This window comes from Halalkalibacter alkalisediminis (assembly GCF_028610705.1).
Classification (GTDB): domain Bacteria; phylum Bacillota; class Bacilli; order Bacillales; family Bacillaceae_D; genus Halalkalibacter; species Halalkalibacter alkalisediminis.
The window spans coordinates 109,609-167,279 of sequence record NZ_JAQQWT010000004.1 but is presented as its reverse complement, the minus strand read 5'-3'; the positions used below and the strand labels follow the sequence as shown (position 1 = coordinate 167,279).

The following is a 57,671-nucleotide window of genomic DNA, read 5'->3' as shown; positions in this document are numbered from 1 at the left end:
AACCTTTTTTCGTGTCATCATCCCTATTTCAAGAGCTGCGATCGTTGGAAGTGTAACGTTGGTCGTATTAGAGGTTTTAAATGATTATGGGGTTGTCAGTTATTTTGGAATTCAAACATTTAGTACAGCTATTTTTCGAACTTGGTACGGAATGAAAGATCTCGATTCTGCGTTAAAGCTTGCCGGGACTTTAATGTTTATTGTCATTTTTATTTTAGTCATAGAAAAGTTAATCCGAGGCCGAAAGCGCTATAGCTATGCAACCTCAAAGGTTCGACCTATTGAGCCTAAGCCATTAACGGGTATGAAGAAATGGCTAGTTTTTGCTTACTGTTTTGGAATTTTTACAATCGCTTTTATTGTTCCTTTCTTACAGTTAATTCAATGGGCTATGATGACCTATGAAAAGGTGATCAGCAAGGAATTTCTTACATTAATTTATAATTCAGTTTTTGTTGCGACGATTGCTGCACTTATAATTGTCTTTATTTCTTTAATTATTGGAAATTACACTAGGTTACATCAAGGGCGATTCACAAAGGCCTTTTCAAAAGTTACGACGCTCGGCTATTCGATCCCTGGTGCTGCGATTGCGATAGCCGTAATCAGTATATTTCTTATCCTCGATAACTTTGTCTTAAAGGTTTCATCAGCGTTTAGCTTTGACTCGGTTTATGTGTTAAGGACCAGTCTTGTTATGTTGGTGTCGGCTTACATCATTCGCTTTTTGGCGATTGGGTTTAATTCGATCGAGTCAGGCTTTGAAAAGGTGGGGAATAGCTTTACAGAAGCATCACGAACACTTGGAAAATCAACTGTTAAAACGTTCTTCAAGGTAGACATTCCGATGTTAAAAGGCGCTATTTTTAGTGGGTTCATCCTCGTCTTTGTTGATATATTAAAAGAATTGCCATTGACGATGTTCTTGCAGCCCTTTAATTTCTCAACATTAGCGACACAAGCGTTTAAATATGCGAATGATGAACGAGTACATGAAGCTGCCTTAGCATCCATCATTATTATTGTTATCAGTGGAATTTGTATTTTCTTCTTTCATAAAGTCTTAGATAAGGAGAGTAACTAATGTTTGTACAAATTGAAAATTTACAATACCGGTATAAAAATGCAATTGAACCAACGATTAAAGATTTCTCATTAAATATGGATCAGGGTGAAATTGTTTGTATTCTTGGTGAAAGCGGTAGCGGGAAAAGTACGATTCTGCGTTTGCTTGCTGGCCTTGAAACAGCTAACCGAGGTTCGATTTCCATCAATGGTAAAACGATTATGAGTGATCATCATTTTATGCCTCCAGAAAAAAGAGGAGTAGGGATGGTGTTCCAAGATTATGCCCTGTTTCCTCATATGACAGTCGCGAACAATATTAAGTACGGGCTTAGAAAAATGAGTCGCAGACAAAAGCAACAACGATTAGATGAGATGCTCTCCTTAATCAATTTAACAGAATATAAAGACCGGTATCCATTTGAATTAAGCGGTGGACAGCAGCAGCGTGTTGCCCTGGCGAGAGCGTTGGCTCCAGCACCCTCCTTGCTTATTTTTGATGAACCGTTTAGTAATCTCGATGCGAATCTCCAAGTAAGAATTCGCGATGAACTCAGATCGATCTTGAAAAAGACTGGAATTACCTCGATCTTTGTCACCCATGATCAAGAAGATGCCAAAGCTCTGGCTGATCGCATTGTCTTTATAGAGAATGGTGTCATTAGCCGTGTTGGACCTCCAGAAGAAATTTTAGGTTGTGCTAGTTTGCTCATGTGGGCGAACTCGTAATAGATGAACCGCAGGGCTTAATAGCTCTGCGGGTTTTTGTTCTATTGTATGTTTAACATTCATGTTGGTGCATAAATGGATTAAGTCTATATAATTTTGTGAATAGAAAAGATCATTTTATTCCTTCTTGGCTACCATGTTTTCAACGACGATGGGGGTCATCTTGTAAGGGTGGAACGGTTTGGGTTGGATGGGTTTATTGAGTTTCTTATTCGAAAATCGGCCCATTTTGGCTTTTTCTTTTAGCTCAGGTTTCTTAGCTACCGAGCTATATCGCAAGTGGCCTTAAAAAGGCGACAAGTTAAATGAGTTCGGCTGTATTCGTCTTACTTATGCCATCTCAGATGAAGTTCATCAAGCGTTTACACCGAAGCGATCACCATTGGTCGAGGAGGATGTCATTTTAGATTTTGCTGGAGGAATCACCGGCATTTTTGGTCCAAAGCTTGGGATGACTGCCTGAGAAAGTTGGCTATGGAGCCGGACAAAAAGATTTTCCTAAACATCCTAATGTGCTTAGCGCCGTCATCGGTCAGTCCCTTTAAGAATAATTAGGAATTTCCTTCCAAACAAATTGAAAGACATGCTTTAAAGGAATATTTGCTTTTTCTGCAAGGCGTTTACAATCGTCGTACTCTGGGGCAGCCTGGACAATGGCTCCATTATGTAAGCCTTCTTTGAGCGTAACCGGCCCCCAAGGTGTTTCTATTTTACGAAACCGCCGCTCTAGACGATGAACATGAATGGGCGAATAACGAATACCCAGTGTGGTCGTCTCAGAAAAGATAATCGATTTTATTTCGTTAAGCTTCTCTGAAGAGCATAGTAATTGGAGCAACACTCCGGGACGATTTTTTTTCATATAGATCGGAATATAGAAAACATCGTTGGCCCCTTTAGCTAACAATTTATCAAGCAAGAAACCGAGCCATTCAGGTGACATATCATCAAGATTTACTTCCATTTTTATCATATTGTCATCGATGTGTTCATCACGATGTGAAAAGTGTGCATTCAAATCTGAAACCCCCTGTACATTTAGAAGCAATATAGATAAATTATAGCAGATAAAAATGGAATTGTTTTTTTGGATATAATGATAACAGTTTAGATAATCTTCTCAAGTTGGTTAAATCATAAAAGAGGCTGCCCATAAAGAACAGGCAGCCTCAAACGATTTATTGTTGGTACGGAAATTGGCTACTGTAACCAGAGAACTGTTGATACGATTGATCCAATTTTTGCTGATCAGCAGCTTCGAGTCCATAAAACCCTTTACGGAACATCGTGTTATATAAATCGCGTTGACAAGTTTGTGTTTCGTTAAAAATTTGAGAGATGTCTTGGTATAATTGGTCATGGCTCATCTCATTTAATGCAACACTGTACGAGTTAGTCATGTTTTTAGCGCACATTAGGATGTCGTTAATATAGTCCCGATCGTTCATCTGTGGTGTCTTAGGAACTTGCATCTCAGGGTTTTGGATCTTTTTTGATGATTGGCTCATTATGCAAAGGCCCCCTTGTAATTATTTAAAGCAATGGCGCCAGATAGCAGCGCGCCTGTAAGCTTTAGAATAGCTGATGCTACTCTTGCTATGAAGTTTCTTCAAATGAAACACCAACGGTTATTGCATTGGAATCGATTGTTGTTGTTCGTTGGTTTTCAAATGACTTAAGATTTTTTCGTAATGTCGTTGGTGCATTTGCCCGGTTTTTTCAAGAACCGCTTTCATTTCTTGGTCCTGACATTGCTCGGCAAAGAAGTGTGCTTTTTTCATGGCTAATAGGTTCCATGAAAGCATATCTGTTAAATAAAGCTGATCTTTTGTTGTAATGACTGGTGGAGGCGTTTGGAAGGTAGCTTGCTGAGTTTGTTGACCTCCCATTTGCTGTTGGTTCTGCATCCCCATTGGTTGCTGCTGTTGATTTTGCATGCCTTGGAATTGTTGTTGGTCCATTGTATACCCTCCTTTGGATGTTGCTTAGAAAGCAACGTATCCGTCATTCGGATACCTCATTAGTGTGGAAAAAATCGCTTGAATTTATCCTCTACATAAGAAGGTCTTACTTCCAAAACTTGCATATGAAAATGTTTAAAAAACAATCTTAATAATTTTCAGAATTATCTCTTGCACAAATGGAAAATCTCCGTTATGATTAGGATAGAAAATGACATTTGAGATTGTCGTTCTTTTTTTTGAGAAATAATGAATGAGTATTCATTCGTTTTATGAAACATAGCGACATGAACAAATTAATCTGACTTTGAACTGGAAAAGGGGGAGAATTATGACTCGTCATATTCGTAAAGTTGCAGTAATCGGATCAGGCGTTATGGGCTCAGGGATTGCAGCTCATTTAGCGAATGTCGGAATCCCATCTTTATTACTCGATATTGTACCAAAAGAGCTTACAGCTGCCGAACAAGCTAAAGGGCTCACTCTTAATGATAAGGCTGTTCGTAATCGGATGAGCACGATTGCTATTCAAAAATTAGCTAAACAAAAACCAGCACCGCTTTCCTCTAAAGCAAAAGCTTCTTACATTACACCAGGAAACCTTGAGGACGATTTAAAGAAACTAGAAGAAGTTGATTGGATCATTGAAGTTGTTGTTGAGAACTTAGCGATTAAAAAGCAATTGTTTGAAAAAATCGATGCGGTTCGTAAGCCAGGAACGATTGTTAGTTCCAATACATCAGGCATCTCAGTAGAAGCCATGGCAGAGGGACGTTCCGATGATTTTAAAGCGCACTTTCTTGGAACCCATTTCTTTAATCCACCTAGATACTTAAAGCTTTTAGAAGTCATCCCAACCGCTGATACGAATGAAGAGGTTTTATCATTTGTGAAAGCGTTTGCTGAGGAGACACTCGGTAAAGGTGTTGTCGAAGGAAAAGACACGCCAAACTTTATCGGAAACCGAATTGGAACATATGGACTACTCGTAACAGTAAGAGAGATGTTAAAAGGTGGTTACACAATTGGAGAAGTTGATTCCGTTACAGGACCGCTAATCGGACGTCCGAAAAGTGCTACATTCCGTACATTAGATGTTGTTGGCTTAGATACATTCTTACACGTAGCGAGAAATGTCTATGATGTCGTTGATGGCCCTGAAAAAGAAGTGTTTGATCCAGCACCATTTATGAACACAATGGCTGAAAAAGGTTGGCTTGGTGCGAAGAGTGGGCAAGGATTTTTCCTTAAGCAAGGAAAAGAAATTCTTGAATTAAATCCAAAAACGCTTGAATACGAAGAGCGCAAGAAATTAAAGGCAGCTTCTGTTGAACAAGCGAAGCAAGCAAAGAAACTTCCTGATAAATTGAAAACGCTAGCATATGCAAATGACCGTGCGGGGCAATTAATATGGAGCTTATTAAAACCAACATTAATTTATTCGGCAGAAAAAGCATTTGAAATTGCGAACGATATTCACGCAGTTGACCAAGCAATGAAATGGGGCTTTGGCTGGGAGATGGGTCCATTTGAAACATGGGACGCAATCGGCGTAGCTAAGTCTGTTGAACGCATGGAAGCAGAAGGCGAAACGGTTCCAACATGGGTGAAAGACATGCTCGCTTCAGGGCAAGAAAGCTTCTATAAAGGCGATACTTTCTACCACGCGGGTGGGTATGCACCGAAGCTTGTTAATGAGAAAATCGTTCATCTTAAATCATTAAAGCCGGACCATGTTGTCTTCAAAAATTCAGGTGCGAGCTTAATGGATGTCGGCGATGATGTGGCCTTGCTAGAATTCCATTCACCCAATAATTCAATTGGTGCAGATGTATTGCAAATGATTAATAAATCCATTGCAGAAGTCGAGAAAAATTACAAAGGTCTGATCATTCATAATCAAGGCAAGAACTTCTGTGTCGGTGCCAATTTAATGCTCATTTTAATGGAAGCACAAGATGATAACTTCTTTGAGCTTGATTTGGTCGTTCGTCAATTCCAACAAACGATGGCCAATATCAGATATTCAGAAAAGCCAGTCGTGGCAGCGCCATTTGGAATGACACTTGGTGGAGGGACGGAAATTTGTCTACCGTCTGCAAGCATCCAAGCATCACTTGAAAGCTACATGGGCTTAGTTGAAGTTGGGGTTGGATTAATTCCTGGTGGTGGAGGAAACAAAGAATTGTACCTTCGTAACCTTGCAAAATCAGGCGGTAACGACTTACAAACGGTTGCCAACAAAACGTTTGAAACAATTGCGATGGCAAAAGTATCAACATCCGCACAAGAGGCAAAAGAAATTGGATTCCTAGGTGAACGTGATGGCATTGTCGCAAATGGAGATCTCCTCATTGATCGAGCGAAAAAACAAGTTCACCATTTATCGGCTTCAGGTTACCGCGCTCCAGAGAGAGCGAAAATTCCAGTTGTCGGTGAAACGGGATATGGAACGATGCTTTTAGGTGCGAAAACGATGAAATTTGGTGGCATGATATCTGATCATGATTTAAAAATTGCTGAAAAACTAGCTTTCGTTATAGCTGGTGGCCGCGTACCAAAAGGAACGCTTGTGGATGAGCAATATTTACTTGATTTAGAGCGAGAAGCATTCTTAAGCTTACTTGCTGAACCGAAATCACAACAACGGATGCAATATATGTTAACAAAAGGAAAACCACTTCGTAACTAATCGACGGAATAGGAGGGAAACGAATATGAGAGAAGCGGTTATTGTCGCTGGTGCTAGAACACCAGTTGGAAAAGCAAAACGTGGGACGTTAGCGAATGTACGTCCAGATGATCTTGGTGCTTTAACAGTTCGTGAGACATTAAGGCGTGCTGGTGATTTTGATGCTAGATCTATTGAAGATGTCATTATGGGTTGTTCGATGCCTGAGGCGGAACAAGGAATGAACATGGCTCGTAACATCTCTGCTTTAGCAGGATTGCCAAATACAGTCCCTGCTATAACAATTAATCGATATTGTTCTTCTGGCTTACAAAGTATTGCTTACGGAGCTGAGCGCATTATGCTTGGTCACTCCAAAGCCATCATTGCCGGTGGAGCTGAGTCGATGAGCATGATCCCAATGGGAGGTCATGTCATTGCTCCAAACGCTAAGCTTGTCGAAGAGCAACCAGAATATTATATGGGAATGGGTTACACAGCTGAGGAAGTAGCGAATCGCTTTGAAGTGAGTCGTGAGGATCAGGATGCTTTCGCTGCAGAAAGTCATAAGCGCGCTGCTCAAGCCATTGAAGCTGGCCGCTTTAAAGATGAAATCGTCCCAGTAAATGTGACTCTACGTTCTGTCGGTGCTGATCACAAATTAAAAGAAAAACAAGTTCTTTTTGACACTGATGAAGGCGTCAGACATGGTACATCGGTTGAAGGGCTTGCAAAATTACGTCCAGCCTTCCATCCAAAAGGTAGTGTCACAGCAGGAAACTCATCCCAAATGAGTGACGGTGCAGCGTCCGTTTTATTAATGGACCGCGAAGAAGCGTTAGCGAATGGTCTAACACCACAATTGAAATTCCGCGGCTTTGCCGTTGCTGGGGTTGCTCCAGAAATCATGGGGATTGGTCCAGTTGAGGCAATTCCAAAAGCTTTACAAATTGCCGGACTTGAACTATCTGATATTGGTTTGTTCGAACTAAATGAGGCGTTTGCTTCACAGTCGCTTCAAGTGATTCGCCATTTAGGTCTTGATCAAGACCGTGTCAATGTAAACGGTGGGGCCATTGCCTTAGGACACCCACTAGGCTGCTCAGGCACGAAATTAACCCTTACCCTTTTACACGAAATGAAGCGCCGCAACGAACAATTCGGTGTTGTCACCATGTGTATCGGTGGCGGTATGGGTGCTGCAGGTGTATTTGAATTGATAAACTAGAGAGTTTTTCCCACAAAGGACGGTTTTACCTTTGTGGGAAAAACTCGAAGCATGAGCGAAGCCGCTGCAAGGTTTTAAGTCTTTATGAGTGGTTTTCCTCATAAAGACGCGCAGCGAGTGGAGCCATGCAAACAAAGGACGGTTTTACCTTTGTGGGAAAAACTCGAAGCATGAGCGAAGCCGCTGCAAGGTTTTAAGTCTTTATGAGTGGTTTTCCTCATAAAGACGCGCAGCGAGTGGAGCCATGCAAACAAAGGACGGTTTTACCTTTGTGGGAAAAACTCGAAAAAAATAAGTGGAACATAAATAAGGGAGGAACGGAAAATGAGTCAAACAGAAAACAAGGTATTAAAAGGCGGTAGCTTCCTAGTTGAGGACATCACAGCTGATCAAGTGTTTACACCAGAGGATTACACTGATGAGCAAATCATGATTGGTCGTACGACGGAAGAGTTTGTGATCAATGAGGTTGAGCCTGTTCTTGAAGAGATTGAACAGCACAAGTTTGAGCACACGGTGAAATTGTTAAAAGAAGCTGGAGACTTAGGTCTTCTTGGAGCAGATGTTCCAGAAGAGTACGGCGGTCTTGGCCTTGATAAAATCAGTTCTTCACTTATTTCAGAGAAGTTTGTTCGTGGTGGTGCGTTTGGGCTAAGTCACGGGGCACACGTAGGAATCGGTTCTTTGCCAATCGTCTTCTTTGGTAACCATGAGCAAAAATCAAAATATCTTCCTGATCTTGCAAGCGGTGCCAAGCTGGCTGCATATGCGTTAACAGAGCCTAGCTCAGGGTCTGATGCATTAGGAGCAAAAACAACGGCGGTTCTAAATGAAGCGGGTACTCACTATGTATTAAATGGAGAGAAGCAATGGATCACAAATTCGGCTTTTGCTGACGTATTTGTTGTTTATGCCAAAATTGATGGCGAGCAATTCACGGCGTTCATCGTAGAAAAAGATTTCGAAGGGGTGTCAACAGGACCAGAAGAAAAGAAAATGGGGATCAAAGGTTCTTCGACGAGAACATTGATTTTACAAGATGCTCTTGTACCAGTTGATAATGTTCTTGGTGAGATTGGTAAAGGTCACGTGATTGCATTTAACATTTTAAATGTAGGGCGTTACAAGCTTGGAGTAGGTTGTGTCGGTAGTGCGAAGCGTGCACTCGAGCTTGCCGCAACATATGCAACAGAGCGTAAGCAATTCAAGACACCAATCGGTAAATTTACATTGATTCAAGAGAAGCTTGCTAACATGGCGACACAAACATTTGCAGCTGAAAGTTCCATCTATCGTACAGGAGGTCTTTTCGAAGAACGCCTTGGTGGATTAACGGATGAAGAGCAAAAAGACGGGCGTGCTGTTGCCAATGCGATTGCTGAATATGCAATTGAGTGCTCATTAAACAAAGTATTTGGTTCTGAGACGCTTGACTATGTCGTGGATGAAGCGGTTCAAATCCACGGTGGGTATGGTTTCATGGCTGAGTATGAAGTGGAGCGTATGTATCGTGATTCACGGATTAACCGGATTTTCGAAGGGACAAATGAGATCAACCGTCTACTAGTTCCTGGTACGATCATGCGTAAAGCGATGAAAGGTGAGCTTCCTCTTTTACAAAAAGCAATGGCCTTGCAAGAGGAGCTAATGATGATGATGCCTCAGGAAATCGGCGATGAGCCACTTGAGCAAGAAAAATACCTACTAGGTATGGCGAAGAAAATCTTCTTGATGGTTGCAGGAAACGGAGCGCAAAAATACGGTGAAAAGCTTCAGCATGAGCAAGAGCAGCTTTCTAACGTAGCAGACATTGTAAGTGAGATCTATTCAATGGAATCTGTCATACTTCGTACTGAAAAAGCCATCAACAAATCAGGTGTGGATAAAGCAGCGCAAAAACTTCTGATGACAGAAGTATTCTGCCAAGAAGCTTTCAACCGCATTGAAGCACACGCAAAAGAATCACTTGTAGCAATGGAAGAAGGCGACAAGCTTCGTACCATGCTAGGTATACTTCGTAAGCTAACTCGTCACACGCCAATCAATGTCGTGACGAAAAAACGCCAAATTGCTGGTGCTGTACTAGAAGCGAAACGCTTCGTCGTTTAATCACGGTTTACACTTTTGGGGAAGTTCATTCCTTCCCCAAATCATATATACTCCTTTCTTATGGAGCATTCTCCTCTCTAGTGCAAAGAAGTCCCGAATGGGGCTTCTTTGTCGTAGTGGATTCACGATTATAGTGGTTGGCGCGGGTCAAGATAGCCGAGGATAAAAGGCCGAAGGTGCGAATAAAAAGCCGAAGTCGCAAATAAAAAGCAAAAAACTCGATTAAGTAAGCAGGGTCTTTTCAATCAAGTTTTTCATTCACTAACAAGTCATCTCTATGTATGTTCCATACATGTCAGGGTAAATGACATCTAGTATCCTAACTTTGTATGTTTTCTCTATTCTGACGCAACCTAGTATCATCGATGACGGGGAGGAATATAAGTGAAGAAGAACGAAGAGATTAGCTATACAGAGCCTTTAGCAGGTGTGGAAGAATTCGCCGAAAAGATGAGTGAGGATTCGGTCCATGATGCGTTGCAAACCACTTGGGAAACGGAAACAGAAATGGATGAGCAAATAAATTGTGAACAGGCTGAAGATAAGTAATAATACGAATGAAGAAGCATAAGAGAGGAGGAATGAAAATGGCAGTTGTGTTTTATCAATATCCGAAATGTGGAACATGTAGAAAAGCGAGTAAATGGTTTGCTGAAAAAGACATCGAAGTCAATGACGTACATATGGTTGAAAACCCTCCGTCCAAAGATGAGTTACGCAGCATTTATCAAAATAGCGGTTTAGAATTGAAAAAGTTCTTCAATACGAGTGGTCAGAAATACCGCGAGCTTGGGTTAAAAGACAAATTAAAGGATATGTCCGAAGAAGAGGCGTTAGATCTTCTTGCTTCAGACGGGATGTTAATTAAGCGCCCCCTTACGACAGATGGAAAGCAAGTGACAGTTGGCTTTAAAGAAGAACAATTTGTTGAAACATGGAGCAAGTAGTTTTGTTTCAGTGGTAAAACAGGTATAATGTAGAAATAATTGTATTATTTTAGTATGGAGGGATTTAGAATGAGTAATTTACCAAAGGAATTGAAGTATTCAGAAGAACACGAGTGGGTTAAAGTAGAAGGCGAAACGGTTCGCATCGGAATCACAGACTTCGCTCAATCAGAACTTGGAGATATCGTTTTCGTTGAGCTTCCAGAAGTGGGAGATGAAATTGAAGCAGATGAGCCATTTGGTAGCGTAGAATCAGTTAAAACAGTATCAGAGCTTTATGCGCCAATTAGTGGAAAAGTAGTAGCTGTGAACGAAGATCTTGATGATTCACCTGAATTCGTTAATGAATCTCCATATGAAAAAGCTTGGATGATCGTGATTGAGCCAAGTGATGCAAGTGAAGTGGACAAGCTTATGTCTGCGGAGCAATACCAAGAAATGATTAGCGAAGACTAATAAAGACTATAAGAAGGGGAAGGGCAAATGCCTTTCCTTTTTTTCATGTTTTACCCATGGTTGTTGAAGAGGGTGGTGGACACAATAATAGTAACTTCTGTTTAAGGAGGTTAATGCCGTGGATCTTGTACGAGTGGATGTAACAAGCAGAGTAAAAGGGAAATATGAAAATGGCCATATGAATTTATATATGGGTGAGGCTCAAGTCGGAAAAGTCATCGAAACGAATCAGGGATTTCAGCATGAAATGGCTGAAGGCTTTGAATTTGAAAATGATAAAATTTTCCGTTACGAGCAAGAAAATCCGAATGAAGTCAAATCGTATGTAGAAGGCTGCGATGAAGGCTGGTGCTAATTAGAACGAAGGGCATTTAACCTTGACTCTTTAAGAGTTGAGGTTAATGTCATTTCTTGTATATGATTTGTTTGTCTGTCCTTTTCTTTCCATTTGGTACGCACAGTCCACCCTATCAACCAAAAGGAAAGAGCTTAGTCTTTTATTTTATACTGTATCACATTCCGCAAGCCATTTATGAAATATGGTTGGAAAGAAAAACCAATTTATTGAAAATTTAAAAGGAACTGGACGTGGGTTCATTCCGCTCTTGGCGTATTAATTGTCAAAGTTGGATCAAGGGTTCTGTTTGAAGGGATGAAGCAAAGTCCACTGAATCCAGATAAAAGCAGGCTTGAGTAGCTCAAAACTCATAGCCTGATTTTATTAATTTGATTTTATTGATTGTTGAATGTTGTTCAATTTTCTGAGTGCTTTCACATTCATATTGATTAAGATACTGCTAAAAATGGATGTTAAGACAGCACTACCTACAGCCATCCAAATCAAAGTCATAATTTTACGTTCATTAAACATAAGTCCACTTCTTTCTCGTTGATATAAAAGTATTGTATCCAAAATGTATGATTTCATAGCTTTAAAATGATAATCACAACTAACTTACCAAATAAACACCAATAAACTCTTCCCTTTTCAACGAATATCCACTATTATATTTAGTGATACGAAATAAAATAGGTATGGTGTACTCAATGGGGAGATTTTTTGGAGAGTGGTTAAATCAATTAAAAACATATAATCAAAATGTTCGACTGTTTCTATTGGCGTCCGTGCTCTCTAACATTGGCATGGGGATTTTCATGGTCATTTATAATTACTACATTCGAGAGCTCGGCTTTGACGATCACATGAACGGCAGCGTGATCGCGATGCAAGCGATGGCCAGTGCGATTGCGTTACTGCCTGCTGGGTTAATGAGTGACAAATTTGGAAGAAAACGAATGATTTTAATGGGGGCGGTTTTGGGCGCTACTAGTTTGTTGCTTCGAGCCCTTTTAACAGGGGAAATGACTCTAATTGCAACGGCTTTTATGACCGGTCTTTTTATGGCATTCATTCAAGTGTCATCCATTCCTCTTTTAGCTGAGAATTCAACAGAAAAAGAAAGGGTTCATTTATTTAGCTTTAACTTTGCGATCATTATGGTTGCGAATGTAATGGGGAATGCACTTGGAGGAACGCTAACGGATGTGTTTCATGTCTTTCTTCAGATGTCGATGTTGCAAAGTGTACGTGTGACGTTGATCATTGCAGCGGTTTTCTTTTTTGTTGCGATCCTACCTGTATTGAGAATTAGAGAAGAACTAAAGAAGCGGCAGCAACAAACAGGAGCGAGTTCATTAGGCAAGCTCTTTACGACGCACCGTTCGAGTTTAAAATGGATTGGGCTCTTCGCGATTGCTAATTTATTGATCGGTTTTGGCTCCGGACTTGTTATTCCTTATTTAAATCTGTATTTTAGTGATCGGTTTGAAATTAGCAACTCTCTTGTTGGCATTATTCTTTCACTTGGGCAAGCGATGACGGCCGTTGCCTTTATGATTGGGCCATCTGTCGTGAAACGATATGGTGAGGTTAAAGCGGTGGTTATGCTTCAACTGGCGTCATTGCCCTTTCTCCTATTAACGGCGTATACGGAAACGCTTTGGCTAGCTGTGATTGGCTTCTTATTCCGTCAAGCATTAATGAATGCAGGAAATCCGATTCAGATGGCGCTCATGATGAGAACGGTCGATGATTCAATGAAAGGACTTGCGAATTCAGTCGGCCAGATGGTCTTTCAACTTGGTTGGGCTGTAATGGGTCCCGTTTCGACGTCGATTGTGATGGTATATGGTGCTTATTACGGCTATGCTTATGTCTTTACGATAACAGCTGTTTTGTATCTGGTTGGATCGAGTTATTTTCTGTTAGTGTTTCGTAAGTTAGAAAAGAAAAGGATAGAGAGAGAAGTTGCTTAAGAAATTATATTTTGCGATAACAAAAATGAATTGGATTTATGTGATTATTGCTAACTGTCTGAATTTAAAAACTATCGTAAGCATAGGATTTAATCAGTTGACAATCATTTTTCGAACATGCTATTATTCTCTCATTGTTATAAAAGTTTACAAGTAATCATATCGACTCTTATCCAGAGTGGCGGAGGGACTGGCCCGAAGATGCCCGGCAACCGTTAGATGAATCGTTCATCTAAGAAGGTGCTAAATCCTGCAAAGCAGTATAGCTTTGAAAGATGAGAGAAAGGCCTATGTTATTAACCTTTCTGTTCATCATGTTCAGGGAGGTTTTTTTGTATAAAGAAGCGCGATCCATATAAATGACTATGGACTTAAAACTAAGTTTTCTTATGGGGGAAGTTGGAATAAAAAGCCAACCATGGCAAATAGACTTCTTCAAACCACCTCAGGGAAAGAAGGGATACAACGATGATTTCGTTAAGCAGCATACGTAAAACGTTTCAAACTAAAGATGGACCGGTGACAGCAGTCGATGGAATAGATTTAAAGATTGATGAAGGGGAAATCTACGGCATTATCGGTTACAGTGGCGCCGGGAAAAGTACACTGATTCGAATGCTTAATATGCTCGAGCGGCCAACTGAAGGCGATGTGGTAGTAGCAGGTCGTACATTGTCAAAACTACGTCATAAAGAACTCAGAAAAGCACGTCAAGAAATCGGCATGATCTTTCAACACTTTAACCTTCTTTGGTCCCGTACGGTTCGAGAAAATATTGCCTTTCCACTCGAGATTGCCGGTGTAAAAAAGGCAGAGCGAGATAAGCGTGTAAATGAGTTAATTGAACTCGTTGGCTTAGAAGGAAGAGGCGAAAGCTATCCATCACAATTAAGTGGCGGGCAAAAGCAGCGAGTTGGAATTGCTCGAGCGCTTGCCAATAATCCAAAAGTGCTTTTATGTGACGAAGCGACGTCAGCATTGGATCCGAAAACAACGGATTCGATTCTAGACTTGCTTGTCGATATTAATGAGAAGTTAAATTTAACGATTATCCTGATTACGCATGAGATGCACGTGATTCGTAAAATTTGCCATCAAGTAGCTGTCATGGAAGCCGGTCGTATTGTGGAGCAAGGACCTGTTCGTGAAGTGTTCCGTAAACCAAAAGAGAACATGACGAAAGAGTTCGTTAAGCAAATTACAGAGCCTGAAGAAACGGTCGATGCGATTACGCAAATGCTGATCGATCATCCAGAAGGTCAAATTGTGCAGTTAACTTTTGTTGGAGAAGAAGCTGAGCGCCCATTAATCACTCAACTGATCCGGCAGTTTGACGTTGAAGTAAATATCGTGCAAGGGAAAATTACGAAAATTCAAGAAGGCTCTTACGGGACTTTATTTGTTGCATTAAACGGAGAGCAAGCAGAGATTAAAAAGGCGATTACCTTTATTCAGAATAAGGAAGTAGAAGTGGAGGTGATCGTCCATGATTGATCAATGGTTTGGAAAAGTGAAATGGGATAAATTATGGGAAGCGACGCTTGAGACACTGTATATGACTAGTATCTCAGTTACTGCGACCTTCGTCATTGGACTTGTTCTAGGGATGATCCTTTATTTAACTAGCAAAGGTAACCTCTGGGAAAACAAGCTCGTGAATGGTGTTTTTAGCTTGATTGTGAATGTGTTTCGGTCGATTCCTTTTATTATTCTCATTGTTCTATTAATTCCATTTACGCGAATGCTCGTTGGGTCGATGCTTGGAGCGAACGCGGCTTTACCAGCGCTCATCATCGGAGCGGCTCCCTTTTATGCACGGATGGTGGAGATTGCCCTCAGGGAAATTGATAAAGGAGTCATTGAGGCTTCTCAATCGATGGGAGCAAGCAATTGGGATATCATTCGGAAAGTATTAATTCCTGAATCACTACCTGCGTTAATTTCAGGTATTACCGTGACCGCGATTGCATTAGTCAGTTACACGGCGATGGCTGGGGTCATTGGTGCTGGTGGACTTGGTCATTTTGCTTATTTAGAAGGATTTCAACGTAATAACAGTCAAATTACATTAGTTGCTACAGTGGTCATTTTATTGGTTGTCTTTATGATTCAATGGATGGGTGACTACTTTACAAATAAAACAGATAAACGATAACAAGGGGGATTTACAAATGAAGAAATTTCTAAGTGTAATAGGTGCAGCAGCATTGTCACTTTCATTAGTGGCATGCGGCGGGGCTGAAGAAGAGTCGACAGAAGAGGTTGTAGAAGAAGCAGGTCAAGAAGAAGTAAAACAAATCGTTGTAGGTGCATCTGCTGTACCTCATGCAGAAGTGCTTGAATTCGTTCAACCGTTACTCGCTGAAGAAGGCATTGACCTTGAGATTGTGACCTTCCAAGATTATATTTTACCAAACCAAACATTGCGTGATAGCGACATCGATGCGAACTACTTCCAAACACCTGGTTACTTAGCGATGCAAATTGAAGAAAATAATTACGACTTTGTAAGCATTGGTACTGTTCATGCTGAGCCAATTGGAGTGTATTCAAAAGAGTATGCTAGTTTAGATGAACTTCCAGAAGGCGCTAGCATTGTGATGAGTGATTCAATTAGTGATCACGGTCGTATCTTACCGATCTTTGAGCGTGCGGGTCTCATTGAACTTGACGTTGAAGAGGGTGCTTTAGCAACCATCGATGATATCGTTTCTAATCCGAAGAACCTACAGTTTGGAAATCCACAAGTGGAAGCTAGAATGCTTGCCCCATCTTTTGAAGCTGGTGAAGGGGACGCAGTTGTGATTAATACAAACTATGCACTAGAAGGCGGAGTGGATATTGAGCAGTATGGTATTGAATTTGAAAGTGCGGATGTTCTTCAACCAAACTTAATCGTTGTTCGTGCTGAAGATGAGAATCGACCTGAATTAGTAAAATTAGTAGAAATTCTTCAATCAGAAGAGGTTCAACAATTTATTAATGAAAGATATAATGGAGCGGTTATTCCGGTAATTAAATAATAGAACATGGGTTATAAAAAGGCTGTTGAGCACGATGCTCAACAGCCTTTTTGACTAGAAATCTGAACGGAGAACCGTTTTCAACCGATCTTTCACGCTCTTATTTTTGCTTGTATGATCGGTCTTAAATAAGGCTTCTTCGACCCACATTTGATAAAGATAAAGAATGATAGCCATCACGAGAAAAGCGGTAAACACTTCAAAGCTCCCGTGCTTCAATTCTTCTACTATGCCTTGAGGTACCATGATAAAGCGGTGTATGCCAAATGCAAAGACAATATCAATTACGATATTGACAAATAAAAACAACCAAAACCGTCCAAACGTCACAGCGAAAATCCAAATCGTGCCGACTAAGAAAAGTCCAAATGTGAAGGGGAGAAAAGTTATGAACACGTCTGTTATTTTGACGTTTTGAGTAAGCCATTCCTGTGTGTAGGCAAGTTCACCATGTAAGGTAACTAGTAAAGCTGAAAAGGTTGCAACGGGTGTGTAGCGTTTGATGAATTCCTTTTTCATGAATAGTATAGTAAACCAGGGTAAAAAGAGTATTAAACGGATCGTCAATTCTGGTAACATGAATGTTGTTAAATCCTCCTAACGAAATAAAGTCTTATCCCGTAATATCTCTTAAAACAGCTTAGAAATACATACATAAGGAAATAACTTACCTCTTTTTCTTTGTATAAACCCTCTTTGACCTACGAATACTATCGTTGTCACAATTTTACAAAGGGGGCTTCATCTAATGGACCAACAACAAAACTCTCCAATTGAGCAAGCTTTACAGGAATATAAGCAAGGGCTTGGAAACTTCACACAAAAAATGCCTGAGATCGCTAAGAAATACAATGCTTTTACGGAAGCGTGCTTTGCAGAAGGCAAGCTTTCTCAAAAAGAAAAGCAAATGATTGCCCTGGGCATTAGTGTGTTTTCTCAAGATGAATATTGCATCATTTACCACGCGAAAGGTTGTTTGGATCAAGGCTGTTCCGAAGATGAGATTCTAGAAACCATTGGAGTGACGGCGGCATTTGGTGGCGGAGCTGCAATGAGCCAAGCTGTAACGCTTGTACAAGAATGCATTAGTGAACTAGGTGGTAGTGGTAACCAAGTTCAATAAGCTAGCATGATAAAGGATTTGTATTGGTATTTTTTCTGACAATACATAACCACCTCTCAAGGCGCAAAATACTCATTTATCTCGTTATTTCGAAGTTGGTCGAATTTTCTGACCGTGGTAAGATTACTTTGACATAAACGAGAAAGGGTTGATTCATTATTCATTCATTAGAAAGTCGTACAGAGGGCCACCCATCGGTCACTGGAGAAATGGAAAAAGGAATGCAACAAGCACACGGTATTAGTTATTCGGAGTATCATCAAAGCTTAGATAAGCGAATTAAGATTGAGAAACAACGTGAAAAAGATTACGAGGCTAGCAAAAAAATTGCAGCTCAATTTAGCTAGGTCGTATCATTTTTTAGAATCGAGCAGAGTAGTGCCTCCTGAGGTGCTACTCTTTTTCTTTTAAAAAGGCTTTTTTCGTAAAGATTGTTGCTTTGGAATAGGGTTATTTCCACTTAGTGAAATGGAGCGGAAGTCACTCGACTCCTGCGGGATATAGAGGAAAGGGCGAGACCCCACAGGCGTAGCCGAGGAGGCTCGGCACCTCCCCGCGGAAAGCGAGTGGCTGGAGCGCAATGGAACGAACACGTCACTTCCTCCTAACCGATAAAAACAAGAAAGTATGCGAAAACAGCCTTTAAAAAAGAAAAAGTAGAGTCTACTAAGTCATCTTAAGACAAGGGGCCTTGAAAAAAATAATTAATTATAATGAAGGAAGCGTAAATGGCTCAAACTAACGTGTGAGCGTAGCGTGTACGGATGAGACGAAACGTTTATACTATAAACATAGGAATAATAGTTTTAAACATAGTGACTCTTCCTTGAACTTATAATAGATTTGTTATAAGATTGTAATGAGAATAGATTGAGAATAAAATAAATTAAAATTAAAAACCGCTTTGTCCTGGATAAAGCATAATACATTGGAGGTCATCGTAATGTCAGTACCATATCTAAAAATTGAAAACCTATACGTATCAGTAGAAGGAAAAGAAATCTTAAAAGATTTCAACCTAGAAATCAAAGGTGGAGAATTCCATGCGATCATGGGACCGAACGGAACGGGTAAATCCACTTTAGCTTCAGCGATTATGGGTCACCCTAAATATGAAATCACAAGTGGTTCAGTAACAATAGATGGAGAAGATCTGCTTGAAATGGAAGTAGACGAGCGTGCACAAGCTGGTCTTTTCTTAGCGATGCAATACCCAAGTGAAATTAGTGGAATTACAAACGCAGACTTCTTACGTTCAGCAATCAATGCGAAGCGTGAAGAAGGAGACGAAATTTCACTTATGAAATTCATCCGTCAACTAGATAAGAAAATGGAACTTCTTGATATGGATGATTCGTTTTCACACCGTTACTTAAATGAAGGCTTCTCAGGTGGAGAAAAGAAGCGTAACGAAATTCTTCAACTATTAATGCTTGAGCCGAAAATCGCGATTCTTGATGAAATTGACTCAGGGTTAGATATCGATGCTCTTAAAGTTGTTTCTAAAGGTGTTAACGAAATGCGTAGCGAAAACTTTGGTTGCTTAATCATCACTCACTACCAACGTCTACTTGACTACATCACTCCTGATAAAGTACACGTAATGATGCAAGGTCGTATTGTTAAATCTGGTGGCGCTGAACTAGCAGCTCGTCTTGAGGCAGAAGGTTATGACTGGATTAAGACAGAGCTTGGTATTGAAGACGAGCGTGTAGGCGCAAACCTAGAAGCGTAAGAAAACCGGAAAATAGATAGCAATCGACTCGTATGAAGCGAGCAGTACAATAGTAAAGGGTGGATAAGTATGTCAGTCGAGACAAAAGGATTGTTCGAAAAAGAACAAGTTGAATCATTCTCGAATGGTCGTCATGAACCTGAATGGGTGCGCGACATTCGTCTAAAAGGCTTAGAGGTATCTGAAACAGCGGAGCTTCCAAAGCCAGATAAAACAAAAATTACAAAGTGGAATTTTGTAGAGCGTCGTTTTGACATGAATCAAAAGCCAAAAGCGACTTCAGTGAAAGCTTTACCAGAAGCGATTCAAGCGTTGATCGGTGAGGAAACAGCTGAACAAAATTTACTTGTTCAACAAGATACAACAGCGGTTTTCACGAAAACCAACGCAGAGCTTACGGAAAAAGGCGTTATTTTCACAGATATTCAAACAGCTCTTCATAAGCACGCAGATCTAGTAAAGCCATATTTCTTCGGCGAAGCCGTAAAGCCTGAAGAAAATCGTCTTGTTGCTCTACATGCAGCTCTTTTAAATGGTGGAGCGTTTATCTATGTTCCTAAAAATGTGCATGTTGAGGTACCTTTACAAACGGTATTCTCACTTGAAACGCCTGAAGCCGTTCTTAGCAACCATGTGATTGTTGTAGCGGAAGAAAATAGTTCTGTTACTTATGTAGAGAACTATACATCTTCAAATGAAGGTTCGGCTGTCGCAAACATCATTGCTGAAGTATATGCTAAGGCAGGTGCAAAAGTAGCATTTGGTGCCGTAGATAACCTTGGTAGTAATGTGACAACCTATGTAGTACGTCGTGGACATGTTGATAAAGACGCTCGTATTGATTGGGCTCTTGGACAAATGAACGACGGAAATACAGTTTCTGAAAACACAACTCATCTTGTTGGGGACGGTTCTTGGGCTGATACAAAAACGGTAACCATCGGCCGTGGCGAACAAAAGCAAAACTTTACGACACAAATTTTCCATCATGGAAAGCATTCAGAAGGTCATATCCTGAAGCATGGTGTTATGCGTGAAGCGGCTACTGCGATCTTTAACGGGATTACGAAAATTGAGCACGGTGCGACGAAGTCTAATGGCGTTCAAACAGAGCGTGTGCTAATGCTTAGTGAAAAAGCGCGTGGGGATGCAAATCCAATTCTTCTCATTGATGAGGATGATGTAACAGCAGGTCACGCAGCTTCTGTTGGACAAGTGGATCCGTTGCAAATGTTCTACTTAATGAGCCGCGGGATTTCACGCACAGAAGCAGAGCGCCTAGTGATTCATGGTTTCTTAGCGCCTGTTGTTGAACAGCTTCCGATTGAATCTGTTAAGGAGCGTATGCGTGAGGCCATTGAAAGGAAAGTGCGCTAATGAATGCGAAAGAGATTAAGCAATTATTTCCGATTCTTAACCAAGAAGTGAACGGAAATCCGCTCGTCTACTTAGACAGCGCAGCTACTTCTCAAAAGCCACTTAAAGTCATTGAAGCGATCGATGATTATTACCGCCGCTACAATTCGAATGTTCACCGTGGAGTTCACACCCTTGGTACGCTTGCAACTGATGGATATGAAGGGGCACGTGAAAAGGTTCGCCGTTTTATCAATGCAAGTTCGATGGAAGAAATTGTGTTCACACGTGGAACAACGACAGCTCTTAATTTAGTTGCTGCGAGTTACGGAAGAGACAATTTGACTGCTGGGGACGAGATCGTGATCTCCATGATGGAGCATCATAGCAACATCATCCCTTGGCAGCAAGTAGCCAAACAAACTGGAGCAACATTAAAATATTTCCCGCTTCAACCAGATGGAACGATTGATCTAGCTGATGCGGAAAAAACCATTACAAATAAAACGAAAATCGTTTCCGTTATGCACGTATCAAACGTACTCGGAACGATTAACCCTGTGAAAGAAATCGCAGAAATTGCTCACCGGAATGGTGCGATCATGGTCGTCGATGGTGCACAAAGTACACCTCATATGAAAATAGATGTAAAAGACCTTGATTGTGATTTCTTTGCTTTTTCGGCTCACAAAATGGTGGGGCCAACTGGAATTGGTGCTTTATACGGAAAGAAAGCCTTGCTTGAAAAAATGGAGCCAATTGAATTTGGCGGCGAAATGATCGATTTTGTCGGTTTACAAGATTCAACTTGGAAAGAGCTGCCTTGGAAATTTGAAGGCGGTACTCCGATTATTGCAGGTGCTATTGGACTAGGAGCAGCCATAGACTTCTTAGAAGAGGTTGGTTTAGATGAGATTGCCAAACATGAGCATGAACTAGCAACGTATGCAATCGAACGTTTGTCTGACATTGATGGAATGACGATTTTTGGTCCGAAGCATCGCGCGGGTGTTGTGACATTTAACCTGGATGATGTCCATCCACATGATGTGGCAACGGTTTTAGATGCAGAAGGTATTGCTGTCCGCGCTGGTCATCACTGTGCACAGCCATTAATGAAATGGCTTCAAGTCACAGCAACGGCTCGTGCAAGCTTCTATTTGTATAATACAAAAGAAGACGTCGATGCTCTTTACACAGGACTAGTAAAAACAAAGGAGTACTTCGGAGATGTCTTCTAAACTTGATACCCTTTACAGACAGGTCATTATGGATCACTATAAAAACCCTCGTAATCGCGGGGAGTTTGAAGGTGAGACGGTAACCGTTAATATGAACAACCCAACATGTGGCGACCGCATTCAGATTCAAATGAAAGTAGAAGATGATAAGGTGTCAGAAGCTAAATTTGTTGGGGAAGGATGTTCGATCAGCTTAGCTTCTGCTTCCATGATGACTCAAGCGATCAAAGGCTTGAAGCTAGAAGAAGCAGTTGAGATGTCGCACATTTTTTCAGATATGATGCTCGGAAAAGATTACGATGATGAGCGTTTTGATTTAGGTGATATAGAAGCATTACAAGGTGTGGCGAAGTTTCCAGCACGGATTAAGTGTGCAACCTTAGCTTGGAAAGCGATGGAAAAAGGAATCAACGACCAAAAGGAGCAATGAGCAAAGCGTAAAGCTTATTGCAGTTAGACTATATGAGGAGGGTTTCAAATGGCTAAAAAAATGCCTGAAATCGGAGAATATCAATACGGTTTCTCAGACAAAGATGTTTCGATTTTCCGCTCGAAGCGTGGATTAACGAAAGAAATTGTTGAAGAAATCTCAAACATGAAAAAAGAACCACAATGGATGTTAGACTTCCGTTTAAAATCATTAGAAATGTTCTACAAAATGCCTATGCCACAATGGGGTGGAGATCTATCTGAACTTCACTTTGATGATATCACGTACTACGTTAAGCCATCAGAGAAGTCAGAGAAATCATGGGATGAAGTACCAGAGGAAATCAAAAATACATTTGATAAACTAGGTATCCCTGAGGCAGAGCAAAAGTATCTTGCAGGGGTTTCAGCTCAGTATGAATCTGAGGTTGTATACCACAACATGAAGCAAGAACTAACAGACCTAGGCATTCTTTTCACTGATACCGATACAGCGTTAAGAGAGCACGAAGACATTTTCAAAGAGCACTTTGGTACGATCATTCCACCATCAGACAACAAGTTTGCTGCCTTAAACTCAGCTGTTTGGTCTGGAGGATCTTTCATCTACGTACCAAAAGGCATTAAGACTGAAACGCCATTACAAGCGTATTTCCGTATTAATTCAGAAAACATGGGTCAATTCGAACGTACGTTGATCATTGCTGACGAAGACAGCTCTGTACACTACGTAGAAGGTTGTACAGCGCCTGTATACTCAACGAACTCACTTCATAGTGCCGTTGTTGAGATCATCGTTAAAAAAGACGCATACTGCCGTTACACAACGATCCAAAACTGGGCTCCAAACATCTTCAACCTTGTGACAAAGCGTGCAGTTGCTGATGCTGGTGCAACAATGGAATGGGTGGATGGTAACATCGGTTCGAAATTAACGATGAAATACCCTGCTGTTGTCATGCGCGGTGAAGGTGCGAAAGGTACGATCCTTTCTATCGCTATTGCTGGTAAAGGGCAGCACCAAGATGCCGGAGCGAAAGTTCACCATCTTGCACCAAACTGTTCGTCTACGATTGTATCGAAGTCGATCTCTAAACATGGTGGTAAAGTAACATACCGTGGTATTTGTCACTTTGGCCGTAAGTCTGCCGGATCTAAGTCGAAGATCGAGTGTGATACACTCATCATGGATAACGAATCAACGTCTGATACCATTCCTTATAACGAAATCTTAAACAACAACATTACGCTTGAGCACGAAGCAACGGTTTCAAAAGTATCTGAAGATCAACTCTTCTACCTAATGAGCCGTGGTATTTCTGAGCAAGAAGCAACAGAAATGATCGTAATGGGCTTCATCGAACCGTTCACAAAAGAACTTCCGATGGAGTACGCTGTTGAGATGAACCGTCTGATCAAGTTTGAGATGGAAGGGTCTATTGGTTAATCTTTATAAAAAATCGAAGTGAATCCCATTAGGGGGTTCACTTTTTTGATGAAAAAATCAATTAGGTTTCATTAAAGAGACAGTCCAAACCACCTTTTCAATTCCCAAAAGAATAGTTTATTTTTTTATCATTTTGTCTTACAATTGAAAATATAGACATAAATATAGGGGGAAAGAACATGACAGACAATAAAGAAGTAGAAATTAAATCACTTAGTCGAAAATCTCTTTCAAAACAAGTTATTGATGAGATTATAAATTTATTAATGACAGGCCAACTGAAGCCAGGTGACAGAATTCCATCAGAGCACGAACTAATGGAAATCTGTGATGTGAGTAGGCCAGTGATACGAGAGGCTTTAACTTCTTTAGAAGTAATGGGGATAGTCAATCGCAAGACTCGTCACGGTACGTTCTTCTCAGAGAAGATAGGGAGTAAGCCTTTTTCAATGATGTTAGCTCTATCCGCAGGAGACGTTATTTCAATAATTGAGACAAGAGTTGCATTAGAATTAGGGTTAGTAACACTAGCAGCTGAAAAAATTACTGACGAAGAGTTGGAATTAATTAGAGAAAACATTGAAGAGATGAGAAACCTCCCAACGAATGATTCATCTGATGTCGATATGCGCTTTCACAAAATCATTGCTCACAGTGCCAGAAATCCGCTATTTGAAGGAATCATTGATGCCTTACAAAAATTTCATCAGAATATATTAGAGCAAATCCCATTGGAAAATCGAAATCTAGAAGATACCTTGAGCTATCATGTTGACATTTTCAAGGCTCTTGAAAAACGTGATCCAGTAGAAGCTTATATCGCGATGTATCGTCATCTTGACTTCGTTAGAAAAAAGGCGTTAAAAAGATTAGAAATAAATAAGTGAGAGCCGAAAATAGAGCTTACTGGGGGTGTTTTTTCGGCGCATTCAATATTCTAAAAATTTAGTATTGACTCATTAATTTATTTGTCTTACAATTAAACTATCAAATAAACAGGCAAATGTTTAGGGAATAGTGACCTCTATAGGTGGTCTTGTTTTTTAATAAATGAATGAAAGCGTATACTTTATTGAGTTGCAAATGGAGGGAAAAGAAATGATGAAAGTATCGGTTACAACAACAAAGTTTGATTTAACGGATGGCGATTTAAGACAAATGTGTCAGTTAGGAGTAGATTGTGTTGACTTTGGCACAGGTTCTTCGTTCCCGGGAGTAAAGGAACAAGGTTTTCCAGATTTAGATGCTGTATTAAAAATGAAAAAACGAGTTCGCTCCTTTGGGTTAGATGTAAATCGTGTTACGTTGCCTGATCTTTCACAAAAGTTTATGAATAAAGAAGAAGGTAGCGAACGAGAATTAGAAAACTCGGTCAATGCCGTAAAAGTATTCGGGGAAGCTGGAATCAAAATCGTCAGACAGCGTTTTGCTGGAGATACGTTTAACTATATGACGAAAAGTTTTGAAGCCAGGCAAAGAGGAGGAGCGATTGCTCGAGGGGAAAGCCTTGGTTTTCAAAAGGAGCCTTATGAAACTCCTACTCTCGAGCAGCATGAGCAATGGTGGGGACGTTTCCGTGATGCTTACTCAAAAATTGTACCGGTTTGTGAAGACTATGATGTCAACATCGGCATGCATCCTTCAGACTCACCGAATCACGATACACCATTTGGCGGACTTGGTTACCGTAGAATTATGGATGAATTCCCAAGCAAAAATGTTGGGTACATCTATTGCGTAGGGACAAGAGCGGAAGAAGGAGGAAGCCCATTAGTACTAAATGAAATTAACCACTATGGCAGAAAAGACCGTATCTTCCTTGTACACTTCCGTAATGTTCGAGGGACCTTGCCAACTGCAGGAGCGTTTGAAGAAGCGTTACTAGATGATGGCGATATGAATATGTATAAAATTTTACTTGAACTAAAGAAAGTCGGTTACAATGGCTGCTTAAATCCAGACCATGTTCCAATGATGGAAGGAGACAACCCTGATCTTGATAAAAACTGGGCGAATTCAAACATTGGCTGGAGTTATGGAAGTATAGGTTTTGCCTACTCGATAGGATACATCAAAGCGTTGTTAGCCGCGTTAGTTGAATTTGAAGGGTAATTTTCCAAAGAAATGAGGGAGAATACGATGCTCAAACAATATAAAGACATTTATGCGAGCGTTTTCTTATTGATTGTATCAATTATTATGTTTATCGCTACTTACAGTATTCAAAAAATGACGGTAACCAATATTGGAGCCGATTTCGCACCAAGGTTGCTGGCTGTTGGAATTTTCGTCCTTAGTTTAATTCTATTAACCAACTCTATTAAACAAGTAAGAAATCCGCAAACAGCTGTCATACTTGATGAGGAAGAAGAAGAGGAAGAAGAACAAAATTTAAAAGAGTCTATTAGTAAGCTGTCCGTAGTAGGGACGATAGCGCTTTTAATTGGATATGTTGCGCTAATCCCATCTATTGGTTTTCTAATAATGACAGCCATTTATCTGTTTTTACAGATGTACTTATTAGCTGAAAGAGCTCATCGGAATATTACGTTATTTCTAATCATATCCGTTGTATCTTCAGGGATTATCTACTATTGTTTCAAATCTATATTTTACTTAAGGTTGCCAGCGGGGATTTTAGGTTAAGGAGGTTTTCACATGTTTGATCTATTTTTAGAAGGTCTAACAGCTGTAATGACATTTAAAACCATCTTGTTTATCCTGATCGGTACAGCGATGGGTCTTGTGTTTGGTTCAATCCCAGGTTTAACAGCGACCATGGCAATTGCCATCACCTTACCGATGACGTTTGGAATGAGTCCAATGGATGGAATGGCGATCTTGATGGGGCTATACATTGGTGGTGTATCAGGGGGCTTAATCCCGGCGATTTTGTTGAAATTACCAGGAACGCCTTCATCGATTGCGACGACTTTTGATGGCTATCCAATGGCGAAAAAGGGGGAAGCGGGAAAGGCGTTTGGATATGCGATTTTGTTCTCGTTTCTCGGTGGATTGCTAAGTATTTTTATCTTAATGCTTTTGGCGCCTCCATTAGCGAAAATGGCTCTTAAATTTGGTCCGTTTGAGTACTTTGCCATTACTGTATTTGCCTTAACGATGATCTCAAGTTTGGCTGGTAGCTCTTTAGTAAAAGGTTTATTAGCTGGTTTGATGGGGATCGGGTTGGCGATGGTTGGTGCAGCACCCATTGATGCGTTCCCGAGATTTACATTTGGGTATCACGGACTTGATGCAGGATTCAACTTGCTTCCTGTATTAATCGGTTTATTTGCGGTAGCAGAAATCATAAAAGCATCTGAACGAAAAATTAAAAAAGAAAAATCGGTTCACTATAAAATGAAAGGTTTTGGCTTTTCCATTCGTGATTTTTTCAAACAAGGTTGGAATGGTCTAAGATCAAGCATCATCGGGATAGGAATTGGAATTCTACCTGGTATCGGTGGGGGAACGGCAAATATCATTGCATATGTGACAGCTAAAAACCGTTCTAAAACACCTGAGAAATTTGGGAAAGGCACTCCAGATGGGGTTGTTGCTTCTGAGTCAGCGAATAACGCTGCCGTAGGGGGAGCGCTTGTTCCTTTGATCTCTTTAGGTATTCCGGGTGACACGGTTACAGCTCTACTTTTGGGAGGGTTAGTGATTCATGGGTTAACCCCTGGTCCATTGCTGTTCCAAAACAATGGTGATGTCGTCTATGGGATTTTTATTGCATTAATTATTGCGAACATTGCCATGATTGCTTTCCTTTATTTTGGGATGAGATTCTTCACAAGAATTCTTAGTATACCTAAGTACATGTTGCTGCCCATCATCCTAGTGCTTTGCGTCGTTGGGGCGATTGGAGTAAATAACCGTATGTTCGATGCAGGTGCACTTTTGTTCTTCGGTGTTCTTGGTTATTTAATGTTAAAGTATAAATTTCCAATTGCACCTGTTATTTTAGGCTTTATTTTGGGACCGCTTGTGGAAACGAATTTGCGCAGAGGGCTGATGTATTCAAAAGGTGATTTCTTACCTTTCATTACACAACCTATTGCCGCTGTATTCTTAAGTTTAGCTGTTATCTCAATTGTTTTTAAGATTAGAGACAGCTACAAGAAAAAACAGAAAAAGCTTGAAGAGTCTGGTGGAATAAATCCCGGCGTATAGCAAAAGTGATTTTTAATAGGGCTAACTCCCCTATTAAATATATAAAAACAAAAAATTCTGGGAGGGTTAATTATGAAAGCGTTTTTAAGACCGTTAATGTTTATGTTGGCTGTTATGTTCTTAGCAGCAGTTGCTGTTGGGTGTTCAAGTGATGAAGGATCGAGTGATTCGAGTGAAGAAACGACTGACAGTACAGAAGCTGGAGAAAATGCAGAAACAGCTGTTGACTACCCTACACAACCAATTACCGTTGTCGTTCCAGCTGGAGCAGGTGGAGACACGGATTTGAATGCCAGATTATTTGCTAAATACCTAGAACAAGAATTAGGTCAGCCTGTAGTTATTTCAAACGTAACAGGTGCTGGTGGGACTGTTGGTGCTCGTGAAGTATTAGACGCAGATGCTGATGGACACACCGTACTGTTCTTCCACAATTCGTTATTATTAAACAAAATTTTAGGTTTAGTCGACTTTAGTTACGATACGTTCAAGCTTGCAGGAATTCCTATTTTAGACCAAGGTAATACATTTATGGTTAGTGCTGATTCTCAGTTTGAAGATTTACAAGACATGGTTGAGTACGCTCGTGCGAACCCAGGTGAAGTTTCAATTGCAACTGAAGTAGGCGGATTCACGCACTTACAATTACTAGCTCTAGAACAAGACCAAGGAATTGAACTGAACATTGTTGATGTAGGTGGAGCTGCTGACAAAATCGCAGCATTACTTGGCGGACACATTGATATCGTTCCAACTTCTTTAGGATTAGTGAATGAATATGTAGAATCTGGTGACATGAGAACACTTGGAATTATGGCTGCAGACAGTGTTGATTTAATGCCTGGTGTTCCAACATTTAAAGAACAAGGGGTAGATAGCAGCTTTGAAAAATTCTTCTTCTTCGGTTTCGCGCCAGATACATCTGATGATATCGTTGAAACATTCTCTAAAGCAATGGAGACGGTTGTAAACAATGATGAATATAGAGCAGAGGCTGAAAAGTATCTTGTATCTCCGACATATATGAACCAAGAGGACGCAATCAACTATATCCAAGAAACAGAAGCCTACTACATGGAATTGTATGAAAACGAGTAAGTAGAGCTTTCGATTCATTTTAATAGTATAACATGTCAACTCCAAAAATAATTTGAATTTTTGAAGTTGACACTAAATTTCATTTGTCTTACAATTAAACAAACGAATCAATTGTAAGACAAATGAACAATTAAAAGAAAGACCAAGGTTGGTTCAATAAGTTTGAAAGTATATTAGCCAAATTGAAGGGAATGGATGAAGATGACAATTGAGAGAAAAGCACCTACAGGAATTTTAGGGTTTCCAACAGCACCACTAAATGAAAACGGAAACATTGATGAAAAAGCACTAGCCGTAAATATTGACTTTTTAATTAACGAAGGACTTACTTCCATTTTCATCGCTTGTGGATCTGGAGAGTTTCATGCCATTAGCAGAGCAGAATATCAAAAGATGGTAGGAATTGCGATCGAAACTACAGCTGGTCGTGTACCTGTATACACAGGGGTTGGCGGAAACATCACGGATGCAGTTGAGTTAGTAAAATTATCAGAAGACCTCGGTGCAGATGGATACTTAATTCTTCCTCCATACCTCATTAATGGAGAGCAGGAAGGGCTTTATAACTACTATAAAACAATTGTTCAAAGCAGCGAATTGAATGCGATTCTTTACAACCGTGATAACGCGATTGTCAATCTCGATACACTTCAACGTCTAGTAGATGAGTTTCCACAAATCGTTGCGTTGAAAGATGGCCATGGGGATATGGAGTTGAATCTTCAGCTCGTAAATACAATTGGTGACAGACTTGAATGGTTGAATGGAATGCCTTTTGCAGAGATTACAATGCCGGCTTATTATACTAGCGGTTTTAATTCTTATTCTTCGGCCATGTCTAATTACATGCCTCACATTTCAAAACTATACTTTGATGCATTAGTAGAGGGCAACCAACAACTTGTAAAAGAAATTTACGTAAATGTTTTGCTTCCAATTAACCAAATTCGTAAAGCGAAAAAGGGATATGCTGTTTCATTAATTAAAGCTGGAATGGAAATTCAAGGATTCCCAGTAGCAAATACGGTTCGCCCACCGTGTGTACCTGTGGAACAAGGTCACTATGATGAATTAAAGAACATCATTAGCTCAGCGTTAGCTAAGTACCCGGTTGCCAAAAAAGAAACTAGCAAACTATAATTAGTGATTTTAAAAAGAGATGGCCTGGATAAAAATGTGATAGGAGGCGTTATAAATGACAGTTGAAACAAAGAAGGAAACGTATTTAAATTATGTGAATGGGGCATGGGTTGCCTCTGCAAGTGGGGAGACGAAACCTAGCTTAAACCCTGCGAATGTAAATGACGTTGTTGGTTATGTACAGATGTCCACGAAAGAAGAAGTGGATCAAGCTGTTACTCAGGCAAAAATTGCTCAAAAAGCATGGAAAAAACTTTCAGGTAATGACCGCGGGGCTTTTCTATATAAAGCAGCTGACGTACTCGAAAGCAGACTAGATGAAATTGCGGAGTGTATGACTCGTGAAATGGGTAAGACGTTTCCAGAAGCAAAAGGTGAAACAGCAAGAGGCATTGCCATTCTTCGTTATTACGCTGGAGAAGGTTTACGGAAAGTAGGCGATGTGATCCCATCAACTGACAGCAAAGCGCTTATGTTTACTAGCCGCGTTCCACTAGGTGTAGTTGGCGTTATTACGCCTTGGAACTTCCCTGTAGCGATTCCTATTTGGAAGATGGCTCCTGCCTTAGTATATGGAAATGCGATTGTGCTAAAACCGGCTCAAGAAACAGCTGTAACAGCAGCGAAAGTGATTGAGTGCTTTGAGCAAGCTGGTTTCCCACCAGGTATCGTGAACCTTGTAACAGGATCTGGCTCCGTAATTGGTCAAGCGCTGACCGATCATCCCGATGTGAATGGCATTACTTTCACTGGATCGAACGGTGTTGGAAAAGGAATTGGTCAAGGTTGCTTGGCTCGTGGAGCGAAGTATCAACTTGAAATGGGTGGGAAAAACCCTGTGATCGTGGCAGCTGATGCTGATATTGATCTTGCAGTTGAGTCAACGATTGCTGGTGCGTTCCGCTCTACAGGACAAAAATGTACGGCGACAAGTCGTGTCATTATTGAAGCTGCTGTGTATGAAACGTTTAAAGAAAAATTACTAGCGAAAACAGCGGAAATTACCATTGGGAATGGCTTAGAGGAAGGTATTTGGATGGGGCCATCTGCAAGTGAAGGTCAATTGAATACCGTGCTTCATTATATTGAAAAAGGAAAAGAAGAAGGGGCAACTCTACTAGCTGGAGGAAACTGTGTAACAGGTGAAGGCTATGACGATGGTTACTTCGTTGAGCCAACTATTTTTGATAATGTCACTTCAGATATGACGATTGCTCAAGAAGAAATCTTTGGACCTGTTATCGCCCTTATTCAAGTAAATAATTTGGAAGACGCCCTAACGATTGCAAATGATGTTGAATTTGGGTTAAGTGCTTCTATCTTCACGAGCAATATTCAAAGCATGCTTTCATTTGTAGAAGACATGGAAGCTGGCCTTATTCGTATTAACTCTGAAAGTGCTGGAGTTGAACTTCAAGCTCCGTTCGGTGGAATGAAGCAATCTAGTTCGCATTCTCGTGAACAAGGTGAAGCAGCAAAGGAATTCTTTACATCTATTAAGACCGTTTTTGTAAAATAAGTAGCTTAAAAGGTTGTTCAAATGGGATCATCTACCTATTGAACAACCTTTAAGCAATGAACATGATAGGTTTACATTAAAACAATAGAGGTGACTTGTATGCAAACTGTAACGAATGAAAAAAAGACAACAACACCAGTTATTACTGAATTAAAGGTGATTCCAGTTGCTGGTCATGACAGCATGTTGCTAAATTTGAGCGGAGCACATAGTCCGTTTTTCACTCGAAATATTGTTATTTTAAAAGATAATGCAGGGAATGTCGGCGTTGGGGAAGTTCCAGGTGGCGAAGGGATTCGCAAAACACTCGAAGACGCTAGCTCGTTAGTGGTCGGACAATCCATTGGAACATACAATAACATTTTAAATTCTGTTCGAAAGCAATTCGCCGATCGTGATGCCGCTGGTCGCGGACTGCAAACATTCGATTTGCGAATTACTATCCATGCAGTAACAGCCTTAGAAGCAGCTCTACTAGACCTACTAGGCAAACACCTGAACGTGCCGGTTGCAGCGCTACTTGGCGAAGGACAACAGCGAGATAAAGTTGAAATGCTAGGATACTTATTTTACATCGGAGACCGTAACAAAACCGATCTACCCTACTTAAGTGATCCAAACGGAGAAGATGCTTGGTCTCAGTTACGACACGAGGAGGCAATGACGCCTGAGGCGATTGTACGTTTGGCGGAGGCGGCATATGAGCGTTATGGCTTTAACGATTTTAAGCTAAAAGGTGGCGTGTTACGCGGAGAAGAAGAGATTGAGGCTGTGACGGCACTAGCAAAACGTTTCCCAAATGCTAGAATTACCCTTGATCCAAATGGTGCGTGGTCACTAGAAGAGGCGATTCGCCTTTGCAAAGATCAACATAATGTGCTCGCATATGCGGAAGATCCATGTGGAGCTGAGAATGGCTATTCTGCTCGTGAGGTAATGGCTGAGTTCCGCCGTGCAACAGGGTTAAAAACAGCCACGAACATGGTTGCAACCGATTGGCGTCAAATGGGTCACTCCATCTCCTTACAATCCGTTGATATCCCATTAGCAGATCCGCATTTTTGGACGATGCAAGGCTCTGTACGTGTTGCGCAGATGTGTAATGATTGGGGCTTAACATGGGGATCTCACTCTAATAATCATTTTGATATCTCACTTGCCATGTTTACTCACGTGGCAGCAGCTGCTCCTGGAGACATTACCGCCATTGATACACACTGGATTTGGCAGGACGGTCAGTATTTAACAAAGAATCCATTTAAGATTGAAAATGGAATGGTTGCTGTACCAGAAAAACCAGGCTTAGGTGTCGAGATTGACATGGAGCAAATTGAAAAAGCTCATCAGCTTTATCTTCAAGAAGGCTTAGGCGTTCGTGACGACTCTGTTGCCATGCAATATTTAATTCCTGGCTGGAAATTTGATAACAAGCGTCCATGTCTAGTTAGAGATTAATCAATGGTTGGCGTAGGGATGTTAGCATAAAGGAATGATTTTCATAGTCAGGTAAGTTTGTATGGTCGCTTCTTTATAATCATCTCTAATGCAACTGAAGCGAAGCTATCTTCCTATCTTTCCTTCTAGAAAAAAGTAGACCGAATTAAAGAACACTGAAAAAGTTCTTTCTAGTAGATTCGGCGAAGTGCAATGGCTCCACACGTTGCGCGCCTGCGGATTAAGAAACCCACTAAGGTCCGCAGGCTTAAAAGAAGGCAACGGAACACTCATTGCATAGAGGGTGCTGAAAAAGGTAAAAAGCGTACCTTTTTCAGCACCCTCCCTAATTTCGGTCTACTTTCGTCCCATAAACACTCTACGATAAAAAAGGAGGGGTTTTCCATGTCTTTAAGTACAAAAGTAGATGAAATACCCTTGTATATTAAAGTCAATGTGCAAGACAACGTGGCTATTATTGTCAACTCGGGTGGTTTAAAGAAAGGAACCTTGTTTGCTTGTGGTCTAACACTCAAGGATTTTGTACCACAAGGACATAAGGTGGCTTTAGTGGACCTTGAAGAGAATCAAGAGATCATCCGATACGGAGAAGTAATTGGGTATGCAATAAGTCCAATCAAAAAAGGAAGTTGGATTAAAGAAACGTTAGTAAGAATGCCAACTCCACCAAAGATGGATGAATTACCACTTGCTAGTCATAGTTCAGAAGAATTGACTCCTCTAAAGGGATATACATTCGAAGGTTATCGAAATGCGAATGGGACAGCGGGGATTAAAAACATTCTTGGTATTACCACGAGTGTCCAGTGTGTAACAGGGGTCCTAGATTATTCGGTAAAGCGAATTAAGGAAGAAATCTTACCGAAATACCCGAATGTTCATGATGTCGTTGCTCTAAACCACACGTATGGCTGTGGTGTAGCGATTAATGCTCCTGAAGCGAAAATTCCGATTCGGACGATTCAAAATATCGCCACACATCCGAACTTTGGAGGAGAGGCTATGGTCGTTGGATTAGGGTGTGAAAAGTTGTCACCTGCACAATTAGGTGTTCAAAAAGATACAGTTTCGCTTCAAGATCAAGCCGGTTTTATGCCGATGGTGAAAATAATCATGGAAATGGCGGAAGAACGTTTAGAGAAATTAAATCAAAGACAGAGAGTGACCTGCCCTGTTGCGGACTTAGTCATAGGCTTACAATGCGGGGGAAGCGATGCCTTCTCAGGTGTGACAGCTAATCCGGCAATCGGGTATGCTGCAGATCTACTCGTACGTGCCGGAGCAACGGTGATGTTCTCAGAAGTAACAGAGGTTCGTGACGGCGTTCATTTATTGACACCACGTGCCGCGAACGAAGAAGTTGGTCGTGCGATCATTCAAGAGATGAAATGGTATGATGATTATTTAGAAAAAGGTGAAGTAGACCGAAGTGCTAACACGACACCAGGAAACAAAAAAGGCGGTCTAGCAAATATTGTTGAAAAATCATTAGGTTCTATCGTGAAATCTGGGAGTACTAAAATCACAGGGGTTGTCGGACCAGGTGAAAAAGCAAATGAAAAAGGCTTGCTCTTTGCTGCAACGCCAGCTAGTGATTTCGTCTGTGGTACGTTGCAATTAGCGGCTGGGATGCATCTGCAAGTATTCGCTACAGGACGTGGAACACCATATGCACTAGCAGCAGCCCCAGTTATAAAAGTATCCTCAAGAACGGCGCTGTTAGAACAGTGGAGTGATCTGATTGATGTCAACGCAGGTACCATTGCAACAGGTGAAGCAACCATTGAAGATGTTGGTTGGGAATTGTTCCATTTCATCATAGATGTGGCTAGTGGCCGTAAACAAACATGGACAGAAAAATGGGGTATTTGTAATGACCTAAGCTTATTCAATCCTGCTCCAGTTACATGATCACTTTTTGAGAAGGGAATAGGTGAAATTTGTTTATGGAAGCTGAAGGTAATGTCAGTATTATATAAAAAAGCTGAGGGTATAGGTATGTCAAAATCTCACCTAGAGGAAATAGGACTGTCAAAAGCTGAGTCCGAGGAAATTCAAGTACCTAAACGAGTTTTGAACAAATTGCCAAGCTACTCCCACAACTCATAATGGTGATGATGATTTTGCTTACAACCGTACTTTTCGTTCGTACTGACTTACTCTTGATAGATTTCGGATCTTTATAGAAGAGAAGGTTGTTTTCAAGAAAGGAGACGAGAGCCGTGCGCAGTTATCTCATTTTACTCATGTGTTTTTTGTTTCTGATTCAATACTTTGCCAATATTAGTTGGCTTGGGTATATGGTTGTTAGCATGGCGCTCGTAGCCTTTATTGCTAGTGCGATAAAGGCTACAGGATTTCCTCGTATCATTGCGATTATTATGATGGGAACAGGAATGCTGATAGAATTGAACAAAGGGACAGGATTAGAAGGAATTAGTCAAGGAATTTTAATGATCTTGCCTTTACTTTGTCTAGTTACTTTTGCCCCACTTCTTTCGCTTCCACTCAAATTAGGAGGGTATTTTCAATCAGTCGATTTGTTGCTACGTAATTTATTGCATCATCCTAGAAAATTGTTTGCAGGGATTACGGCAACTCTTTTTATCTTAAGTCCAATATTAAGCTTAGGGTCGGTCAGAATCATTAATGAATTTTTAACTGACCTCAAATTACCAAAAGCGATGTCGGCCAAAAGTTATTTAATTGGTTTTTCTACAGCGGTCATGTGGTCGCCCTATTTTGCCTCTGTATCATTAGTGCTTTACTATTTAGGCATGCCTGTTGGAACATATATTTTGTATGGCATCGGCTTATCATTTCTTTCCTTATTTATCGGAAACGTATTGTTCTTTTTATGGGAACGGCGCCATCCGTTTGGAAGAAGTATCGTTCCTGAGAAGAAACTTGAGAAGAAGCATCAAAACCAACTCTTACAACTGGCTTTGTTTGTCGTTGTTCTAATGGGTTCGTCTTTAACGATTGAATATCTCACCAAATGGTCGATGATTGTCATCGTTAGTATCATCTCTATTACGTTACCTTTCGTTTGGGGATTGGTCACTAATGGCTGGAAAAGGCTAAATCCGACGCTAATTCAATTTCGTGATCAATCTGTACCGATGATGAACAATGAAATTATGCTTTTTATGAGCGCAGGTTTGCTCGCGCATGCGATACAGGGAACTAATTTTGCCAATCTTGTCAGCGAGTACTTAACCGTGATTGCCAATCAATCTTTTTTACTATTTGCTTTAGCTGTAATGATGATTGTACTCGTTGTAACTTACATTGGGATCCATCAAATAGCGGTTGTCGCTGCACTAGCTATGCAATTGAGTGCTGACGAATTAGGAATAAGCAATCTAGCCCTTGCGATGCTTTTATTATTAACTTGGTCTATCTCATCGGCATTAAGTCCTTTTTCTGGATTAAATTTAATGGTTAGTCGTATTGTAGGTATATCTGGAGTAGAAACGGGTCTGCGAGCCAATGGGTTGCATTTATCCATTTTGGCCGTTTTAGGAATTGGAATTATTATAATGATCAATTAGGTTAAAAAAGCGAATCCTATTGGACTCGTTTTTTTAGTACGCAAGGCATTCTCTAGGGTTCAAATCCTAAACATTGAGGATCATACGCAACAAAGACAAGGTTGTAGAATGATCCAAAATCTGAAAAAGACAAGTGAAACAGCCATTTTAAGATAGTAGAAAGTGAATCCATGGGGTTCACTTTTTTTACGGGATTTACGAGTAGTTCCTTTATTTATAAAACTAGAGAGGCTAGCAGAAACTTCTAAATAGATAGAATCAAAATGCGAAAATCGTTTCGTTAAAATGTAAGTCCACGCTTGAAATAAGTTATAATAGAGAGATCAACATAAAGGAGAAGAGGTGAATTCGACTTTGATTTATATTGGACTGGCAGGATGGGGAGATCATGATGATCTCTACATGAATGGACTACACAGGCAATCGAAGCTTGAAGTATACGCAGGTCACTTCCCAGTTGTCGAAATTGATGCCTCTTTCTATGCGGTTCAACCTCTTCGGAATATGGAAAAATGGGTCGGAGAAACTCCACCAACTTTTCGTTTTATTGTCAAAGCCTTTCAAGGAATGACCGGTCACCAAAAGGGTTTTGCTCCCTTTGAATCAAAAGAAGAGATGTTTGAAGCATTCCGACTATCATTAGGGCCACTTCAGAGGACGAACAAATTGGCAATGGTGCTTTGTCAATTTCCACCGTGGTTTGATTGTAAAAAGGAACATGTACAGTGGGTTCGGTATGTGAAAGAGCAACTGAGAGAATGGCCAGTTGCCCTAGAGTTTAGACATCGCTCTTGGTTTGAAGGGGAGATGCGTGGAAAGACCCTTCAGTTTATGAGAGAAGAGGGCTGGATTCATAGCATCTGTGATGAGCCTCAAGCGGGGATGCGCTCGATTCCGATTGTGATGGAGGCGACACATGATGATCTAACCTTAATTCGTTTTCATGGTCGGAACGTTCATGGATGGAATGACCCTGGCGATGGTACATGGCGGGACGTTCGTTATTTATATCAATACAATTTGGAAGAATTACACGAATGGAAGGAAAGACTCGAGGTTTTAACCGCTCATACAAAAGACATTTACATCGTCTTTAACAACAATTCTGGTGGAGATGCAGCTGCAAATGCTAAACAGCTGATTGATATTCTTAAGATAGAGTATGAAGGTCTTGCACCTAGACAACTTGATCTATTTTCTTGATAATAGAAGAGACGGATCTGAACTAGATAGAAGCAGGTGTGATAAATGGTTTGGTTGATACTAGTGATGGTTGGCTTTGTAGGGGCAACCATAGGTAGCCTTATGGGTCTCGGTGGCGGGATTGTTGTTGTCCCGTCTTTACTTTTACTTGCAAGCTTGTCATTATTAGAGATCACTCCGCAAATCGCCGTTGGGAGTTCGCTAGTCATTATGATCGTGACAGGAATCTCAGCGACCATTGCTTATATGAAGCAAAAGACTGTTGATTATAAGAGTGGTCTGCTCTTTTTTTGTGCAAGTGGTCCTGGTGCAGTTGTTGGAACGTGGTTAAATCGCGGGTTTGACGCTGATTCATTTCAATTTGTTTTTGGTTTTTTTATTTTGTTTATTTCATTCATTTTATTTATTCGAAGCCATTTCACACCCAAACCATATACGAAAAAAAGAATAGAACGCACGTATATTAATAAAGAGGGAACTAGTTTTACATATGGCTATCATTGGTTACCGGCTTTAGCCCTCTCTTTTATTGTGGGGATGTTATCTGGTTTATTTGGAATCGGAGGCGGATCGCTCATGGTGCCAGCTATGATTATCCTCTTTCATTTTCCTCCCCACGTCGCCGTGGCTACATCGATGTTTCTGATTTTATTGTCGGCCATCGTTGGCTCTATCTCACATATCGCCTTAGGAAATGTTGAGTGGTTATACATAGGGGCCCTTTTGCCTGGAGCCTGGTTTGGAGGAATAACGGGAGCCGCAATCAATCGTCGATTATCAAGTGAAAAATTGGTGTTTGTTCTGCGAGTTGTGCTAATTTTTATTGCCCTAAGACTGATATATGAGGGCTATATTACAGTTTAGAAAGGAGGGAAGCCATTTTGACAATTAAACATTTAACGATTTTTCATACCAATGATATTCACAGTTGTTTCGATCATTGGTCTCAAATCGTCGCTTATATGAAGAAAAATAGAAATGAACATACGCTTTATTTGGAGCTTGGCGATCATACGGATCGAAGCAATGCGTTTACAGAGGCGACTTATGGAAAAGGAAATGTCGAGCTGTTAAACGAAGCTGCGGTTGATTACGGTACGATTGGAAACAACGAAGGCATTACCTTTTCAAAAGATCAATTAGAGTCTCTTTATGCAGACGCAACGTTTCCTATTGTTGTAGCAAATGTGTTCAACACGAATGACACTCGTCCAAAATGGATGAAGCCATTTGTGATCCATAAAATGAAGAGCGGATTAAAGATTGGAGTCATTGGATTAACAGCCCCTTTCTATCGTTTTTATGAGCAGTTAGGTTGGAAGGTAACACCTCCTATCCCTTTATTAAAAAGGCTATTGCCTCAAGTGAGGAAACAAGCTGATGTAGTCATTCTGATGTCTCATCTAGGGTTACAAAAAGATGAAGAGATCGCTGAGGAATTTTCAGGCATTGATGTGATTTTAGGGGCTCACACTCATCATGTTCTTCCTGAAGGGAAATGGGTGAAAGATACATTGATCGCTCAAGCGGGAAAGCACGGTGCTTTTTTAGGAGAAATACATATTGAATATGATGATTCAGCACTTAAAATCCAACACAAGCAAGCTTGTCTATTGAATCCGAAAGAGGAGTCAAAGGATCCAAATACAGATGAAATATTAAGACGAATTAACGAGCAAGCAACTGATATTCTAAGTGAGCCCATTGCAACGATTCCGAAGCCTTTACTGGTGAACTGGCAAGAACCAAGTGAGTTTGGCCAGCTACTTTGTGATGCGGTTACAGAGTGGTGTGGCAAAGAGATTGGGTTAATGAATGCAGGAGTTCTGCTTGATTCACTTGAACAAGGAATCGTAACGAAAGCAGACCTTCATCGAATATGCCCACATCCGATTAATCCTTGTATTGTAAAGGTTACAGGGGCCCAACTAGAGAAAACAATTGAGAGGGCGCTGACAAGGGAATTAACACATCTGGAACTTAAAGGATTTGGCTTCCGTGGAAAAATACTTGGGACCATGCTCTATACGGGTATCGAGGTCAAGGAGCAGTCTGGATCGATTCAGATCAACATCTTAAATGAGCCGCTTGAAAAAGAAAAAAGCTATGCAATCGCGACACTTGACATGTACACGTTTGGTTATCTCTTTCCAGATCTAGCGGATGCTAAGGAAAAACAATATTTTATGCCTGAGTTTCTGCGAGATGTATTGGCTTGGAAGCTTGCGGGAAAGTGGGCTTAGCCACACCCCTATGAGAAACCCACTCATAGGGTTCTAAAGAGACCGATCGGCTCCGCACAGTGCGAAGAGGCCACTAAAGAAGGGGAAATCGCCCTTTTTTAGTGGCCTCTTCAGTTTAGGTTCACGCCTCTTATACTCCTTTCATATCGTACTAATGAGATTGGAGTGAATGAAAGGGAGGGTATTTTAGATGCTTGAAATGAATCCAATTCAAATTCAAGGTGAGACGTTTATTGCTGTTACCTTAAAGCTTCCTAAGACAAATTTTATGGCGGTTATGAATGATACAGGGTACATCATGTGTGGAGCTTTGGATGTGGCGCTTTTAAATGAAAAATTAAAGGATCGTAAAATTGTTGCGGGTCGAGCAGTTGGCGTTAGGACGATTGATCAACTATTAGAAGCACCCCTTGAATCCATTACGTTAGAAGCAGAGCAAAAAGGGATTCACGTTGGTATGAAGGGAAAAGATGCTTTACTGAAAATGAAATAGATAGATAAAGGTAGGGTAGTCAGATCATTGACTACTCTTTATCATCGAATGAAAAATCGATATTTTTCGTCATAAAAGAGTCAAATTCAACAATTTTTCCATTTTGTATTGGAAATCGAGTGAAAATGGAAGAGTTTTACTTGCAGACTCTTCTTTATGATGTAAACTTAAAAGTAAATGGATCGGACTAAAAGGATGTTCAACATGGCGATAATAAGGCAGTTGATCGATTGATGTAGAACTAAAAAAAGTGATCATTTGCTTGTTTCTGTTTTGAATATCAACGAAAAGGAGAACACCATGAGGTTAGTTTCTATTCGCTCTGTAACGGCAGGTTCCAAGCTTGCCAAAGCTATATATAATGATAATGGACAAGTCCTCTTATTTGAGGGAGCAGAGCTTACAAATCGTGTTCTTGATCGTTTAAGTCAGCTAGGGTTTACCTTTATTTATATTCAAGATGAACGTACCGATGATATAGAAGTTGAAAGTGTTGTAAGAGAAGAGACTAAACGTCAAGCCGTCAAAACAATAAAAGCAGAGTTTCAAGCCATTGCCGATGATATTAAGCTAAAAAAAGCGTTCAATAGTGATCACTTTAGTAAGGATTTTTCTAAAGTGATTCAGGCAATTTTATCTGACATTAAGAAGAATGAAAATGCGTTAGCGATTTTATCAGATATGTTTGTATATGATAGTTATATTTTCACCCACTCACTTAATGTCACTGTTTATACACTCGGTTTAGCCGTAGAATTAGGATTTAATGATAAACAGTTGATGGATATAGGAATGGGTGCTTTGCTACATGATGTAGGGAAGATGGCGATTCCGGTTGAAGTGTTAAACAAACCAGGTCGATTAAATAATGAAGAGTTCCGTATCATTCAAACCCATGCGAGGGCAGGATTTGATATGTTAAGAAATGCTCCGAATCTTTCCCTGCTTTCGGCTCATTGTGCCTATCAGCACCATGAACGGTTAGATGGGACCGGTTATCCTCAAGGGTTAAAAGGGAATCAGATTCATTACTATGCGAAGATGATTGCGATTGCAGATGTTTTTGATGCGGTGACGTCCAATCGCATTTACAGAAAACCGATGCTTCCTCATGAAGGATTAGAGTTACTGTATTCAGGTGTGGGGAAACAATTTGATCAAGCGCTTGTAGAAGCATTTAGACGAACGATTGCCGTTTATCCTGCTGGTATAAAAGTAAAATTAAGTGATGGAAGAATGGCGATTGTCGTAAAACAAAATAAACAGCTGAGTACCCATCCGGTCGTTCGTATTATGGAAGAAAACGACAAGGAAATCTCACCTTCATACGATGTTGATCTCATGGAACAGTTAAATGTTACGATTGTTGAGACGGAAACTACGTTAGTGGCAAGTAGTTTAATAGGTTAAAAAGCCTCCTTTTTGCAAAAGAAGGCTTTTTTCTTATTCATTAAACTGCTTTTTTAAAGTACAAAACCAAAATAATAGATTGTAAATATCACGGTAAATAAGGTTTCAGCAATTAAAACATACCAATCTAGCTTTGTTTTTTGGAGGTCCGCTAGTTTATGATACATAAGATATATCCGCAAAACAACAAGGATCAAGGAAATAATTAACACAATAGTATTGCCTATTAATAAAAAGCAAAGATGTAGATAAGCCACTTAAGAATAAACGCACCTACTAAATCCATGATAATTAGCTTCCATCTTGGTAACTGTAACAATTCCGCCTGCAACTCAGACTCAGACAACTCCTTCAATTGTTGTTTATTCTTATGATATTCTAAATTGGTATAATTTTCATGGAGTATTTGCTTGTCTCGTACTCAAAAACAAAGCAGAACGTTTGAATTATCAATGCGGATTTATGATTTACACAGCTAGGGAATAGCCTTTATAGTAAACATGTATCTTGGTGTTAACGTTAGAACAAATACTATTTAGATGGAGTGCAGAGATAGGAAAGGGTTAAAATAGCAAAGAATGTATGTATTTCGCTCATTTTTATTTTTTAGACAAAATAAAGATTCTAATCACCTATGACCAAAGGATTGAATTGAAATAACCATGTGATGAATGAAGTTATTTTTCTTTGTGAAAATTAATAATGGGACATTGGACAACGTTAATATGTATTTTTATGGTAATATATACAATATTGTGGGGTGGAGAACTACTTGATGAGTTATTAACATGAACCCCTTTAATGTAAAGTTATATTGGAGGAAGACTATTTTGATTTTCTCAAAAGGAATCGATCAATACGCTCTACGTTGTCTACATAAAACACGCAGCAAGAACTATCAGTATTCATCTCTCCCCATTTTTAAAGTGTTTGATAGAGATCAATTTTATCGTGCTCATTCAATAGATGTTACGTTTTCGTTGAGTGAGAGGGATGATTATCGTAGTGGGACTTTTGAATCGAAGAGCTTAATTTCTACTGGGTATCCTACAAATGATAAGGTAATAGGAGAAGCATTTGTAAACAAAAAGGAAAATGTACCTAATCTTATTTTTGTACATGGATGGCGTCAAGATTCATTCGAACGAATGAGAAATATTTTTCATGACCGTCTAAAAAGTGAAACAGATGGGAACTTATACTATTTTACTCTACCGTATCATTTTCAAAGAAAACCAGTTGAATCTCTTTTTAGTGGTGAGTACATGATAAGCGCTGATGTTAGCCGAACACTTCAGGCAGTTCAACAAGCTGTTGTTGATTTAAGAGCGTTTATCCATTGGATAAAGACCCACAAAAAAGGGCCAGTGATACTTATTGGACTTAGCCTAGGTGGGTTTATTACGAATCTAACTGCAACATTAGAACCGAAAATAGATGCATTAGTTTCCATCTTTTATTCGAACCGCTTATCTTATTCTATTTGGAAGACGAACCCAGGGATATATATAAGGGCAGATTTGGAGCAACATGGTGTGACATATGAAGATTTAGTCAACTATTGGCAAATTACAGAGCCTAGTTTAAGTAGGCCCAAGGTCAATAAGGAAAATATTTTACTCATTTCTGCGAAGCATGATCAATATGTCGATATAGAAGATGCAAACTATTTATGGGAATCTTGGGAAAGGCCGACAAGGTATCTATACAATTGTGGACATGCTGGAATTGTTTTAAAACGGAGAAAAATAGCGGAAGACACCCTTGCATTTCTCCATACTAAAATAAAATGAGGTAAGTAATATGATTTTCTTAGTAATATTACTATGGTTAATGAGCTGTATCGTTCTTTTTACAAATCTTCAAAATCGAGGGATGTTTGGCATTATGCTTGGTTATCGTTTACGTAAATATGGTAGCATCTATTCTATGTATGTTTATAGTTGAACATACAAATCTCTTTATCATTAACTTATACCATATTATGTAAATTGCGGCCATTCATCAAGATCTTCTTCCTCATCATATTAAAAGGATGCTAGGGATTTACGTGTAATTAATTAATAATAGTACCCACAAAATGCTAGATAACAGCTTTTAGAACTTTGTCAAATCACGACTATTTTTTGGGTGTTTAATATATTTATAGAATAAAATGTCAAAATCATACATAAACCGTTGTAAAATATAAAAGATGTCTATAGAATAGAGAGTGGTTCAACAATGACCGGTGTTACGCAAATGAGTGACTGATTTGCTAACCATAAACTGAAAGAAATAAGGGGGATTTTACATGAAGAAGTTAAGTTTCTTAATGATGCTAGCTCTTATGTTAGTACTAGCTGCATGTGGCGGTGCACAAGAGCCTGCAGAACCAACTGACGATGGTGCTGATACGGGTGAAGAAGCAGAAGGTGGCGACACGGCTCGTGAATTCACAGATATCGCAATCATGACAGGTGGAGAACAAGGTACATACTTCCCACTTGGAGCTGCACTTGCAAATAATATTATTAACGCTCACGTTGATAACGTAGATGCGGCTTCATTCGCCTCTGGTGCTTCTGTTGTTAATATTAACGGAATTGTGGATGGCGATGCCGATCTTGCTCTAGTTCAAAACGATGTAGCGTACTACGCTGCTGAAGGTATTAATATGTTTGAAGAAGGTGGCGCTTTAGAAGGTTTCCAAGGAATCGCTACTCTTTACCCTGAAGTGATTCAAATCATTACGGCTGCTGACAGTGGCATTGAAACAGTGGAAGATTTAGTAGGAAAGCGTGTGGCAGTTGGTGACTTAGGATCAGGTGCTGAAATCAACGCAAGACAAATTCTTGAAGTTCATGACTTGTCTTACGACGATATTAACGAAGAGTACATGGGCTTTGGTGATGCTGCAAATGGAATCCAAGATGGAAACATTGACGCTGCCTTTATCACAGCTGGTTTACCAACTGGTGCGGTAGAAGCTCTTAAAGCATCAAAAGATATTAGCGTCGTTGCCATTAGCTCAGAGAAAGTAGCTGAATTAGCTGCTGCTTATCCTTATTATACGGAGTTCACAATTCCTGGTGATACTTACGGAACTGAGGATACAACTACGGCTGCTGTACTTGCGATGTTAGTCGTATCTACTGACATGGACGAAGATCTTGTATATGACATTACAAAGGCTATGTTTGAAAATACAGACGTTTTCAGTAATGCTCACCAACAAGGTGCGAACATTACATTAGAGACAGCATTAGATGGTATGTCTATTGACGTTCATCCAGGTGCACAACGTTTCTACGATGAAAACTAACAAAAAGATTAGCAAAAAGGCATTGCTTTTAAGCACTGCCTTTTTGTTCCTTTTCATTGGGAGTGTCGTTTTACTCTTTAACCCTAGTCAAGGGGATAAATATTTCCTACAAATTTACCTACCTTATGAAGATGTGGTGTTCTTTGAAACACCTATTAAGCCAGACCAAACGTTTTATCATGAGTATGTCCATTCCGTTGAGTTATCTCCTGTAAGAGAATACTTTAAAATTGATGAGCGGTATAATATGATAGCTACAGAGAGCTGGACGCAATCATTTGGGGCAGGTCTGCCATATGAAAAAAAAGATGAATTTGAAATGAGAGATGGCTTTTTTGTCATTACGCAGGAACGTTTAATTGAACATTTAAATTTGTTGCCGTCGCATCTTTTTCCACATGCTTTTTATGTCGGAGAAGAAAGGGTCGATTTATCTGGTGAATTAAACGGAAAACGAATTCGGATCCAGGTGATTAAAAAATAAAAAATAAGTTTTTAGAATTGGAAGGAGTTGAATGTATGTCAAAGAAAGAAGAAATTAGTTATCAAGCGGATCCAGATATCGAAGAGAAAGTGAATGAGCTTGCTGGGAGTGACCGGAAAGTTCGTGGCTGGATGGCGATGCTTATTTTAGTTATGGCTATTGTTATGTCTTTGTATCATTTATATACAGCTGGTTTTGGATTAATGCCAGGGGTCGGGACACGTACTCATATGATTATTCATTTAACATTTGGACTGGCGCTCGTGTTTCTTATTTTCCCCATTAAGAGGGGACTCGGACAAACCAAAATTGTTTGGTATGACTTTCTTATTGCTCTGATCGCCATTTCAGTCGGGTATTATTTATATGCGAACCAAACGTCAAATTCAATTCTAACTGGTCGAATGACACAAATGGATATGATCGTTGGTATTACGCTTCTAGCTCTTGTTTTTGAAGCAACGAGACGTGTAGTAGGGAAGCCGTTAGTGATTATTGGCTCGATATTCATTGCGTATTTCTTTTTAGGTCATTATTTAAATCCGCCATTTAGACATACGAGAGCAAATTTTGATAATTTCATTTATGAAATGACGTATACGTCTTCCGGAATTTTCGGTACGCCACTATCGGTCTCAGCCGTTTATGTCTTTATATTCATTTTATTCGGGGCCATTTTAGAAGCAACTGGTGCTGGAAAGATGTTTATTGATTTAGCGTTAAGAGCATTTGGGAAATACAAAGGGGGACCTGCGAAAGCAGCCGTTGTATCTTCTGGGATGCTAGGTTCGATTTCAGGTAGTTCCGTTGCGAATGCTGTTACGACAGGAACGTTCACGATTCCACTTATGAAAAAGGTCGGCTTTAAGCCACAAGTTGCTGGTGGGATCGAGGTTGCATCTTCTTCGAGTGGTCAATTGTTGCCCCCGATTATGGGGGCAGCTGCCTTCTTAATGATTGAATATACGCCTTATTCGTACGCGGAAATTATTCGTTCTGCGGCTATTCCAGCCATTTTAAGTTATATTGCGATTTTGTTTATGGTCCATATTGAAGCATCCAAGCACAATATTAAAGGCTTACCAAAAGAAATGCTTGTATCTGCTCGGAAAACATTGATCCAACACGGGTATTTAATCTTACCGGTTATCATCCTCGTTTACTTCTTAGTAAGGGGAAACACGGTTCCAAATGCAGCTTTCTTTTCGATCGTTATCTTGCTAACACTTGCAACCTTTACTCATCGCATGCGTGAAAAAATGGGCGTTGGCCTTCTGATTGCAGCAGTTGTTGGCGGATTTTCTTATGCGATGCACTTTGTTTTAGATTGGAACATTGAAATAGCCGTGATGGTTGCACTTGGTATTTTTGTTTCTCTTTTCGTCATTCTTTTACAGAAACAATTTAAGATTGATGCAGCTCCGGTTCGATTCGGTGTAAGAGAGTTATTTGCAGGCTTTGAAATGGCAGCACGTAACTCATTAACGGTAGTTGTTGCGTGTGCGACAGCTGGGATATTAATTGGTGTCATTAACTTGACCGGTTTAACGGCGAAATTGCCAGTCATTATCGTTAACTTCGCTGGGGAAAATTTATACTTAGCCCTTGCCTTCACGTTAGTCGCTTGTTTAATCTTAGGTCTAGGCTTACCGACAACAGCCACTTACGTTATTTTAGCAGCAATGGTTGCTCCTGCACTCGTTCAAATGGGTGTACCCATTATGGCGGCACATCTATTCGTTTTATATTACGGAATTTTGGCTGATGATACACCGCCGATCAATTTACCAGCTTATGCGGTGTCGGGAATTGCGAATTCAGAACCGATTAGTACGGGAATACAAGGGTTTAAGTTTGACTCAGGGGCATTGCTATTACCCTTTGTATTTGCAACAAATACGGTTATTCTCTTGCTCCCTGAAAACGCTGGCCTTTATAGTTGGCCAGTTATCGCACAAAACATTTTTACTGCTTTACTAGGGATTATCGCATTCGTTGTCTTTATTCAAAACTTCTTCCTTGTGAAGCTCCGCTTTTACGAGCGTATTTTAGCGCTAGCAACGGCGTTAGTCTTTATCCATGGCTCATGGATGACGGATGTTGCGGGAATCTTGTTGCTCATTCTTTTAGTCGGCATTCAATACATGCGTAAGAAAAAAGATGATGGGAAGGAACAGCCTGCAACAACCTAACTAGGATTTAATTCACAGGAAAATAATTGTCAGATAACTTTAAACAGGTGTTTAGATTTTTCATCTAAACACCTGTTTTTTTAAAAGGCTGTTTTTCGTAAAGCTTGTTGCTAATAGTTTTCCTCGTAGTGAAATGGAGCGGAAGTCACTCGACTCCTGCGGGATGCAGAGGTAGGGGCGAGACCCCACAGGCGCAGCCGAGGAGGCTCGGCACCTCCCCACGGGTGCGAGTGGCTGGAGCGCAATGGAACGAACTTGTGAAGGACACGTAATCCATAAAAACAACGAAAACAGCCTTTTTTTAAAGAGGAGATTCCCCCTGTACTTATGGTAAAATGATACTAAGTGTAACGGAATGACACGGGATTGAAAGTGGAAAAGTAATATAAAGGAGCGTTTATCCAATGAATCAAGCCGATAAAGTGTATTTAGATTTATGTGAGTACATCCTTACGCATGGAACGAAAAAGGAAGATCGTACAGGAACTGGGACGATTTCCATTTTTGGACATCAGCTTCGTTTTAATTTACAAGAAGGATTCCCCCTTTTAACAACGAAGCGTGTTCCTTTTAGACTAGTTGCAACGGAGTTATTATGGTTTCTAAAAGGGGATACGAATCTTCGCTATCTTCTAGAAAACAACAATCACATCTGGGATGAGTGGGGCTTTCAAAAATGGGTTGAATCAAAGGAGTATCAAGGACCTGACATGACCAACTTTGGCTTGCGTAGCCAATCGGATGACGAATTTAATAAGGTCTATCAAGAGCAACTGAAGCTTTATCAAGAGAAGGTAGTAACGGATGATGATTTTGCTAAGGAATATGGGGATTTAGGAAATGTTTATGGCAAGCAGTGGCGTAGCTGGGAAGGGGCAGATGGACAAGTCTATGATCAAATTCAATACATCATTGATGAGATCAAACGAAATCCAGACTCGAGACGATTGCTGTGTAATGCTTGGAGTGCATCCGAGCTTGAGAACCAACAACTCCCACCTTGTCACTATGCGTTTCAGTTTTATGTCAATGACGGGAAATTAAGTTGTATGTTTAATATGCGTTCAAATGATGTCTTTCTAGGGCTTCCGTTTAACATTGCTTCTTACGCTTTGTTGACCCATTTGATTGCACATGAGTGTAGCCTAGACGTCGGAGAGTTGATTTATACTGGCGCGGATGTTCATATTTATTCAAACCATGTCAAGCAAATACAAACTCAATTAGAGCGTGAGCCACGGGTGTTACCTACTATTAAATTAAATCCTGAAAAAGAAAGCATATTTGAGTTTGAGTGGAGAGATCTTGAATTGGTGGGGTATGATCCACATCCAGCTATTAAGGCACCAGTGGCTGTTTAAACGAACCAATGACAAGAGATGCAAACCCTATTGGGGGTGTATCTCTTTTATTATCTGTGCTAACGAAACAACTGTTTAATGACAAAGATGATGCCTGCCCATAAGGGAATGCTTAAAAGCGATCCCCATACTAATCCTGTAAAAACATTTCCTTCTTCTTCCATTCGAACCATCCTTACTATCTTTTTTACAATTATTGTCAGAGTTTTTATCAGCTATACACGTCATTGAGTGGGTGAAGAGTATAATCTGATACATTGGAGGGAAACTATGTTTACATTCTTAAAATCATTATTTAATAAGAAGTGTCACTTCTGTGTCGAAGCAAGGGTATTTTACAAACTATAGAGATCATCAAGGAAAAGAGCTGAAAGTTAGCCCTAAATGTTTAGAGTACGCGGAAAGAAGAGCGTTTACGAAAGTAATGTAATCCCAACTTATGAAGCTGGCTTGAATCTATCACATTAAACGATATTTTTTTGTTAGATTTTCTACCGAATTACTTCACTATAATGTGTTTTCAGATTATTATAATAATTGAGGAGAAGGACAACTATTCAACAAAGGACGTGATTGATAGGATGAAAGAGGTTATTGGAAACTTCAAGGTGAAAAATTATTACTTAGCGGAAATCGAAAATGTTGGAGATAAATTAAAATCATGGAGCTGGGATATTTATATTGCAGCCAATGATAAAATGGAATATAAGGGGAAAGCGCTAGCTCCAGGAAAAGGGATAGAAGTTCCTTGGACAAGTCTCGGTGGACAAGATGTATTGGAAGAAATGATGGATTTATGTGCACAGCAAATGCCAAAGTATTCTTAAAGGCTACTGAAAAAGGTTGTTATGCCTTTTTTAGTGCCCCTCATCCTTTAGGGGTTTTTTTTTGCTCATTTTTACGTTAATCAAAGCGGATCTTCTCTAAAACTAGGAATTTAGACCGGATCTTAAGAAAAGATTCAAGGAAAAACCCTATTTCTGTCAAAGCTTGTTATAATAATGACTATATATACAGATGTGTGAAGAGAAAAAAGCATGATAAATAATAGAAAAACATGCTTCTTTAAGGTAGGGGGGAGTAAGATGGCTGTTCAATATGAGGATGCACTAGAAAACCTTTTATGGTTGTCTACTAAGTTAATAGGGGCTAGAACCCTTTTTGTTAGTCATATTGAAGAAACATTCAAAGTAATAAAAGTGTTTAATGAAGACGGGTGTTACTTGAATGAAGGGATGGAGTTACCGAAAGACCACGCCATATGAAGCCTTATTCCTTGTAACGGTCGGGAACCGTTAATTATACATGATACGAAAAAGGATGAGAGAGCGAGTGTCTTTGATGCCATTTATGAGGCTAACATCGGCTCTTACTTAGGTGTCCCTGTTTATTTAAAAAATGGCAAGATGTTTGGGACCGTTTGTGCTATTGATCCAGAGCCTTATGCTTTTTCAAAAGAAGAAATTGAAACGATGGAAAAACTATCCTCCATTCTTTCCGTTCTTTTAGAAAATGCAACTAAATCAAGTTACAACACAGTAGATGATAAGCTCATGAGATTAGAAAAATTAGCATTGCTAGGACAACTATCGGCTGGCTTGGCGCATGAATTACGAAATCCAATGCAGTCTGTTAAAGGGTTTGTCCAATTTTTATTTGAGGATCAAACAGAGAATCGTTTTCGCGATATTGTTTTAACGGAAATTGATCGAATGGATCATTTAATTCATGACTTTCTTTTAGTGACGCAGCCAACCGCTCCTAAAAGAGGCTACTACGATATTAATGAGATTGTTTTTGAAACGGTTGAACTTATTCAAACTGAGGCTACTCTTCATAACGTGGAATTGTCGATTTCAGTTGATTGCGACCAATTTGACGTGCATGTTGATCGAGCTCAAATCAAGCAGGTAATGATCAATATATTAAAAAATGCCATTGAAGCTGTCGGCGAAAATGGACAAGTTACGATTGATGTTAGGACTTTAAACGATAAGGAGGTCACAATAGAAATAGAGGATAATGGAGCAGGGATACCAATCGCTATTTTAGGTAGGTTAGGAGAGCCTTTCTTTTCCACGAAGGAGGGCGGGACAGGCTTAGGCTTATCTATATCCAAAAGGATTATTCAAGAGCATAAAGGATCGATATCGTTTGAGAATAAAAAGAGCGGAACAAAGGTTACGATTTCGTTACTGAAGTAGGCTTGAGCGAAGGGCCTTATTCCTTTTAGCCGAGAGGACACTAACATATAGAATTTCATGGAAATAGCGGATTGTATGTCCGCCTCCTATACAATGAGGAAAAGGTGCATGGGCAGTTGAACGTTCCATGTGCTTTTTGTTGATCGCAGCAACTCTCACTAAAAAGCAAACTATATAAAAATAACGATATATCGACAGAAACCTACTTTCATGTCGGGAATTGTCTCACGATTAATATAGGAAAATAACCCTCTTATGTAGAATGACTAATAAAAGGGGAGATTTCAATGGATAATATCAGAGAATTTACGATCAAAAATCATTTTTTAGTAGAAATTGATAATGCTGGAGTTGAGTCAACAAACAAATTGAAAACGTGGAGTTGGGATATTTACATTGCAGCCAATGACCAACAGGAGTTTCGTGGAAAGGCTCTAGCACCAGGTCAAGGAGTAGAAGTTCCATGGACCACACTTGAGAAGCAGGATGTATTAGCGGAAATGATTGAGCATTGTGAAAAGTTAATGCCTAAGCAGCCCTGATAGGGGGCCTTTTTTATTAGAGAGGTACATACATGCTTCATACAAATGCATCTACCCTGTTGAGTTGAAGATCTTGTTTCGAATTCCTTTTTTGTCCCATCAGGAAATATCACTTCTAGCTCAAGCTTATCATCATCAGCCTGTAAGCCAAAAACACTCAAGACTTGGGTGATGTGATCGCATCAAGTGCTGTATCTTTCGTAAAGGTTAATTGCTCTAAGTAAGGTTGAAGATGGCAATAGCGTCTTCATCCTTGAGAGTTTCGCCCTCTAGTTCGTTTTTACTTCAGCATCAACGTGATGACCTGAGTGTTCATCGTCAACCTATGACAAGTGATTGGCGTAGGTAACATCTAAAGCAAAAAATGTGAAATTCAACGCTTCGCTGACAGTGCCTTCTTTAGTTACGGTCGGGTCGGTCGTATCAGTGGCAGGATTAAGTACATCAGCAACATTTTCTTGTCCACAGCTAACAAGTATAAGAATGAACAGAAACAAAATGAATTTCTTCATCATACATCTGCCAGTATGTTATTTCGGTCAACAAGGGCTTCTCTTATTCGAACAAATCGGTTGGATTTCCTCAGTTACTGCAACACCTTGTCTAATTCGGAAAAACCAAATACTTTTAACGCTTCGATTTCCTCATCAGAAAACCGCTCCTCTAGCATCGTAAGAATCTCTTCCTTATCCTCAGCATTCACGCCATTTTTAACTTGTGAATAAAGACCTAATAATTCAGTGAGGCTAAACTGATCAAGAACGGCCTCAATTGCTTCTTCCCTTGTAAAGACTAACTCCTGATTAGGCATGCTTGCTCCTGAGAACCTAGCAGGTTCATCTTCAGTTAAAAAAATACGATCTTCATGACTAGACTCATCAGTAGTTATCATCCTTTTTTCATCACGACTTTCGCTTTCATCAACTTTTCTTTCCATTTCAGTTTGACTGTTATTTGTACTATGAAGTAAGCCGAGGACACCAGGAATTGCCATACAAAGTATGACAAACAGTAACCCAGATATCATTGCTTTAGCCATAATAACCTCCTTTTAAACCGTTCTTTTAGAACCATCACTTTTCCTTCCTAGAAAACAACTTACTCTTTACACTGAGAAAATAAACAAACAAGTCCCACTTAAATTTAATCAAAATTCAACCATTCTCTTGATTGGCTGAAACAACTTGGTAAGAACTTCAAACAAAAAGCAAAAAACAAGTGTCGATTTTACATTTTTAAAGAAAGAAGATAGACCAGGGCTCGCAGTTATGATTAAAATTCAGCATACGAACAAGAAGATTTATTAAAGAGTGTGGTCAGTCATGAAGCATTCCAAACATTAAAATGTGTTTGAAAACATGTGAAATGGATGAGGGATTTGTAAAAAGAAAAAGGAAATATAGGTAAAGCTTTTTCGTACTCTAATCTCTGCTTATTTTAGTTTGCTTAACCGTTAGTAACGAGGCTGTAATAATAGGTGAAAAGGTTATAAAGGTTCAAGATTATGGCTAACCTTCTAGTGGAAGATATTATAACGCTACTTATTTAATATTCAAAAAAAAGTTTACTCTTTATAAATTGGAGTCAGGAAGAGACTTCAGTTAGCTTCTAAATAGTCTTTCTAAAAGCGTAGCGTAATCATTTTTATATGGTTAAAAAGAGATTGAACGCTAATTAATGCTTAAAGAGCCTCACATATTTCGATGAACCAAATGAAATTTTAGGGGATATGAATCAATGATCCGTATTTCAAACACGCAGTTGTTTTTTCTTATTTTGTCCTTTGAAGTTGGGAGTACAACCCTGTTTGCCTTAGGAATAGGCGCGGAACGAGATGCTTGGATTGTGGTGGTAAGTGCCACGCTTATTGGGTTAGGCCTAGCATGGGTCTATACCGAAATTCCCACATATTATCCGAATCAAAATTTCTCTGAGATATTAAATGCGGTAATAGGAAAAAAATTAGCTATCCCTTTGCTTCTTTTATTTGGTTTATATTTTTATAGTCAGGCCAGTCATAATTTTTATGAATTTGGTGTGCTTATTCGTTTGACTGCTTTACCGTTAACTCCACTTATGTTGATTCTTTTTCTATTCATATTAGTCATGATTTATATTTTAAGTTTAGGGTTTGAAGTATTTGCGCGAACATGTGAAATTTTAGTGCCGTATCTCCTCCTATTTTTAATAACGGTCTTTATCTTAGCTTTGTTTTCAGGGCAATTTGATTTTGATGCGTTGTATCCTACTTTGGCAAATGGCGTGCAACCCATTTTAGAAGAGTTACCTCGAGTAATCGCTTTTCCTTTTGGTGAAATGGTTGTATTTCTAATGTTTTGGCATTATGTGAAAGATCAAGATAAGATACGAAAAACAACCTTTCTTGCTGTGGGATTATCAGCATGTTTACTCATGATCTCCTTGATTGTCATGTTATCGGTTTTAGGGCCGAAGCTAACAGCAAACGCTGAAATCCCATTATTAGAAACCATCTTAGCCATTAATATAGCAGAAATAATCACGAACTTAGATAGTATTGCCGTGTTTATCATGTTCATCGGAGGGTTTTATAAAACCACCTTACATTTTTGGGGATTTTGCTTAGCGGTGACGTGGCTGTGCAACGGTAAGAAGGGGAAGTGGATACTAGTCATTTCCGGTCTGCCACTGCCACTGTTTTCAAACTATCGTTTTCAAGGGTTCGATGTACAAAGGTGGATAGGAACTGAAATGGGTATTAAAACGATTCTACTATTTTCTTTTCTTCCTGTATTAATTTTATTGATTATTTTCATGAAAAATAAAGCAATTAGAAGATAATTGTTTCAGTAATGGAATATGGAAAGTGCAGAACAAACTCTAATCAATCATTAAGGAGCCTGAATCAATGGTACGTATTTCAAACACACAATTATTTATGTTGATTGTGGCCTTTGAGGTTGGTAGTACAACTTTGTTTGCCTTAGGTATAGGAGCTGGACGCGATGCTTGGATCGTTGTGTTACTTGCTGCCCTTGTAGGATTTTGTTTATTGTGGGTCTATACGGAAATTCCGAAACATTATCCCGATAAACATTTTTCAGAGATCCTAAATGATGTTTTAGGAAAAAAACTTGCCGCAATTATGCTTTTTCTTTTTTGTTTATACTTTTATAGCCAAGCTAGTCACAATTTTTATGAATTTGGTAGGCTAATCAAAATAACGGCATTACCACTAAGTCCTCTTCTGCTTATATGGTATTTATTTATCCTAGTAGTGATTTATATTCTTTGTTTAGGGTTTGAAGTTTTGGCTCGCACATGTGAAGTACTATTACCGTACCTTTTGTTCTTTTTAGTTACAATTTATATTTTCACTTTATTCTCAGGACAATTTGACTTTGATGCCTTACGACCAGTGCTAGGAAATGGGTTCCAACCAGTTTTAGAATCACTTGCTTATACTGTTGGTTTTCCGTTTGGGGAGATGGTTGTATTTCTAATGTTTTTGCATTTGGCAGAGACAAAGCAACTCATTCGTAAAACGGTCTTTCTGGCTGTTGGTCTATCAACCGTGTTACTAATGATCTCATTGATTATCATGATATCCGTTTTGGGTCCAGAACTAACCGCAAACTCCGAAATCCCTTTATTAGAAACGATCTTAACCATTAATATAGCAGAGATCATTACGAATCTAGATAGTATTGCTGTTTTCATTATGTTTATCGGAGGGTTCTATAAAACGGCCTTGCACTTTTATGGATTTTCTCTAACGGTGACTTGGCTATTTAAAAGGTTAAAACTAAAATCGGTTATGATTATTTTTGGCCTTAGCCTGCCGCTATTCGTACATTTCCGATTTCCGACTTTCGCTCATCAAAGGTGGTATGGAGAAATGAGTGCAACCTATATGATTCCGTTATTTGCCTTCCTTCCCGTCTTACTGTTCATAATTATGATTATGAAAAAGAAAAAAAATCCTCCTCATGAAAGGAGAATGATGATGCCAGACATTCTTTCTGTTATAAAAGAAGATCTATTATCCGGTATCCTGCTCGTAGGAGGGAGTCTGTATGCAGCAGTCTTAGTGCTTGTCATGCTCTATCATACAGTGACCCTCCTATTTAAACGGTAACTTATTGAGCAGGCTCAAAAGGACTTTGCAAAAGCATGGAACTCGGAATCTCTACATCTGCATTTATCGTGTACGGAACATGAGCAAATGTTTCACTCCAATTGTCTTTTACGTTCTGCCAAACCTTAGGGTATTCTTTTTCTAACGCTCGTCCAAAGCCGAAAATATCCGATTGAAACTCTTTTTGTGCTTTTTCTACGACCAGATGAATTTCATCTTCTATGAGTTTTTGATTTTCTTCTTCAATAAGCTTCAAATAATCAACATGTTGTTTTCGATCTTCAAATGGTCCAACCGTGGCTTGCTGTGCGGTTATTCTGCCTTCCTGATAGACGTCTATCGTAAAGGAGATTTGGTCATTACCATCAACTTTTGGTTTAATCTGAGCACTTACATCACGTACTTCTACCGTTACAAACTTTCCCTCTTCAAGTAAGGATGGCAGAGAAATGGCTCCGGTATTGGCAGGACCTTCTCCCTTTATCCAATTATATCCTCGTATCTCATTTTCGTTCAAAAAGCCCTTTAATTGATCTTTTTTAAACACAGCTCCTCCTGTAAGTTTGACACGTTCATAAGGTTCGGTATCTATCGATTCAATCGTTAGAACCCCTGCTACTGGATCGATTCCTTCACCCAATGTCTGCTTAAAGTAATTTAGAATGTTAATGGTAGCGGCACCTTGTTCAGCATTATTGATCATACTTTGTAAATACATAGCAGGAATCCGTGCGATATTGTCTGACTTAACACCTAATATTTCTTTTGCATCAACCCCTTTAGCAATACAAAGCCAAACATGTCCTCTGATTTCTTTTCCTCTTTTGAATGAGTCTATAATGGGAAGCAACCCTTCTCTAGCTAATTCTTCATTAATGATAACGACTTTATTATGGGCAAAGAAGCCATGTCGATCGGTGGTTTGGTTAGAATTTCTTTTTGCTTCAAAAATTGTTTTACCAGTGTGACTTACTAATAAATAGGGCCGCTCTGGACTGGGTGTTTGCGTACTTTCTGCAGCAGGCCTTAAAAATTGGGAGGTTACCTCATACTCGCCTGTATCTGGATCCTTATCAATCGCCATTGCGGCAACGATCCCAATCTCGGTTAATTCATTTCGATCCCAGCAACCTGCTAAGAGAAGAACTAGAATGATGGACAAAAAGATCTTTTTCAACTTTTATCCTCCTCTGTCATCGTAGGATTTTGGGGCTTATTTTGCTGGCCTTCTTGTCTTTTCGACGTACTCCAAGTCAGAGACTGAGGTCTTGATTGAAAGGACCATAATGGCAGGCGAACAATGGCATCCTTCCACTCACTCCAAACAATGGGGGCCATTG

At 39.8% G+C, this 57,671-nt stretch carries 55 protein-coding genes and 1 riboswitch (2 of these 56 only partly in view); of the genes, 47 read left to right on the top strand and 8 right to left on the bottom strand.

The window, feature by feature from the left end; all coding sequences use genetic code 11:
- The 3 genes from PQ474_RS08015 to PQ474_RS08005 all read left to right on the top strand — a co-directional run.
- On the top strand, nt 1-1,084 hold the 3' portion of the coding sequence (locus tag PQ474_RS08015) for an ABC transporter permease (protein ID WP_273841692.1). Its footprint begins 557 nt before the window's first position; 1,084 of the gene's 1,641 nt are visible here — the last part of the coding sequence; its start codon lies beyond the left edge, outside the window; the stop codon is at nt 1,082-1,084.
- Nucleotides 1,084-1,794, top strand: coding sequence for an ABC transporter ATP-binding protein (locus tag PQ474_RS08010; protein WP_273841690.1), 711 nt, complete (start codon nt 1,084-1,086; stop codon nt 1,792-1,794). Before PQ474_RS08015 ends, PQ474_RS08010 begins: the two co-directional genes overlap by 1 nt.
- Nucleotides 1,795-2,113: 319 nt before the next feature.
- The gene (locus PQ474_RS08005; protein ID WP_273842139.1) at nt 2,114-2,257 is read left to right on the top strand and encodes a VanZ family protein; all 144 of its coding nucleotides are present in this window, start codon (nt 2,114-2,116) and stop codon (nt 2,255-2,257) included.
- A 78-nt stretch (nt 2,258-2,335) separates the two neighbouring features.
- Here the strand turns inward: PQ474_RS08005 and larC2 are convergent, their stop codons facing one another.
- The 3 genes from larC2 to PQ474_RS07990 all read right to left on the bottom strand — a co-directional run bounded on the left by larC2 (nt 2,336) and on the right by PQ474_RS07990 (nt 3,731).
- Nucleotides 2,336-2,812: a nickel pincer cofactor biosynthesis protein LarC2 gene (gene larC2 / locus PQ474_RS08000; RefSeq protein WP_273841687.1), complete on the bottom strand. Its 477-nt coding sequence runs from the start codon at nt 2,810-2,812 to the stop codon at nt 2,336-2,338.
- Between the two features lie 160 nt (nt 2,813-2,972).
- On the bottom strand, nt 2,973-3,302 hold the full coding sequence (locus tag PQ474_RS07995) for a spore coat protein (protein ID WP_273841686.1): 330 nt from the start codon (nt 3,300-3,302) through the stop codon (nt 2,973-2,975).
- A 120-nt stretch (nt 3,303-3,422) separates the two neighbouring features.
- A complete protein-coding gene (locus PQ474_RS07990) occupies nt 3,423-3,731 on the bottom strand; it encodes a hypothetical protein (RefSeq protein ID WP_390186397.1) in 309 nt (102 codons plus the stop codon).
- Nucleotides 3,732-4,086: 355 nt separating this feature from the next.
- Between PQ474_RS07990 and PQ474_RS07985 the strand changes: the two genes are divergently transcribed.
- The 7 genes from PQ474_RS07985 to PQ474_RS07955 all read left to right on the top strand — a co-directional run bounded on the left by PQ474_RS07985 (nt 4,087) and on the right by PQ474_RS07955 (nt 11,521).
- Nucleotides 4,087-6,447 carry a 3-hydroxyacyl-CoA dehydrogenase/enoyl-CoA hydratase family protein gene (locus PQ474_RS07985; protein WP_273841683.1) on the top strand — a complete coding sequence of 787 codons (2,361 nt, stop codon included), beginning with the start codon at nt 4,087-4,089 and terminating at the stop codon, nt 6,445-6,447.
- Between the two features lie 25 nt (nt 6,448-6,472).
- Nucleotides 6,473-7,654 (top strand): acetyl-CoA C-acetyltransferase, encoded by a 1,182-nt coding sequence (locus tag PQ474_RS07980; protein WP_273841679.1) that lies wholly within the window; start codon nt 6,473-6,475, stop codon nt 7,652-7,654.
- A gap of 324 nt (nt 7,655-7,978) precedes the next feature.
- A complete protein-coding gene (locus PQ474_RS07975; protein WP_273841677.1) occupies nt 7,979-9,763 on the top strand; it encodes an acyl-CoA dehydrogenase family protein in 1,785 nt (594 codons plus the stop codon).
- A 384-nt stretch (nt 9,764-10,147) separates the two neighbouring features.
- Nucleotides 10,148-10,312 carry a hypothetical protein gene (locus PQ474_RS07970; protein WP_273841675.1) on the top strand — a complete coding sequence of 55 codons (165 nt, stop codon included), beginning with the start codon at nt 10,148-10,150 and terminating at the stop codon, nt 10,310-10,312.
- Nucleotides 10,313-10,350: 38 nt separating this feature from the next.
- Complete coding sequence (locus tag PQ474_RS07965; protein ID WP_273841673.1) at nt 10,351-10,710, top strand: arsenate reductase family protein; 360 nt, start codon at nt 10,351-10,353, stop codon at nt 10,708-10,710.
- A 69-nt stretch (nt 10,711-10,779) separates the two neighbouring features.
- Complete coding sequence (gene gcvH / locus PQ474_RS07960; RefSeq protein ID WP_273841671.1) at nt 10,780-11,166, top strand: glycine cleavage system protein GcvH; 387 nt, start codon at nt 10,780-10,782, stop codon at nt 11,164-11,166.
- A 118-nt stretch (nt 11,167-11,284) separates the two neighbouring features.
- A complete protein-coding gene (locus tag PQ474_RS07955) occupies nt 11,285-11,521 on the top strand; it encodes a YusG family protein (RefSeq protein WP_273841669.1) in 237 nt (78 codons plus the stop codon).
- A gap of 366 nt (nt 11,522-11,887) precedes the next feature.
- Here PQ474_RS07955 and PQ474_RS07950 read toward each other — a convergent pair whose 3' ends face one another.
- On the bottom strand, nt 11,888-12,037 hold the full coding sequence (locus PQ474_RS07950; protein ID WP_273841667.1) for a hypothetical protein: 150 nt from the start codon (nt 12,035-12,037) through the stop codon (nt 11,888-11,890).
- 176 nt (nt 12,038-12,213) lie between these two features.
- Between PQ474_RS07950 and PQ474_RS07945 the strand changes: the two genes are divergently transcribed.
- The 4 genes from PQ474_RS07945 to PQ474_RS07930 all read left to right on the top strand — a co-directional run bounded on the left by PQ474_RS07945 (nt 12,214) and on the right by PQ474_RS07930 (nt 16,505).
- Nucleotides 12,214-13,482 (top strand): MFS transporter, encoded by a 1,269-nt coding sequence (locus PQ474_RS07945; RefSeq protein WP_273841665.1) that lies wholly within the window; start codon nt 12,214-12,216, stop codon nt 13,480-13,482.
- Between the two features lie 166 nt (nt 13,483-13,648).
- A riboswitch (SAM riboswitch) is annotated at nt 13,649-13,764 on the top strand.
- 186 nt (nt 13,765-13,950) lie between these two features.
- Complete coding sequence (locus PQ474_RS07940; RefSeq protein WP_273841663.1) at nt 13,951-14,976, top strand: methionine ABC transporter ATP-binding protein; 1,026 nt, start codon at nt 13,951-13,953, stop codon at nt 14,974-14,976.
- Nucleotides 14,969-15,637 carry a methionine ABC transporter permease gene (locus PQ474_RS07935; RefSeq protein WP_273841661.1) on the top strand — a complete coding sequence of 223 codons (669 nt, stop codon included), beginning with the start codon at nt 14,969-14,971 and terminating at the stop codon, nt 15,635-15,637. The genes PQ474_RS07940 and PQ474_RS07935 overlap by 8 nt, the downstream gene beginning before the upstream one ends.
- A 16-nt stretch (nt 15,638-15,653) precedes the next feature.
- Nucleotides 15,654-16,505 carry a MetQ/NlpA family ABC transporter substrate-binding protein gene (locus PQ474_RS07930; RefSeq protein WP_273841659.1) on the top strand — a complete coding sequence of 284 codons (852 nt, stop codon included), beginning with the start codon at nt 15,654-15,656 and terminating at the stop codon, nt 16,503-16,505.
- Nucleotides 16,506-16,559: 54 nt separating this feature from the next.
- Here the strand turns inward: PQ474_RS07930 and PQ474_RS07925 are convergent, their stop codons facing one another.
- On the bottom strand, nt 16,560-17,084 hold the full coding sequence (locus tag PQ474_RS07925; protein ID WP_273841658.1) for a hypothetical protein: 525 nt from the start codon (nt 17,082-17,084) through the stop codon (nt 16,560-16,562).
- A gap of 169 nt (nt 17,085-17,253) precedes the next feature.
- Between PQ474_RS07925 and PQ474_RS07920 the strand changes: the two genes are divergently transcribed.
- From PQ474_RS07920 to PQ474_RS07770, 31 genes are all read left to right on the top strand, one after another.
- The gene (locus tag PQ474_RS07920) at nt 17,254-17,628 is read left to right on the top strand and encodes a carboxymuconolactone decarboxylase family protein (RefSeq protein WP_273841656.1); all 375 of its coding nucleotides are present in this window, start codon (nt 17,254-17,256) and stop codon (nt 17,626-17,628) included.
- A gap of 221 nt (nt 17,629-17,849) precedes the next feature.
- Nucleotides 17,850-17,975 carry a YuzK family famiily protein gene (locus PQ474_RS07915; protein WP_273842157.1) on the top strand — a complete coding sequence of 42 codons (126 nt, stop codon included), beginning with the start codon at nt 17,850-17,852 and terminating at the stop codon, nt 17,973-17,975.
- Between the two features lie 596 nt (nt 17,976-18,571).
- Nucleotides 18,572-19,363, top strand: a complete 792-nt coding sequence (gene sufC, locus PQ474_RS07910) for a Fe-S cluster assembly ATPase SufC (protein ID WP_273841654.1) — start codon at nt 18,572-18,574, stop codon at nt 19,361-19,363.
- Between the two features lie 69 nt (nt 19,364-19,432).
- Nucleotides 19,433-20,740 carry a Fe-S cluster assembly protein SufD gene (sufD, locus tag PQ474_RS07905; protein ID WP_273841651.1) on the top strand — a complete coding sequence of 436 codons (1,308 nt, stop codon included), beginning with the start codon at nt 19,433-19,435 and terminating at the stop codon, nt 20,738-20,740.
- A complete protein-coding gene (locus tag PQ474_RS07900) occupies nt 20,740-21,960 on the top strand; it encodes a cysteine desulfurase (protein WP_273841650.1) in 1,221 nt (406 codons plus the stop codon). Before sufD ends, PQ474_RS07900 begins: the two co-directional genes overlap by 1 nt.
- Nucleotides 21,950-22,390 carry a Fe-S cluster assembly sulfur transfer protein SufU gene (sufU, locus tag PQ474_RS07895; protein ID WP_273841648.1) on the top strand — a complete coding sequence of 147 codons (441 nt, stop codon included), beginning with the start codon at nt 21,950-21,952 and terminating at the stop codon, nt 22,388-22,390. Before PQ474_RS07900 ends, sufU begins: the two co-directional genes overlap by 11 nt.
- 48 nt (nt 22,391-22,438) lie before the next feature.
- Nucleotides 22,439-23,836, top strand: coding sequence for a Fe-S cluster assembly protein SufB (gene sufB, locus PQ474_RS07890; RefSeq protein WP_273841645.1), 1,398 nt, complete (start codon nt 22,439-22,441; stop codon nt 23,834-23,836).
- Between the two features lie 179 nt (nt 23,837-24,015).
- A complete protein-coding gene (locus tag PQ474_RS07885; protein WP_273841642.1) occupies nt 24,016-24,723 on the top strand; it encodes a FadR/GntR family transcriptional regulator in 708 nt (235 codons plus the stop codon).
- Nucleotides 24,724-24,934: 211 nt separating this feature from the next.
- Complete coding sequence (locus tag PQ474_RS07880; protein ID WP_273841640.1) at nt 24,935-25,948, top strand: mannonate dehydratase; 1,014 nt, start codon at nt 24,935-24,937, stop codon at nt 25,946-25,948.
- Nucleotides 25,949-25,975: 27 nt separating this feature from the next.
- Nucleotides 25,976-26,482 carry a tripartite tricarboxylate transporter TctB family protein gene (locus tag PQ474_RS07875; protein ID WP_273841638.1) on the top strand — a complete coding sequence of 169 codons (507 nt, stop codon included), beginning with the start codon at nt 25,976-25,978 and terminating at the stop codon, nt 26,480-26,482.
- Nucleotides 26,483-26,494: 12 nt separating this feature from the next.
- Nucleotides 26,495-28,012 carry a tripartite tricarboxylate transporter permease gene (locus PQ474_RS07870; RefSeq protein WP_273841635.1) on the top strand — a complete coding sequence of 506 codons (1,518 nt, stop codon included), beginning with the start codon at nt 26,495-26,497 and terminating at the stop codon, nt 28,010-28,012.
- A gap of 72 nt (nt 28,013-28,084) precedes the next feature.
- Nucleotides 28,085-29,110 (top strand): tripartite tricarboxylate transporter substrate binding protein, encoded by a 1,026-nt coding sequence (locus PQ474_RS07865; RefSeq protein WP_273841632.1) that lies wholly within the window; start codon nt 28,085-28,087, stop codon nt 29,108-29,110.
- A 201-nt stretch (nt 29,111-29,311) separates the two neighbouring features.
- The gene (kdgD, locus tag PQ474_RS07860) at nt 29,312-30,250 is read left to right on the top strand and encodes a 5-dehydro-4-deoxyglucarate dehydratase (protein WP_273842135.1); all 939 of its coding nucleotides are present in this window, start codon (nt 29,312-29,314) and stop codon (nt 30,248-30,250) included.
- A gap of 55 nt (nt 30,251-30,305) precedes the next feature.
- Entirely contained in the window at nt 30,306-31,769 is a 1,464-nt protein-coding gene (gene gucD, locus PQ474_RS07855; RefSeq protein WP_273841630.1) for an alpha-ketoglutaric semialdehyde dehydrogenase GucD, read from the top strand.
- A gap of 84 nt (nt 31,770-31,853) precedes the next feature.
- Entirely contained in the window at nt 31,854-33,224 is a 1,371-nt protein-coding gene (gene gudD / locus PQ474_RS07850; protein ID WP_390186399.1) for a glucarate dehydratase, read from the top strand.
- 384 nt (nt 33,225-33,608) lie between these two features.
- A complete protein-coding gene (garD, locus tag PQ474_RS07845) occupies nt 33,609-35,135 on the top strand; it encodes a galactarate dehydratase (RefSeq protein ID WP_273841626.1) in 1,527 nt (508 codons plus the stop codon).
- Between the two features lie 311 nt (nt 35,136-35,446).
- On the top strand, nt 35,447-36,778 hold the full coding sequence (locus PQ474_RS07840; RefSeq protein ID WP_273841624.1) for a hypothetical protein: 1,332 nt from the start codon (nt 35,447-35,449) through the stop codon (nt 36,776-36,778).
- 354 nt (nt 36,779-37,132) lie between these two features.
- Nucleotides 37,133-37,981, top strand: a complete 849-nt coding sequence (locus PQ474_RS07835) for a DUF72 domain-containing protein (protein WP_273842133.1) — start codon at nt 37,133-37,135, stop codon at nt 37,979-37,981.
- Nucleotides 37,982-38,026: 45 nt separating this feature from the next.
- Entirely contained in the window at nt 38,027-38,845 is an 819-nt protein-coding gene (locus PQ474_RS07830; RefSeq protein WP_273841622.1) for a sulfite exporter TauE/SafE family protein, read from the top strand.
- 17 nt (nt 38,846-38,862) lie between these two features.
- The gene (locus tag PQ474_RS07825) at nt 38,863-40,224 is read left to right on the top strand and encodes a bifunctional metallophosphatase/5'-nucleotidase (protein ID WP_273841619.1); all 1,362 of its coding nucleotides are present in this window, start codon (nt 38,863-38,865) and stop codon (nt 40,222-40,224) included.
- A gap of 190 nt (nt 40,225-40,414) precedes the next feature.
- Entirely contained in the window at nt 40,415-40,717 is a 303-nt protein-coding gene (locus PQ474_RS07820) for a YunC family protein (protein WP_273841616.1), read from the top strand.
- Nucleotides 40,718-41,017: 300 nt separating this feature from the next.
- The gene (locus PQ474_RS07815) at nt 41,018-42,127 is read left to right on the top strand and encodes an HD-GYP domain-containing protein (RefSeq protein ID WP_273841614.1); all 1,110 of its coding nucleotides are present in this window, start codon (nt 41,018-41,020) and stop codon (nt 42,125-42,127) included.
- A gap of 830 nt (nt 42,128-42,957) precedes the next feature.
- On the top strand, nt 42,958-43,920 hold the full coding sequence (locus PQ474_RS07810) for an alpha/beta hydrolase family protein (RefSeq protein ID WP_273841613.1): 963 nt from the start codon (nt 42,958-42,960) through the stop codon (nt 43,918-43,920).
- Between the two features lie 500 nt (nt 43,921-44,420).
- The gene (locus PQ474_RS07805; RefSeq protein ID WP_273841611.1) at nt 44,421-45,431 is read left to right on the top strand and encodes a TAXI family TRAP transporter solute-binding subunit; all 1,011 of its coding nucleotides are present in this window, start codon (nt 44,421-44,423) and stop codon (nt 45,429-45,431) included.
- Complete coding sequence (locus tag PQ474_RS07800) at nt 45,421-45,915, top strand: DUF1850 domain-containing protein (RefSeq protein WP_273841609.1); 495 nt, start codon at nt 45,421-45,423, stop codon at nt 45,913-45,915. Before PQ474_RS07805 ends, PQ474_RS07800 begins: the two co-directional genes overlap by 11 nt.
- A 35-nt stretch (nt 45,916-45,950) precedes the next feature.
- Nucleotides 45,951-48,107 (top strand): TRAP transporter permease, encoded by a 2,157-nt coding sequence (locus PQ474_RS07795; protein WP_273841607.1) that lies wholly within the window; start codon nt 45,951-45,953, stop codon nt 48,105-48,107.
- Nucleotides 48,108-48,511: 404 nt separating this feature from the next.
- Nucleotides 48,512-49,468: a thymidylate synthase gene (locus PQ474_RS07790; protein WP_273841605.1), complete on the top strand. Its 957-nt coding sequence runs from the start codon at nt 48,512-48,514 to the stop codon at nt 49,466-49,468.
- A gap of 581 nt (nt 49,469-50,049) precedes the next feature.
- A complete protein-coding gene (locus PQ474_RS07785; RefSeq protein ID WP_273841603.1) occupies nt 50,050-50,295 on the top strand; it encodes a hypothetical protein in 246 nt (81 codons plus the stop codon).
- Nucleotides 50,296-50,553: 258 nt separating this feature from the next.
- Nucleotides 50,554-50,733 (top strand): hypothetical protein, encoded by a 180-nt coding sequence (locus PQ474_RS07780; RefSeq protein WP_273841602.1) that lies wholly within the window; start codon nt 50,554-50,556, stop codon nt 50,731-50,733.
- Between the two features lie 6 nt (nt 50,734-50,739).
- Nucleotides 50,740-51,672 (top strand): ATP-binding protein, encoded by a 933-nt coding sequence (locus PQ474_RS07775; protein ID WP_337956353.1) that lies wholly within the window; start codon nt 50,740-50,742, stop codon nt 51,670-51,672.
- A gap of 287 nt (nt 51,673-51,959) precedes the next feature.
- Nucleotides 51,960-52,214: a hypothetical protein gene (locus PQ474_RS07770; protein ID WP_273841600.1), complete on the top strand. Its 255-nt coding sequence runs from the start codon at nt 51,960-51,962 to the stop codon at nt 52,212-52,214.
- Between the two features lie 586 nt (nt 52,215-52,800).
- Here the strand turns inward: PQ474_RS07770 and PQ474_RS07765 are convergent.
- The gene (locus PQ474_RS07765; protein ID WP_273841598.1) at nt 52,801-53,253 is read right to left on the bottom strand and encodes a hypothetical protein; all 453 of its coding nucleotides are present in this window, start codon (nt 53,251-53,253) and stop codon (nt 52,801-52,803) included.
- Nucleotides 53,254-53,951: 698 nt separating this feature from the next.
- Between PQ474_RS07765 and PQ474_RS07760 the strand changes: the two genes are divergently transcribed.
- Nucleotides 53,952-55,034: a GerAB/ArcD/ProY family transporter gene (locus PQ474_RS07760; protein ID WP_273841596.1), complete on the top strand. Its 1,083-nt coding sequence runs from the start codon at nt 53,952-53,954 to the stop codon at nt 55,032-55,034.
- Nucleotides 55,035-55,101: 67 nt separating this feature from the next.
- Nucleotides 55,102-56,331 carry a GerAB/ArcD/ProY family transporter gene (locus tag PQ474_RS07755; protein ID WP_273841593.1) on the top strand — a complete coding sequence of 410 codons (1,230 nt, stop codon included), beginning with the start codon at nt 55,102-55,104 and terminating at the stop codon, nt 56,329-56,331.
- Nucleotide 56,332: 1 nt separating this feature from the next.
- Here the strand turns inward: PQ474_RS07755 and PQ474_RS07750 are convergent, their stop codons facing one another.
- Both PQ474_RS07750 and PQ474_RS07745 read right to left on the bottom strand, forming a co-directional pair.
- Nucleotides 56,333-57,508, bottom strand: coding sequence for a Ger(x)C family spore germination protein (locus tag PQ474_RS07750; protein WP_273841591.1), 1,176 nt, complete (start codon nt 57,506-57,508; stop codon nt 56,333-56,335).
- A protein-coding gene (locus PQ474_RS07745; protein ID WP_273841589.1) for a spore germination protein crosses the window boundary here: on the bottom strand, nt 57,505-57,671 show its 3' end. The gene runs 1,441 nt beyond the window's last position; only the last 167 of its 1,608 coding nucleotides appear in the window; its start codon lies off the right edge, out of view — the gene reads right to left on this strand; its stop codon occupies nt 57,505-57,507. The genes PQ474_RS07750 and PQ474_RS07745 overlap by 4 nt, the downstream gene beginning before the upstream one ends.

Bases quoted from the DNA above. Each gene is read 5' to 3' on its own strand.
- PQ474_RS08010 (WP_273841690.1), top strand. From the start codon at position 1,084: ATGTTTGTACAAATTGAAAATTTACAATACCGGTATAAAAATGCAATT.
- PQ474_RS07995 (WP_273841686.1), bottom strand. From the start codon at position 3,302: ATGAGCCAATCATCAAAAAAGATCCAAAACCCTGAGATGCAAGTTCCT.
- PQ474_RS07990 (WP_390186397.1), bottom strand. From the start codon at position 3,731: ATGCAAAATCAACAGCAGCAACCAATGGGGATGCAGAACCAACAGCAA.
- PQ474_RS07985 (WP_273841683.1), top strand. From the start codon at position 4,087: ATGACTCGTCATATTCGTAAAGTTGCAGTAATCGGATCAGGCGTTATG.
- PQ474_RS07980 (WP_273841679.1), top strand. From the start codon at position 6,473: ATGAGAGAAGCGGTTATTGTCGCTGGTGCTAGAACACCAGTTGGAAAA.
- PQ474_RS07975 (WP_273841677.1), top strand. From the start codon at position 7,979: ATGAGTCAAACAGAAAACAAGGTATTAAAAGGCGGTAGCTTCCTAGTT.
- PQ474_RS07965 (WP_273841673.1), top strand. From the start codon at position 10,351: ATGGCAGTTGTGTTTTATCAATATCCGAAATGTGGAACATGTAGAAAA.
- gcvH (WP_273841671.1), top strand. From the start codon at position 10,780: ATGAGTAATTTACCAAAGGAATTGAAGTATTCAGAAGAACACGAGTGG.
- PQ474_RS07950 (WP_273841667.1), bottom strand. From the start codon at position 12,037: ATGTTTAATGAACGTAAAATTATGACTTTGATTTGGATGGCTGTAGGT.
- PQ474_RS07945 (WP_273841665.1), top strand. From the start codon at position 12,214: ATGGGGAGATTTTTTGGAGAGTGGTTAAATCAATTAAAAACATATAAT.
- PQ474_RS07940 (WP_273841663.1), top strand. From the start codon at position 13,951: ATGATTTCGTTAAGCAGCATACGTAAAACGTTTCAAACTAAAGATGGA.
- PQ474_RS07935 (WP_273841661.1), top strand. From the start codon at position 14,969: ATGATTGATCAATGGTTTGGAAAAGTGAAATGGGATAAATTATGGGAA.
- PQ474_RS07930 (WP_273841659.1), top strand. From the start codon at position 15,654: ATGAAGAAATTTCTAAGTGTAATAGGTGCAGCAGCATTGTCACTTTCA.
- PQ474_RS07925 (WP_273841658.1), bottom strand. From the start codon at position 17,084: ATGTTACCAGAATTGACGATCCGTTTAATACTCTTTTTACCCTGGTTT.
- PQ474_RS07920 (WP_273841656.1), top strand. From the start codon at position 17,254: ATGGACCAACAACAAAACTCTCCAATTGAGCAAGCTTTACAGGAATAT.
- PQ474_RS07915 (WP_273842157.1), top strand. From the start codon at position 17,850: ATGCAACAAGCACACGGTATTAGTTATTCGGAGTATCATCAAAGCTTA.
- sufC (WP_273841654.1), top strand. From the start codon at position 18,572: ATGTCAGTACCATATCTAAAAATTGAAAACCTATACGTATCAGTAGAA.
- sufD (WP_273841651.1), top strand. From the start codon at position 19,433: ATGTCAGTCGAGACAAAAGGATTGTTCGAAAAAGAACAAGTTGAATCA.
- PQ474_RS07900 (WP_273841650.1), top strand. From the start codon at position 20,740: ATGAATGCGAAAGAGATTAAGCAATTATTTCCGATTCTTAACCAAGAA.
- sufU (WP_273841648.1), top strand. From the start codon at position 21,950: ATGTCTTCTAAACTTGATACCCTTTACAGACAGGTCATTATGGATCAC.
- sufB (WP_273841645.1), top strand. From the start codon at position 22,439: ATGGCTAAAAAAATGCCTGAAATCGGAGAATATCAATACGGTTTCTCA.
- PQ474_RS07885 (WP_273841642.1), top strand. From the start codon at position 24,016: ATGACAGACAATAAAGAAGTAGAAATTAAATCACTTAGTCGAAAATCT.
- PQ474_RS07880 (WP_273841640.1), top strand. From the start codon at position 24,935: ATGATGAAAGTATCGGTTACAACAACAAAGTTTGATTTAACGGATGGC.
- PQ474_RS07875 (WP_273841638.1), top strand. From the start codon at position 25,976: ATGCTCAAACAATATAAAGACATTTATGCGAGCGTTTTCTTATTGATT.
- PQ474_RS07870 (WP_273841635.1), top strand. From the start codon at position 26,495: ATGTTTGATCTATTTTTAGAAGGTCTAACAGCTGTAATGACATTTAAA.
- PQ474_RS07865 (WP_273841632.1), top strand. From the start codon at position 28,085: ATGAAAGCGTTTTTAAGACCGTTAATGTTTATGTTGGCTGTTATGTTC.
- kdgD (WP_273842135.1), top strand. From the start codon at position 29,312: ATGACAATTGAGAGAAAAGCACCTACAGGAATTTTAGGGTTTCCAACA.
- gucD (WP_273841630.1), top strand. From the start codon at position 30,306: ATGACAGTTGAAACAAAGAAGGAAACGTATTTAAATTATGTGAATGGG.
- garD (WP_273841626.1), top strand. From the start codon at position 33,609: ATGTCTTTAAGTACAAAAGTAGATGAAATACCCTTGTATATTAAAGTC.
- PQ474_RS07830 (WP_273841622.1), top strand. From the start codon at position 38,027: ATGGTTTGGTTGATACTAGTGATGGTTGGCTTTGTAGGGGCAACCATA.
- PQ474_RS07820 (WP_273841616.1), top strand. From the start codon at position 40,415: ATGCTTGAAATGAATCCAATTCAAATTCAAGGTGAGACGTTTATTGCT.
- PQ474_RS07815 (WP_273841614.1), top strand. From the start codon at position 41,018: ATGAGGTTAGTTTCTATTCGCTCTGTAACGGCAGGTTCCAAGCTTGCC.
- PQ474_RS07805 (WP_273841611.1), top strand. From the start codon at position 44,421: ATGAAGAAGTTAAGTTTCTTAATGATGCTAGCTCTTATGTTAGTACTA.
- PQ474_RS07800 (WP_273841609.1), top strand. From the start codon at position 45,421: ATGAAAACTAACAAAAAGATTAGCAAAAAGGCATTGCTTTTAAGCACT.
- PQ474_RS07795 (WP_273841607.1), top strand. From the start codon at position 45,951: ATGTCAAAGAAAGAAGAAATTAGTTATCAAGCGGATCCAGATATCGAA.
- PQ474_RS07790 (WP_273841605.1), top strand. From the start codon at position 48,512: ATGAATCAAGCCGATAAAGTGTATTTAGATTTATGTGAGTACATCCTT.
- PQ474_RS07785 (WP_273841603.1), top strand. From the start codon at position 50,050: ATGAAAGAGGTTATTGGAAACTTCAAGGTGAAAAATTATTACTTAGCG.
- PQ474_RS07780 (WP_273841602.1), top strand. From the start codon at position 50,554: ATGGCTGTTCAATATGAGGATGCACTAGAAAACCTTTTATGGTTGTCT.
- PQ474_RS07770 (WP_273841600.1), top strand. From the start codon at position 51,960: ATGGATAATATCAGAGAATTTACGATCAAAAATCATTTTTTAGTAGAA.
- PQ474_RS07765 (WP_273841598.1), bottom strand. From the start codon at position 53,253: ATGGCTAAAGCAATGATATCTGGGTTACTGTTTGTCATACTTTGTATG.
- PQ474_RS07760 (WP_273841596.1), top strand. From the start codon at position 53,952: ATGATCCGTATTTCAAACACGCAGTTGTTTTTTCTTATTTTGTCCTTT.
- PQ474_RS07755 (WP_273841593.1), top strand. From the start codon at position 55,102: ATGGTACGTATTTCAAACACACAATTATTTATGTTGATTGTGGCCTTT.